Source organism: Streptomyces sp. NPDC006602, from assembly GCF_042870385.1.
GTDB lineage: Bacteria > Actinomycetota > Actinomycetes > Streptomycetales > Streptomycetaceae > Streptomyces.
The window spans coordinates 116,956-174,626 of sequence record NZ_JBIAHG010000012.1; the positions used below are offsets into that span (position 1 = coordinate 116,956).

At 69.1% G+C, this 57,671-nt stretch carries 41 protein-coding genes and 1 pseudogene (2 of these 42 only partly in view); 11 read left to right on the forward strand and 31 right to left on the reverse strand.

Annotated features, from left to right (window positions below; all coding sequences use genetic code 11):
* From ACFYO2_RS27870 to proB, 4 genes are all read right to left on the reverse strand, one after another.
* A protein-coding gene (locus tag ACFYO2_RS27870) for a hypothetical protein (RefSeq protein ID WP_388354508.1) crosses the window boundary here: on the reverse strand, nt 1-363 show its 5' portion. It extends 207 nt beyond the left edge of the window; 363 of the gene's 570 nt are visible here — the first part of the coding sequence; it begins with the start codon at nt 361-363; the stop codon falls past the left edge of the window.
* A 144-nt stretch (nt 364-507) separates the two neighbouring features.
* A complete protein-coding gene (locus tag ACFYO2_RS27875; RefSeq protein WP_388354510.1) occupies nt 508-1,794 on the reverse strand; it encodes a glutamate-5-semialdehyde dehydrogenase in 1,287 nt (428 codons plus the stop codon).
* Nucleotides 1,795-1,855: 61 nt separating this feature from the next.
* Complete coding sequence (locus tag ACFYO2_RS27880; RefSeq protein ID WP_388354791.1) at nt 1,856-2,317, reverse strand: hypothetical protein; 462 nt, start codon at nt 2,315-2,317, stop codon at nt 1,856-1,858.
* Nucleotides 2,318-2,635: 318 nt separating this feature from the next.
* The gene (proB, locus tag ACFYO2_RS27885; RefSeq protein WP_388354793.1) at nt 2,636-3,742 is read right to left on the reverse strand and encodes a glutamate 5-kinase; all 1,107 of its coding nucleotides are present in this window, start codon (nt 3,740-3,742) and stop codon (nt 2,636-2,638) included.
* A 205-nt stretch (nt 3,743-3,947) separates the two neighbouring features.
* Here proB and ACFYO2_RS27890 point away from each other — a divergent pair, with 205 nt between their 5' ends.
* Nucleotides 3,948-5,360: a polysaccharide pyruvyl transferase family protein gene (locus ACFYO2_RS27890; RefSeq protein ID WP_388354513.1), complete on the forward strand. Its 1,413-nt coding sequence runs from the start codon at nt 3,948-3,950 to the stop codon at nt 5,358-5,360.
* 58 nt (nt 5,361-5,418) lie between these two features.
* On the opposite strand, the gene ACFYO2_RS27895 is transcribed toward ACFYO2_RS27890, so the two are convergent.
* Together ACFYO2_RS27895 and ACFYO2_RS27900 are read right to left on the reverse strand one after the other, a co-directional pair.
* Nucleotides 5,419-5,958, reverse strand: coding sequence for a PH domain-containing protein (locus ACFYO2_RS27895; protein ID WP_388354515.1), 540 nt, complete (start codon nt 5,956-5,958; stop codon nt 5,419-5,421).
* A 399-nt stretch (nt 5,959-6,357) separates the two neighbouring features.
* Nucleotides 6,358-6,681, reverse strand: a complete 324-nt coding sequence (locus tag ACFYO2_RS27900) for a hypothetical protein (protein ID WP_388354518.1) — start codon at nt 6,679-6,681, stop codon at nt 6,358-6,360.
* Nucleotides 6,682-6,791: 110 nt separating this feature from the next.
* Here ACFYO2_RS27900 and ACFYO2_RS27905 point away from each other — a divergent pair, with 110 nt between their 5' ends.
* Entirely contained in the window at nt 6,792-7,124 is a 333-nt protein-coding gene (locus ACFYO2_RS27905; RefSeq protein WP_388354521.1) for a hypothetical protein, read from the forward strand.
* 156 nt (nt 7,125-7,280) lie between these two features.
* On the opposite strand, the gene ACFYO2_RS27910 is transcribed toward ACFYO2_RS27905, so the two are convergent.
* Complete coding sequence (locus ACFYO2_RS27910) at nt 7,281-7,727, reverse strand: hypothetical protein (protein WP_388354524.1); 447 nt, start codon at nt 7,725-7,727, stop codon at nt 7,281-7,283.
* Between the two features lie 489 nt (nt 7,728-8,216).
* On the opposite strand from ACFYO2_RS27910, the gene ACFYO2_RS27915 reads away from it, so the two are divergent.
* Complete coding sequence (locus ACFYO2_RS27915; protein ID WP_388354795.1) at nt 8,217-10,250, forward strand: hypothetical protein; 2,034 nt, start codon at nt 8,217-8,219, stop codon at nt 10,248-10,250.
* A gap of 48 nt (nt 10,251-10,298) precedes the next feature.
* On the opposite strand, the gene ACFYO2_RS27920 is transcribed toward ACFYO2_RS27915, so the two are convergent.
* Together ACFYO2_RS27920 and ACFYO2_RS27925 are read right to left on the reverse strand one after the other, a co-directional pair.
* Complete coding sequence (locus tag ACFYO2_RS27920; protein WP_388354526.1) at nt 10,299-11,237, reverse strand: hypothetical protein; 939 nt, start codon at nt 11,235-11,237, stop codon at nt 10,299-10,301.
* A gap of 108 nt (nt 11,238-11,345) precedes the next feature.
* The gene (locus tag ACFYO2_RS27925; protein WP_388354529.1) at nt 11,346-17,726 is read right to left on the reverse strand and encodes an RHS repeat-associated core domain-containing protein; all 6,381 of its coding nucleotides are present in this window, start codon (nt 17,724-17,726) and stop codon (nt 11,346-11,348) included.
* A gap of 278 nt (nt 17,727-18,004) precedes the next feature.
* Between ACFYO2_RS27925 and ACFYO2_RS27930 the strand changes: the two genes are divergently transcribed.
* The gene (locus ACFYO2_RS27930; protein WP_388354532.1) at nt 18,005-19,270 is read left to right on the forward strand and encodes a phospholipase D-like domain-containing protein; all 1,266 of its coding nucleotides are present in this window, start codon (nt 18,005-18,007) and stop codon (nt 19,268-19,270) included.
* A 9-nt stretch (nt 19,271-19,279) separates the two neighbouring features.
* Here ACFYO2_RS27930 and ACFYO2_RS27935 read toward each other — a convergent pair whose 3' ends face one another.
* From ACFYO2_RS27935 to rplU, 8 genes are all read right to left on the reverse strand, one after another.
* On the reverse strand, nt 19,280-20,470 hold the full coding sequence (locus ACFYO2_RS27935; protein WP_388354534.1) for a glycosyltransferase family 2 protein: 1,191 nt from the start codon (nt 20,468-20,470) through the stop codon (nt 19,280-19,282).
* Nucleotides 20,471-20,715: 245 nt separating this feature from the next.
* Nucleotides 20,716-22,806: a hypothetical protein gene (locus tag ACFYO2_RS27940; RefSeq protein WP_388354536.1), complete on the reverse strand. Its 2,091-nt coding sequence runs from the start codon at nt 22,804-22,806 to the stop codon at nt 20,716-20,718.
* A gap of 191 nt (nt 22,807-22,997) precedes the next feature.
* On the reverse strand, nt 22,998-24,497 hold the full coding sequence (locus tag ACFYO2_RS27945) for an SDR family NAD(P)-dependent oxidoreductase (RefSeq protein WP_388354539.1): 1,500 nt from the start codon (nt 24,495-24,497) through the stop codon (nt 22,998-23,000).
* Nucleotides 24,498-24,680: 183 nt separating this feature from the next.
* Nucleotides 24,681-25,871, reverse strand: coding sequence for a hypothetical protein (locus ACFYO2_RS27950; protein ID WP_388354542.1), 1,191 nt, complete (start codon nt 25,869-25,871; stop codon nt 24,681-24,683).
* 113 nt (nt 25,872-25,984) lie between these two features.
* The gene (locus ACFYO2_RS27955; protein WP_388354545.1) at nt 25,985-27,535 is read right to left on the reverse strand and encodes an alkaline phosphatase D family protein; all 1,551 of its coding nucleotides are present in this window, start codon (nt 27,533-27,535) and stop codon (nt 25,985-25,987) included.
* A gap of 284 nt (nt 27,536-27,819) precedes the next feature.
* Nucleotides 27,820-29,256 (reverse strand): GTPase ObgE, encoded by a 1,437-nt coding sequence (obgE, locus tag ACFYO2_RS27960; RefSeq protein WP_388354548.1) that lies wholly within the window; start codon nt 29,254-29,256, stop codon nt 27,820-27,822.
* Nucleotides 29,257-29,370: 114 nt separating this feature from the next.
* Nucleotides 29,371-29,625: a 50S ribosomal protein L27 gene (rpmA, locus tag ACFYO2_RS27965; RefSeq protein ID WP_328400631.1), complete on the reverse strand. Its 255-nt coding sequence runs from the start codon at nt 29,623-29,625 to the stop codon at nt 29,371-29,373.
* Nucleotides 29,626-29,639: 14 nt separating this feature from the next.
* The gene (gene rplU, locus ACFYO2_RS27970; protein WP_164320786.1) at nt 29,640-29,960 is read right to left on the reverse strand and encodes a 50S ribosomal protein L21; all 321 of its coding nucleotides are present in this window, start codon (nt 29,958-29,960) and stop codon (nt 29,640-29,642) included.
* Nucleotides 29,961-30,318: 358 nt separating this feature from the next.
* On the opposite strand from rplU, the gene ACFYO2_RS27975 reads away from it, so the two are divergent.
* Both ACFYO2_RS27975 and rfbC read left to right on the forward strand, forming a co-directional pair.
* The gene (locus ACFYO2_RS27975) at nt 30,319-32,349 is read left to right on the forward strand and encodes a glycosyltransferase family 2 protein (RefSeq protein WP_388354552.1); all 2,031 of its coding nucleotides are present in this window, start codon (nt 30,319-30,321) and stop codon (nt 32,347-32,349) included.
* A 57-nt stretch (nt 32,350-32,406) separates the two neighbouring features.
* A complete protein-coding gene (gene rfbC, locus ACFYO2_RS27980; RefSeq protein WP_388354555.1) occupies nt 32,407-33,000 on the forward strand; it encodes a dTDP-4-dehydrorhamnose 3,5-epimerase in 594 nt (197 codons plus the stop codon).
* Nucleotides 33,001-33,062: 62 nt separating this feature from the next.
* On the opposite strand, the gene ACFYO2_RS27985 is transcribed toward rfbC, so the two are convergent.
* The 9 genes from ACFYO2_RS27985 to ACFYO2_RS28025 form a co-directional block, all read right to left on the reverse strand.
* Nucleotides 33,063-33,857, reverse strand: coding sequence for a class I SAM-dependent methyltransferase (locus tag ACFYO2_RS27985; RefSeq protein ID WP_388354558.1), 795 nt, complete (start codon nt 33,855-33,857; stop codon nt 33,063-33,065).
* 126 nt (nt 33,858-33,983) lie between these two features.
* Nucleotides 33,984-35,201, reverse strand: coding sequence for an FG-GAP repeat domain-containing protein (locus tag ACFYO2_RS27990; protein ID WP_388354560.1), 1,218 nt, complete (start codon nt 35,199-35,201; stop codon nt 33,984-33,986).
* A gap of 306 nt (nt 35,202-35,507) precedes the next feature.
* Nucleotides 35,508-36,398 carry a dTDP-4-dehydrorhamnose reductase gene (gene rfbD, locus ACFYO2_RS27995; protein WP_388354563.1) on the reverse strand — a complete coding sequence of 297 codons (891 nt, stop codon included), beginning with the start codon at nt 36,396-36,398 and terminating at the stop codon, nt 35,508-35,510.
* A complete protein-coding gene (rfbB, locus tag ACFYO2_RS28000) occupies nt 36,395-37,405 on the reverse strand; it encodes a dTDP-glucose 4,6-dehydratase (protein ID WP_388354565.1) in 1,011 nt (336 codons plus the stop codon). Before rfbB ends, rfbD begins: the two co-directional genes overlap by 4 nt.
* A complete protein-coding gene (locus tag ACFYO2_RS28005; protein ID WP_388354568.1) occupies nt 37,402-38,469 on the reverse strand; it encodes a glucose-1-phosphate thymidylyltransferase in 1,068 nt (355 codons plus the stop codon). The genes rfbB and ACFYO2_RS28005 overlap by 4 nt, the downstream gene beginning before the upstream one ends.
* Nucleotides 38,470-38,684: 215 nt before the next feature.
* The gene (locus ACFYO2_RS28010) at nt 38,685-42,842 is read right to left on the reverse strand and encodes an Rne/Rng family ribonuclease (RefSeq protein ID WP_388354571.1); all 4,158 of its coding nucleotides are present in this window, start codon (nt 42,840-42,842) and stop codon (nt 38,685-38,687) included.
* Between the two features lie 246 nt (nt 42,843-43,088).
* Entirely contained in the window at nt 43,089-43,868 is a 780-nt protein-coding gene (locus ACFYO2_RS28015) for a TIGR03936 family radical SAM-associated protein (RefSeq protein ID WP_388354574.1), read from the reverse strand.
* Nucleotides 43,869-43,916: 48 nt separating this feature from the next.
* Nucleotides 43,917-45,068 (reverse strand): hypothetical protein, encoded by a 1,152-nt coding sequence (locus ACFYO2_RS28020; protein ID WP_388354577.1) that lies wholly within the window; start codon nt 45,066-45,068, stop codon nt 43,917-43,919.
* A 70-nt stretch (nt 45,069-45,138) separates the two neighbouring features.
* The gene (locus ACFYO2_RS28025; protein ID WP_388354580.1) at nt 45,139-45,627 is read right to left on the reverse strand and encodes a peptidase dimerization domain-containing protein; all 489 of its coding nucleotides are present in this window, start codon (nt 45,625-45,627) and stop codon (nt 45,139-45,141) included.
* Between the two features lie 142 nt (nt 45,628-45,769).
* On the opposite strand from ACFYO2_RS28025, the gene ACFYO2_RS28030 reads away from it, so the two are divergent.
* Nucleotides 45,770-46,354 carry a TerD family protein gene (locus ACFYO2_RS28030; protein WP_388354582.1) on the forward strand — a complete coding sequence of 195 codons (585 nt, stop codon included), beginning with the start codon at nt 45,770-45,772 and terminating at the stop codon, nt 46,352-46,354.
* 78 nt (nt 46,355-46,432) lie between these two features.
* On the opposite strand, the pseudogene ACFYO2_RS28035 reads toward ACFYO2_RS28030, so the two are convergent.
* Nucleotides 46,433-46,849, reverse strand: a pseudogene (locus ACFYO2_RS28035) (TerD family protein); the annotation flags it as partial.
* Nucleotides 46,850-46,961: 112 nt separating this feature from the next.
* Here ACFYO2_RS28035 and ACFYO2_RS28040 point away from each other — a divergent pair.
* The 4 genes from ACFYO2_RS28040 to ACFYO2_RS28055 all read left to right on the forward strand — a co-directional run bounded on the left by ACFYO2_RS28040 (nt 46,962) and on the right by ACFYO2_RS28055 (nt 52,443).
* Nucleotides 46,962-47,657, forward strand: a complete 696-nt coding sequence (locus ACFYO2_RS28040; RefSeq protein WP_388354585.1) for a DUF899 domain-containing protein — start codon at nt 46,962-46,964, stop codon at nt 47,655-47,657.
* 788 nt (nt 47,658-48,445) lie between these two features.
* Complete coding sequence (locus ACFYO2_RS28045; protein WP_388354588.1) at nt 48,446-50,107, forward strand: SpoIIE family protein phosphatase; 1,662 nt, start codon at nt 48,446-48,448, stop codon at nt 50,105-50,107.
* A 260-nt stretch (nt 50,108-50,367) separates the two neighbouring features.
* Nucleotides 50,368-51,363: a hypothetical protein gene (locus ACFYO2_RS28050; protein ID WP_388354591.1), complete on the forward strand. Its 996-nt coding sequence runs from the start codon at nt 50,368-50,370 to the stop codon at nt 51,361-51,363.
* A gap of 390 nt (nt 51,364-51,753) precedes the next feature.
* The gene (locus ACFYO2_RS28055; protein WP_388354593.1) at nt 51,754-52,443 is read left to right on the forward strand and encodes an esterase/lipase family protein; all 690 of its coding nucleotides are present in this window, start codon (nt 51,754-51,756) and stop codon (nt 52,441-52,443) included.
* Between the two features lie 321 nt (nt 52,444-52,764).
* On the opposite strand, the gene ACFYO2_RS28060 is transcribed toward ACFYO2_RS28055, so the two are convergent.
* The 4 genes from ACFYO2_RS28060 to mrdA all read right to left on the reverse strand — a co-directional run.
* On the reverse strand, nt 52,765-54,726 hold the full coding sequence (locus tag ACFYO2_RS28060) for a TIGR03960 family B12-binding radical SAM protein (protein WP_388354595.1): 1,962 nt from the start codon (nt 54,724-54,726) through the stop codon (nt 52,765-52,767).
* An 88-nt stretch (nt 54,727-54,814) separates the two neighbouring features.
* Nucleotides 54,815-56,323: a CHAD domain-containing protein gene (locus ACFYO2_RS28065; protein WP_388354599.1), complete on the reverse strand. Its 1,509-nt coding sequence runs from the start codon at nt 56,321-56,323 to the stop codon at nt 54,815-54,817.
* Between the two features lie 79 nt (nt 56,324-56,402).
* The gene (gene rodA, locus ACFYO2_RS28070; protein ID WP_388354603.1) at nt 56,403-57,602 is read right to left on the reverse strand and encodes a rod shape-determining protein RodA; all 1,200 of its coding nucleotides are present in this window, start codon (nt 57,600-57,602) and stop codon (nt 56,403-56,405) included.
* Nucleotides 57,599-57,671, reverse strand: the end of a protein-coding gene (gene mrdA, locus ACFYO2_RS28075; protein WP_388354606.1) for a penicillin-binding protein 2. Its footprint extends 2,177 nt past the window's final position; only the last 73 of its 2,250 coding nucleotides appear in the window; its start codon lies beyond the right edge, outside the window; the stop codon is at nt 57,599-57,601. Before mrdA ends, rodA begins: the two co-directional genes overlap by 4 nt.

Sequence of the window (57,671 nt, forward strand, 5' to 3'; positions counted from 1 at the left end):
GCGGTGCCAGCGGACCTGTTTGCCGTACGTCCCGGGGGCGCCGTAGCGGTTCTCGAGGATGTCGGCGTCATCCGGGTCGTCGAGTTCCGGATCATGGCCGAAACCGGTGGGGTCGTACCCGTCCTCGTAGCGTTCGCCCCTGCTGAGTGCCGTCCGGCGGGCCTCGGCCTCGGAGGCCTCCGCTCTCGCCTGTGCTGCGGCCAGGAGACGTTCGACTGCGGTCGGCTCGTGCACCACGGCCGCCCGTACGAAGGCCTCATCGAAGACCACGGAGGCGAACTCTTCGTCCGACACCCCGCGGTCGTGATCGTCGTCGGGCTCCCAGCCGTCAGGGAACGGCGTGCCCCCCACGTCCTCCGGCACGGATCCAGAGTAGACCGAGGGGGTCAATTTGGGCAGACGGTATGGAAATTCATCCGGTGAGTGAGACATCTGTCCTGCGGCGCCCACCGGAGCAGGGCGCGCGTGTCGGATGCATATGCCAGCCGCGCGCCCAGGTCGTGCGCCTCAGCGCCGTACGTGCCCGTCCCCGGTGACGATGTACTTCGTGCTGGTCAGCTCGGGCAGCCCCATGGGGCCGCGGGCGTGCAGCTTCTGCGTGGAGATGCCGATCTCCGCGCCGAAGCCGAACTGGCCGCCGTCGGTGAACCGGGTGGAGGCGTTCACCGCGACCGTCGTGGAGTCGACCAGCTGGGTGAAGCGGCGGGCGGCCTGCTGCGAGGTCGTGACGATGGCCTCGGTGTGGCCGGAGGTCCACAGGCGGATGTGCTCGACGGCCCGGTCGAGGGAGTCGACGACCGCCGCGGCGATGTCGTAGGAGAGGTACTCCGTCTCCCAGTCCTCCGGCGTGGCCTCGACGACGGTGGCCTTGGAGTCCTTGGCGTACGCCAGCACCCGCTCGTCGGCGTGCACGGTCACCCCGGCCTCCGCGAGGGCGTCCAGGGCCCGTGGCAGGAACTCGGGGGCGATGTCCTGGTGGACGAGGAGCGTCTCGGCGGCGTTGCAGACGCTGACGCGGTGCGCCTTGGAGTTGATCAGGATGTCGATCGCCATGTCGAGGTCGGCGTTGGCGTCGACGTAGACATGGCAGTTGCCGGTGCCGGTCTCGATGACCGGGACGATCGACTCGGTGACGACGGTCTGGATGAGGGAGGCGCCGCCGCGCGGGATGAGCACGTCGACCAGGCCGCGCGCCCGCATCAGCTCGCGCACGCTCTCGCGGCTCTCGCCCGGCACCAGCTGCACGGCGTCGGCGGGCAGCCCGGCCCCGCCCACGGCGTCGCGCAGCACCCGCACGAGCGCGCTGTTCGACTCGAACGCGGAGGCCGAGCCGCGCAGCAGCACCGCGTTGCCGGACTTCAGGCAGAGGGCGGCGGCGTCGACGGTGACGTTCGGGCGGGCCTCGTAGATGATGCCGACGACGCCGAGGGGAACGCGGACCTGGCGCAGGTCGATGCCGTTCGGCAGGGTCGAGCCGCGGACGACCTCGCCGACCGGGTCGGGCAGCGCGACGACGTCCCGCACATCGGAGGCGATGGCCCGCACCCGCTCCGGCGTCAGCGTCAGCCGGTCGATGATGGCCTCACTGGTGCCGGCCTCGCGGGCCTTGGCGATGTCCTTGGCATTGGCCTCGACGATCTCGCTCGTACGGACCTCCAGCGCGTCCGCGATGGCGAGCAGCGCGTCGTCCTTGTCGGCCCGCGGCAGCGGAGCGAGGTCGGCGGCGGCGGCCTTGGCGCGGTAGGCGGCCTGGGTGACCGGGGACATCGAGTCGTACGGCGAAAGCGTGGTCATGAGGGAAGGGTAGTGCGCCGGGCGGGCGCGTCCACCGGTCGTTCCACACCGCGAGACAGGGTCAAAAGGGATGAACGCCCACCGGCGTCGCCGGTGCCGGCCCGTAGCCCTCGGCGATGCGCTGGTGGTAGGTCTCGCGGTCGATGACCTCCAGGCCGACGATCTCCCAGGGCGGGAGCTGGGCGGTCTGGCGGTGCTCGCCCCACAGGCGCAGGGCGACGGCGGCCGCGTCGTGCAGGTCGCGGGCCTCTTCCCAGTAGCGGATCTCCGCGTGGTCGTTGGCGTACCTGCTGGTCAGCAGGAAGGGATGGTCGTGGGCCAGCTGTTCGAGGCCGCGTCGCACCTCCTTGAGCGGGGTCTCCTTGCCGGAGACGCTGAGGGTGACGTGCCACAGGCGTGGCAGGTCCTTCGGCTCCTCGTACCGGTCGCCGGCCGCGACGCTGGTCAGGGCACGCTCCTCGCCGGCCGCGCGCGAGGAGGCGCCGTCGGTATCCCCGCGGGCCGCCGACGCCCCAGGGCGCACTCGTCTCACGACGGCCTCCTTTTCCCGATGGCCGAGCAGCGCTCGTGCTTGTGGTCCTGCGGAACGTGTCCCTGGGACAAAGTTGAGCAGGCCGGGGGCGTCCGCGTGGTCGGTTTTGCGGAACGTCCACCTGAGGGCGACGCCCTTCTCGGGGCGTTCACCCCGTTTTCGGGTGGGCCTTCGGGTGTGCCGGAGTCCGGCGGCGGGCGTTCACGGGCGGCGGCAGGCTTTCAGGGGTTCAGGGGTTCAGGGGTTCAGGGGTTCAGGGGTTCAGGGGTTCAGGGGTTCAGGGGTTCAGGGGTTCAGGGGTTCAGGGGTTCAGGGGTTCAGGATCACCAGATCGTCCCGGTGCACGACCTCGCGCTCGTACGCCGGGCCCAGCTCCCGGGCGAGTTCCCGGGTGGAGCGGCCGATCAGCCGGGGGATCTCCTTGGCGTCGAAGTTGACCAGTCCACGGGCCACCGCGTGCCCCTCGCCGTCCCGCAGTTCGACGGGGTCGCCCGCGGTGAACTCGCCCTCGACGGAGGCGATTCCGGCCGGCAGCAACGACTTGCGACGGTCCACGACCGCGCGCACCGCCCCGTCGTCCAGGGTCAGCGAGCCCTGCGGGGTGGACGCGTGCTGGAGCCACAGCATCCGGTCGGCGGAGCGCTTGTCGGCGGGGTGGAAGTAGGTACCGGTGTCGCCGCCGGACAGCGCGTCGGTCGCGTGGACCGCGCTGGTCAGCACCACCGGGATGCCGGCGGCGGCCGCGATCCGGGCCGCCTCGACCTTGGTGACCATGCCACCGGTGCCGACGCCCGCCTTGCCCGCGCTGCCGATGTCCACACCGGAGAGGTCGGCGGGCCCACGTACCTCCGCTATCCGCGAGGTGCCCGGCTTGCCGGGGTCGCCGTCGTACACGCCGTCGATGTCGGAGAGCAGCACCAGCAGGTCGGCGTGGACGAGGTGGGCGACGAGCGCGGCGAGCCGGTCGTTGTCACCGAAGCGGATCTCGTCCGTCGCCACCGTGTCGTTCTCGTTGACGATCGGGAGGGCACCCATGGCGAGGAGCTTGTCGAGAGTGCGGGAGGCGTTGCGGTGGTGGGCGCGGCGGCTCATGTCGTCGGAGGTCAGCAGCACCTGGCCGACCCGGATGCCGTAGCGCGCGAAGGAGGCGGTGTAGCGGGCGACGAGCAGACCCTGGCCGACGCTGGCGGCGGCCTGCTGGCGGGCCAGGTCCTTGGGCCGGCGGCGCAGTCCCAGCGGGGCGAGGCCGGCGGCGATGGCGCCGGAGGAGACGAGGACGATCTCCCGCTCGCCGCCGCTGCGGCTCTTGGCGAGGACGTCGACGAGCGCGTCGACCCGGTCGGCGTCCAGCCCGCCCGAGGCGGTGGTCAGCGACGAGGAACCCACCTTGACGACGATCCTGCGGGCCTCGCTCACGGCCTGTCTTGCCCCTGCCACCTTGCGTTCCGTCCCCTCGCACCTCGGCTGTTCCGCAATTTACGCGAAGGGGGCCCCTCGGCGCGCCTCGGTCCAGCCCCCGGACACGCTGCAGGTCACTGTTTGCTCACGCTTCGCATACGGCAAAAAGGTTGTGCTGGTTGCTTATAGAAATGAAACTCTGGCAAAACTTAAATTGAGGTTCGTGTCGCACAACGTTCGCCCCTCGAAGCGCATCCTCCTCAGGTCGGGGAAGAGCCCCTACGACATCGTCCCCGTCGAGGAAGCCCTCCACCGGGACGTCATCGCCACCAACTCCGGCAACCTGATCTTCAGTGATGCCACCCACAAGATCCTTCAGACACCGGGGACCGAGATCGTCTCCAACGGGGTCAGGACCGACGTGGCGGCGGCCGAGCGGATCAACGAGGAGTACGACGCCTTCGTCGTACCGCTGGCGAACGCGTTCCGGCCGTCGTTCGAGGGGCAGCTCAAGCGGCTCACCCGGCTGATCGGCAAGCTGCGCATCCCGGTCGTGGTGGTCGGCGTCGGCGCGCAGTCCGGGCTCGACTACAACCCGTCGCGGCTGAAGCCGATGGAGCCGTCGGTACGGGAGTTCGTCTCGGCGGTACTCGACCGCAGCGCGTCGATCGGGGTGCGGGGCGAGTTCACCGAGAAGTACCTGAAGGACATGGGATTCCGGGACGTCGAGGTGATCGGCTGCCCGTCCCTGTTCCTGTACGGCAAGGAACTCGCCGTACAGAAGCGGGCGTCGGCGCTGACCGCCGACTCCCGCATCGCGGTCAACGGCTCGCACAACGCGGTGCAGAAGCAGGGCCTGGACCGGATCATCCGCCGTACCCACGAGCGCTACCCGCACCTGCGCTTCATAGGCCAGAACATCAGCGACGCACGGCAGTTGCACTGGCGGGACCTGTCGGACGCCAACGGCCGGGTGACGTCGATGCCCACCCACCCCGACCACCCGATGTACCGGGAGGACAAGGTCCGCGTCTACGTAGACCCCGTCACCTGGATCGACGATCTGCGCGGCTTCGACTTCTCCTTCGGCTCCCGCATCCACGGCAACATCGCCGCGCTGCTGGCGGGCACCCCCGCGACCGTGCTGTGCGGCGACTCGCGGACGCTGGAGCTGTGCCGCTACTTCGAGATCCCGCACCGCCTCATCAAGGGGCTGCCGAACGATCTCGACCCGGCGCGGCTGTACGAGGAGGCCGACTTCACCGGGCTGGTCGGCGGCCACCACGAGCGCTTCGAGCGGTTCACGGAGTTCCTGGACAGGAACGGCCTGGAGAACACGTTCACGCACGGCGACGGCGGCACCGCCTTCGACGACCGCATGCGCGCCCTGTCCTTCCCGGCCGGCATCCGCCCCTGGAACGACACGGACCTCGCCTCTCTCACCTCCCGGTTCGGCTGGCTGAACGGCCGTATCGACGAACTGTCAAGGGACAACGAGCAGTTGAAGCGGGAGCTGGCACGAGCCGGTGCCAGAGCAACGGCGACCGCAGCCTCGGCGTCGGCCTCGGTGTACCGGCGGGCACGGCGGGCGGTGGGCGGGCCGATCCGGCGGGCCCTGCAGTCGGGACGGCAGTAGCACGCACCGGCCGCGTCCCGGGTGGTGGGACGCGGCCGTCGTACGAGTGAGCAGTTCGTCAGGACAGGAGGGCCAGCGCGCCCTTCACCAGCAGCGCGAGCACCAGGACCACGATCGGCAGGAAGAGGAGCAGCTCCACGATCCCCTGCGCCGGTACGACCGTGAATTCGCCGGTCCGGCCGACCTCGTCCTGTTGCTCGCGCGCCCGCTCCAGTTCTGCGATCACCTTCCTGTGGCGGCCGAAGGAGGGCCAGCGGCTGAAGGCCTGGACCGGGACAGTCCGGTCCCCGTCCAGGGTGAGGCTCAGGCTTCCGCTCCTGACGTCCCAGTTCAGGCGCCGCACCGACGCCCAGGGAATCTCGTGCGTCTGTCCGACATTGCGGACCACGAGCCTGGTCCGGTCGTAGCGGACGAGTGGGACGAACTGGATCCTCGCCACGAATGTCAGGACGCTCAGCAGGCTGACGAGCCCCGAGACGTTCAGGACCGTGACCTCCGTCAGGGAGCGGAAGCCCAGCGCCACGGCGCCCGCGCCCACGGTGACCACCATCGCGGCCACCAGACGCCGGTCCCACCAGGGACTTACTCGATACATCATCGCGTTCCTCGGGTCGGGCTGCCGCTGAGCCGGCCGGAACCGGCAGAGCGGCAGGTGGGCACGGCATCAGCCTCCGAACATGCCTTTGACACCGCCCCAGACACTTCGGGCACCGCTCGCAACGGCTCGTCCGGCGGTCGTGGCACCGGTCCTGACCGTCGAGAGGCCACGGACCAGCTCACCGGCCTTCGCCATTCCGAGATGCCTCCGCCGATGGCCAGAAGGCCGCCGGCGCATCCCAGGCTCATCGGGTCCACGATGCAGGCATCGGCCGCGACGACGATACCCACGCCCACCGCCAGCAGGCCGAGCACGGGTCCCGCCGGCGTCGCGGAGGTGGCCATCGCCGCGATGCCCAGCCACCGCCGACCACGCCGAGGAAATCAGCCTGGTCGTCACTCAGGAACGCGTGACCGTCGTCCTTCTCTCGATTGTCTTCACGACGCGACCGGCGTCGTCGAAGGTGGCCTTCGTGACCTGGGCGTTGTCCACGTCCGCGTCCGTGTAGACCCGGGCCTCGGTCGCATTGCCGTCCACCAGCGCCGTGTTGTTGTCGTCCCAGGTGGTCGAGCCGTCGTAGTACGTGGCCGTCCGCCGGTCCAGATGGGCGAAGGGAGCGCCGGCCGTCTTGTCGCTCTGGACCGTCGTGCAGCCGACGTTGTAGTGCCGTTCGTCGTCCTGGTACACCATCCAGCGGATGGTGTCGGTGGCGTCGTCGGGCATGTCGGAGGTGTTGGAGGCGCGGCCGCTCGGTGCAGTGGTTGTCCGAGACGTTGCTCTCGCCCCAGTCGTCTACCCGCATCGGCAGGCCGAAGGTGGTGGAGGCGGCCCCGGTGTCGTCGAACTCGGTCTCGACGACGTGCTCACGCCAGGTGGACAGGTCCGAGTCGCTGGAGTCGTACGCCTTGTCCAGCGTGCGGAGCTTCTTCTCCCGTACGAAGCGGGCGTCCGGGAGGCCGACGTACGTGGCGGTGTTGTACGCCCAGTACTCGTGCCACTCGCGCTTCTGCGACTTGCCGTCGCTGTCGCGGGTCGAGGTCTCCAGGACCTGCCCGGCCAGCCAGGCGGAGTCCGTCCACAAGGTGCCCTCGGAGTCGGTGACCTTCACCGAACGGGTCTGGGACGGGTCGGCCTTGGAGGTGCGGTCGCCGTCGAGGCCGCGGTAGAGCCAGTGGCAGGTGGAGTGCAGGTTGCTGTTGGCGCCGGTGGTGACCAGGACCTTGCCGTAGCCGCGCCAGTCGGACCAGGTCTCGTCCTCGTCCTTGACCAGGGGTTCGCGGTGAACGCCCAGCCCGGCGCGCCGTCGTACTCGTACGTCGTCGTCATCGTCGGGTCGCCGTCGTCGTAGGTGCCCGGGTCGACCTGCACCTGGTGACGACGAACTTCTTGAACCAGCCGGTGCGTGGCTCGGTCTCGCCCTCGGGCGTCCACTTCTGCCAGAAACACTCGAAGTCGTTGTTCGCCTGGGACGGTGGACTGGACTCGTCGCACTGGCGGGAAAGCGTGCCGTCGACGTCCGTGGCGTGGCCGTACGTCACGTCGATCGTCGAGCCCGTGTCGGTGACCACCTGCTCGACCCGGCGGAAGTTGAGGGCTCCGGTGCCGACCAGGTTGTCCTGCCAGTCACCGTCGAAGTTGATGGCGGGCAGGGTGATGTCGGTGCCCGAGTAGCCGCGGCCCTGGTGTAGTCGAGCCAGAGCTGGCCGCCGACCTCGCCCTCTGGGTTCACCATCGCGTACCGCATCTGGTACTGCATGACGGTGTCCCACTCGGCCGCGTTGTTGTCCCTGACCTGGGTGGTTATGTCCCAGAGCAGGTCGCGCTGGAAGAAGGTCGGTAGTACGTCTTGCCGGCGCAGGCGTAGTCGTTCGAGGAGCCGTCGCAGATCAGGTCCGTCGGGACGTCGGGATAGGAGTCCGGCGAGGAGTCGATCGTCGGGCAGCTCGCGGCGGTGTTGTCCAGCGGGTTGGGCTCCTCCAGCCGCTCCTTGCAGCGGTTGAGGTGCTGGGAGACGACGCGGGCGGGCAGTTGGGCGCCGGAGATCTGCGAGGACCAGCCGTACTCGATGCGGGTCAGGTACGAACCGGGTCACTCCAGGGCACTGCCGGACACGTGCGTGTCGTCCGGTGGTCGGCGGCCGTTAACCCGTGCGCACGACGTCCTGCGCCGACCTTGGAGTGACCGCAGTGTCTGAACCCCTCCCCCGCCGGCGGCTCGCCGGACTGTTCCACGCCCGGTGGACGAACCCGACAGGGCTCCTGCTCCGTCGGCACGCGCCCCGCGCACTGCTCACCGCACTGTTCGCGGCCGCCTTCACCGTCCAGGCCGTCGGGGCGCTACTCCCTCACCTGTCGCTGCTGCTCGCCGCGACCGTCGCCTCGGTGGCCGCGGAGGGCGTGCTGCACAGATGGCAGCACGGCATGGTGACGGTGCTCGCCAAGTCGCACGCCGACCTGACCGTGCGGCACGTACTGCGCGACCTGCTGCTGGTCTTCGGGCTGGTGCGGCTGGGCGAGCAGGACCGGGAGACGGTCTACGCCCCGCTCGTCGCCGGTCTGCTCGCCTTCTACGCGCTGCACTGCGCGATCCAGGCGCTGTCCGTCCTGGTCCGCCGCACCCGCACCCTGCCGGTGGTCACCCGGAACATCGACGCCTCCGCGCTTCGCCTGTCCCCCGCCCCGCCCGTCCTGCTGCGCCACCCAGGCCACCGCCTGCTGGTCTTCGGCCTGCCGGCCACGGCCGGCCTGCTGGCCACGGTGGCCACCGACGACCTGCGCTGCGCGGCCCTGGGAATCGCCCTGTCCCTCGGGCTCGCGGTGATGGGCCTGTTCGACCTTCTCGTACGGCTGCTGCCGAGCCGCCGTCCGGCGGGCGAGCAGGAGGTGCTCGACTGGTTCGACGCGTGGCTGGACGAGTACAAGCCGACCGTCGGCCTCTACTTCTCCGGCGGCGCGTCCTCGGCGTACCAGGCGAACATGTGGCTGGAGCCGCTCGCCGGGCTGGAGGGCCGTCCGCTGATCGTGCTGCGCGAACGCTTCATGGTGCAGAAGATCGCAGCGACCGACGTGCCGATCGTCTGTCTGCCGAAGGTGTCCACGCTGATGCGCCTGGAGCACTCCACGCTCCAGGTCCTCATCCACCCCTCGAACTCCGGCAAGACCTCCCAGGTCCTGCGGATCCCCACCCTCAAGCACACCTTCGTCAACCACGGCGAGAGCGACAAGCTGTCCTCCTGCAACCCGTACGCGAAGGCGTACGACGAGGTGTGGGTGGCCGGTCCGGCGGCGCGCGAGCGGTACGCGCTGGCCGAGGTCGGCGTCGAGGACAAGGACGTGGTGGAGATCGGCCGCCCGCAGCTGGACGCCGTACGGCCGTACGCGGGCCCGCCGACGGGGACGTACACGACGGTCCTGTACGCGCCCACCTGGGAGGGCTGGGACGGCAACCCCGGCAACACGTCGGTGATCGAGGCCGGCGAGAACCTCGTACGGGAACTGCTGGCGGATCCGGGCGTACGGCTGCTCTACAAGCCGCACCCGCTGACGGGATCCGTGGACCCGCGCGCCGGGGAGGCGGACCTGCTCATCCGCGAGCTGATCCGGGCGGCGAACCGGAAGCGGACCGGGGACCGGCCCGCCGCGAACGGCGAACTCGCCCGCCTCACCAAGGAGTTGGACGCCCTCACCTCGATCGACTGCCGGTCCGGCGCCGACCAGGTCGAGCGGATGCTGCTGCAGTCCACGCCCGAGCCGGGGCGGGCCGAGGCGGTGGCTCGGGCGACGGCGGCCTGGGAGGAGGCGTACTGGGCCTCGCTGCCGGAGTGGGAGCACCAGATCGTGACGGATGCCCGGCCCACGCTGTATGCCTGCTTCAACCGGGCCGATCTGCTGATCAGCGACGTGTCGAGCGTGGTCAGCGACTTCCTGGCGAGCGGGAAGCCCTACGCGGTCGCCAACACCAGCGGGCTGCCGGAGCACGCGTTCCGGGAGATGTTCGCGACGGTGCGCGCGGCGACCGTGCTGACGCCGGACGGGGGTGGGGTGCCCGGGCTGCTGGAGGCGGTACGGCATCCGGAGCAGGACGAACTGGTGAAGGCCCGGGCTGAGTTGAAGCTCCACCTGCTGGGTCCCGCGTCGCCGGCGTCCCAGGTCCGCTTCGAGGGCGCGGTACGGGCACTGGGCCGGGCGGCGGCGGAGCGGGCGGAGGCGCGGATGGCTGCGGGAACGGCGATCCCAGGGCCGCGGGAGGGCCTCGACATCGCGGAGGAGGCGCAGGAGTCGGCAGCCCCGTAGGCGGCCGCCCGTCCGTCACGGAGTCAGGGGTTCACAGGGGCGGGCTCGTCACAGCTCGGCCGGATCCGCGGAGGCCAGTCGCACGGTGTCGGAGGAGATGGCCGGTACGGCTTCGCCCGCGGGTAGTGCGGGGGCCAGTGCCCGGAAGACCGCGTACACCGCGGCGGGCCCGTACTCCCAGATGTTCTCCGTCGCCCGCAGCAGCGCGCCTCCGCGTGTCAGCGATTCGACCGCGAAGAAGGCGCCGCTGTCCCGGAGGTGGCCGACACCGCCCAGCCCCTCCACGACTCCGGGCGAACAGACCGTGATCCAGGAGTAGCCGCGCAGGACCGAGTCCATCTCCGGGAAGGTGTCGTCCTGGAAGAGCCCCAGCGTGGCCTCCAGGGCGGTGCGGTCGGTGACGAATTCCGCGTCGTCCGCGATGCTGCCGAAGAGGACGGCCTCATGGGCGTGCGCCTGGGACCTGAGGAATTCGGTCCAGCGGCGCTGGGCATCGTTTCTCGTACGGGGATCGCCGAATTCCTCGGTGGTGCGGACCGCGATGAGTGAGATCCAGTCCGAGGCATCCCTCTCCCGTACGACGGAGACGTCCAGCCACGGTTCACCGGGAAATCCGTCGTTGCCGATCACCGCGAGTTGAACCTTGGCCGCGGGTGGCCTCTTCTCCACATCCTTGAGGAATTTCCGCCAGTTCTCCGGCGACCAATACGTTTCGACCTGACGTCCGGAGGACCGGGTGACGAGCAGGGAGGCCCAAAGGCTTCCGGGAGCCCCGTAGGTGCTGTTTCCCCCCGTGATGGCCGAGGCGCGGGCGGAGAGGTCCAGGTCGTACCCGAACTCCTCCTTCAGCGCCCCGGCCAGTTCGGCCAGAGCCGAGGTGAACCACGACTCCGCCACCTGACGGTAGGAGGAACCGTCCCCCGAGCAGGGCAGGTTGATCTCCGCACGCAGACTCGGGTTCAGCCCGGTCTCCTGCTGCACGGCCATGTCCCGCCCCTTTCGATCCTCCGTTTGCGCACCGGGCCTCACAGACGCCAGGAGCAGGTTACTGCACCACGATCGGCCGCCTCGGCGACCGATCGTGGTGCAGGGACGTCACGCCGGGTTCAGAAGCAGCGCGGTCACGAGTGCCACCGCCGCGAGCGCCCCCGCGGCCCTGGAGTCGGGCGTCGACACCGTCCCCCAGTCCCAGCCCCACTCGTTGTTGGTCTCCGCGCCCGGCAGCGGTGCCTGCTGCGTCGCGCCCGGTGCCGGCTGGTACGGATTCGCCGGCTGGGGCACCCTTTCGGGTACGGTCGTCGGATTCGGTTGCGGTATCGGCGACGGACTGGGTTTGTCTATCTTCTTCGCCTTCGTATAGGTGTACACCTCGATTCCCGCGGCCTTCGACGACGAGCGGACGGTGATAATTTCGTCACCCCGGCTGCTGACGGTCGACTGTGGAAGAGCGAACTTGAAACCGGCGACCACCTGTCTCTTGTCCCCCTTCGCTCGCAGTTGTTTGGTCAGGTACTTGATGTAGTTCTTGAGCTGAGCGGGGCCCGTGGATTCTGCCGACGGCGTGCTTGAGTTGTAGTTGGCCGACTCCTTGTGTTTGATCTCCCAGACGTAGACCTTCTTGTCAGTCCAGTAGATGAGGTCGGCGTATCCGGTCTTCTTCTTGTTCTCGTCCTTCACGTTGATGCTGGCGTACGAGCCGTGCTTGATGGCGTTCGCCTTACGGCTCGTGGTGACGCCCTCGCCTCCGCGTCCGTGCCTGATCGCGTAGAACTGGAGTGCCATGAACCTCAGCATCACCGCAGTGTCGTGCCGGGAGATCCACAGCGTGCGCCAGAAGCTGCCGCCGAACAGGAAGTTGAAGAACAGTCCGGACGGATCGCTGTACGCGATGGGGTTGTTGACGCTGTAGCTGTAGCCGTTGAGGCTCTGCGGAAGATAGGGCGTAGCCAGCGGGTCGGGCGACAGGAACCGGCCCAGGCCGGGGTCGTAGAGCCGTGCCCCCAGCAGGGAGAGACCGGTGGAGTCGTCCTCGGACTTGCCGACGAAGCCACGGTCGAGGCCCTCCGGCAGCGCGGTGCTGCCGCGCTGTTCACCGAACGGCAGGTACCGCCGTCGGGTGACCACGCCGGTCGCCTGAACCACCATCAGCTGGGTGGAGCTCTGCGTGTCGGACAGGAGCCAGATCAGCGTGCCGTTGGTGGTGCCGTTTGCCACGCGCACGGCCACCGCGGTGGCGTCCATCGCGTAGTAGCGGCTGGCCTTGGTTCCGGCGGTGGTGGAGTGCAGTTCCTGGCCGTCCAGGTACAGCACCTTCTCGTTCTTGCTTGTGCGCAGGACGACGTTGCCCTCGACGTCATAGACGTACGTCGACACCTCGTCGCCGGTCGACTTCTTCTGGGTGACCTTGGTCAGCCGTTGCTGTGCGTCCCAGTCGAGGGAGGAGTTCACCCCGCCGACCGTGCGCGAGGTCAGCTGGCCGTTGGCGTTGTAGCCGTAGCTGTCCGTGCCCGACGACGTGGTGACGGACGTGACCGCGTGCGGGTGCGCCTGGCCGGAGGTGTAAGCCGACTCGTCGGCGCTGTAGCCCGGGTACTTGTAGTCCTTGGTCGTCGTTCCCGTCGCCGTGGTCGCGGTCACGGACTGGATGTTGCCGAGTCGGTCGTAGGTGTACCCGCGCTGGTAGGGATCGGGGCCCGCGAAGTCGGACTGCGGTGTGGTGTTGCAGGTGGTGGACGCCGTGGTCCAGGCTGCCTTCAGCCGCTGGAGGCCGTCGTAGGTGTAGCACTGCTGCTGGTTCGAGGTGGTCTCGCGCAGCGCGGTGACGGTTCCCGCGTTGTCGCGGGTGTAGACGTCCTCCTGAACCTTGGTGCTGGTCCCCGACGTCAGTGTGTTGGTGGTGACGCTCTTCAGCCAGCCGCCGCCGCCCGCGTCGTCGTAGGCGAAGGTGCGGGTGGCACTCGTGCCGGTGCCCGCGGTGCCGTACGAACGGGAGATCGTCCGGCCCAGGTCGTCATAGCCGACCCCCGACACATAGGTCGCCAGCCCGCTGGACAACTTCTGCGGGTCGCCGTACGCCGAGCGCTGGGTGGTGACGGTCTCGGCGGGCAGCCCGGCCACCGCCGGGTAGTCGACCGATGTCGTCTGGTCGTTGGCGTCGTAGTGGTAGGCGAAGGTGTAGTTGCCCTGGAAGCCGTTGCCGTCACTGGGTACGACGGTCGTCTTCGATGTGGCCCGACCGCGCGCGTCATAGGCGTCGATCTTCGACACATAGCTGTAGCCGCCGGCGTACGAGGTGGCCGACGCCAGCATCCCCTTGCCGCCGGTGGCGGTGTCCCACTTCCACTCGCTGAGCAGTGTGGAGCCCGACGAGAGCGACTTCTGGCGGTTCAGGGCGTCGTACGCGTGGGTGAGAACGGTGGTGCCGTCCGTGACGGTCTCAAGGTTGCCGTTGGCGTCGTAGGTGTTCGTGCTGGTGCCGCTGTCGAGGTCCTCGGTCTTGAGGCGTTCTCCCGCCCAGTTGTAGGTGTAGTGGGTGGTGTTGCCCCGCGAGTCGTGGACGTACTTCAGACCACCGCTGCGCGTGTACTCGTACTCCGTGGTGTAGGACTCGGAGCCGTTGTGCTCGACCACCTTGACGGTCTGGTCGTCGACATCGCGGTACGTGTCCTTGGGTTCTCCCACCGGCGGAGTGACGGTGGTGAGATCGGCGCCGCCGTAGGTCGTCACGGTCTTGTTCGCCGGCTGCACGACGTTGTTCACCCTGATCTGCGACAGCGTGGTGCGTCCGGCCCAGTCCACCTGCAGGTCGTTGTACGCCGGGATGTCCGCGACGGCCGGATTGACCATGCCGGAGTCGACCGACTGGCTGTTGTAGAACTCCGCCGACGAACCGGCGACGTTGCCCGACGAGTCGTAGCGGGTCACCTTCACCGTGCGGCCCGTGCCCGAGGACGCGGGGTTCTGGATCTCCCGTGTCCGGCCGAGTCCGTCGAGGTAGCCGACCGACTTCAGGAAAGTGGTGCCGGACTGGAGGGCCTCGGTGGTCACCTTCGCCGGCGCGCCGGTCGCCACGTCGGGCACGCCGGTCGAGGACGCGGCGACCGGAACCGAGTAGGCGAACTTCATCGAGGGGGTGCCGTCGGGATAGTTGGCGGCCTCGGTGGGCTTGAAGATCTTGATCGTCCGGCCGATGGCGTCGTAGACGACCCGGCTGGTGTTGCCGTTGGCGTCCACGGTCTTCCACGGCTCCCCGAAGTAGCGGGAGACGTAGGTCGTCGAGGTGAGCGCCGTTCCCCCATCCGGGACCGGTGTCGTGCTCGTGATGCCGTCGACCGGCCAGGACGTGCTCGGGTTGTACGTGGTGGTCGTCAGCTTCTGCTTGCCGTCCCAGGCCTTGACCGGACGCCCGGCGTCGTCGAAACCGTTCTTGGTGGCGCGGTAGGTGGCGGCGTCGGTGTACGTGCGGACCTCGGTCGCGTTGCCGTCGGACAGCTTGGCGTCGTTCTCGGACTGCGCCGTGGCACCGTCGAAGAGCGTGATGGTCCGCTTGTCCTGATGCAGGGTGTCCTGTCCGCCGGCCTGGTCCTGGGCCTGTGTAGTGCAGGAGACGGAGTAGTGCCGTTCGTCGTCCTGGTACACCATCCACCGTTTGGTGCCGGTCGCGTCCAACTGGTCGGTGTTGTACGTCCGCCCGAACTCCGTGCACGTGTTGTCGGAGACGTTGCTCTCGCCCCAGTCGTCCACACGCATCGGCAGGCCGAAGGTGGTGGAGGCGGCCTCGGCGTCGTCGAACTCGTTCTCGACGATGTGCTCACGCCAGGTCGACAGGTCCGTGTCGGTGGAGTCGTAGACCTTCTCCAGCGTGCGCGTCCTGCTCTCCCGCACGATGCGGGCGTCCGGGCGACCCGTGTACTGGGCGGTGTTGTGCTGCCAGTACTCGTGCCACTCCCTCATCTGGGACTTGTCGGAGTTGTCACGCATGGAGGTTTCGAGCGGCTTGCCCGCCAGCCAGGCCGAGTCGGTCCACAAGGTGCCCTCGGAGTCGGTGACCTTCACCGAACGGGTCTGCGAGGCATCGGTCTTGGAGGTGCGGTCGCCGTCCAGACCGCGGTACAGCCAGTTGTAGGTGGAGTGCCGGTTGGCGTTGGCACCCGTGGTGACCAGCACCTTGGCGTAGCCGCGCCACTCCGACCAGGACTCGTCCTCGTCCTTGGCGATCGGGTCGGCCGTGAACCGCCAGCCCGGCGTCCCGTCGTACTCGTACGTCGTGGTCATCGCGGGATCGCCGTCCCCGAGATCACCGGGGTCCACCACGACCTGTGTCACGACGAACTTCTTGAACCAGCCTGTCCGTTCTGTCGTCTCGCCCTCCGGCGTCCACTTCTGCCAGAAGCACTCGGAGTCGTTGTTCGCCTGTGAGGGCAGGTTGGCGGCGTCGCACTGCCGGGAGACGTCGCCGTCGGACGCGTGCCCGTAGGTGACCGCCACCGTGGAGCCCAGGTCGGTGAAGACCTTGTTGACCCGGCGGAAGTTCAGCAGTGAGCCGCCGACCTGGTTGTCCAGGTACTCGCCGTTGAAGTTGATGGTCGGCAGGGTGAGGTCGTCGCCCCCGTAGCCGCGGCGCTGGATGTAGTCGAGCCAGAGCGTGCCGTCGATGGTGCCCTCAGGGTTCATCAGCGCGTACTTCATCTGGTACTGCGTCACCAGATCCCAGGTCGCCGCGTCGTTGTCGCGGACGTACGTCTTGATGTCCCAGAGCATCCCGCGCTGGAAGAACGTGGGGTAGTACGTCTTGCCCGCGCAGGACTCACCGTCCTCAGGACCGTCGCAGATCAGGTCGACCGGCACGTCCGGGTAGGACGACGGGGACGCGTCGACCGTCGGACAGTCCGGTGGGGTGTTGTCCAACGGATCCTTCTCGTTCATCCGCTCCACACAGCGGTTGACGTGTTGGAACTCCACCTTGGCGGGCAGCTGGGCACCCGCGATCTGCGAGGACCAGCCGTACTCGATCCGGCTCAGATACGAACCCGCGTCGTAGGAGCGGGCCTTGTCGGCCGCAGCCACCGAACGGTAGAAGTTCTGCTCCTTGTCGTAGAAGTAGGAGTTCTCGACCTCGTTCGGGGTCACCACCCGGTCCAGGCTCCAGCGCCAGGCCTGCTTGCAGGGGTTGGGATACGTGCTGAAGCAGGGCTCGCCCGAGTCGTCGCCGACGACCGGAACGGTCAGCACCGAGTTCGTCTTGATCTGGGAGCGCTCCGAGCGGCCCCAGCCGAAGTAGTAGCGGGTGCCGTCCTGCTGGGTGATCACCCAGAACTCGTCCGTGTTGTCCGAGCCGTAGCCGCCGTTGAGCTTCTGGACCCGCCAGCCGGGGTCGTCCTGCATGCGGAAGGTGCCGGTGCCGGTGCCGTCCTGGATGAGCTCCGTGGTCATCCCGGAGATGTTGATGACGTAGACGGCGCCGTTCGGGTCCGCGTCCGAGTTCGGCGAGTCCCAGCACAGGTCGCCGAAGGTCGGGTGCCCGTCCTGAGTGCAGTTCTTGTAGCGGCGCTCGATGTAGCCGAGGTTCATGTCCCAGCCCATGCCGACCCAGGATGCCTGGTTGTTGGAGGCCGACGTACGGCCGTCCACCGACTGGGAGTTGTAGGTCAGTGCGATGTCCGGGGCCTCACCCACGGGGGGTTCGGGCACCTCGATCGGCACCTGGTAGGTAAACGCGCCCGAGCCCATCGACACGTCCCACTTGCCGGTGGGCGACAGCGTGCTCGCCCGGTAGTCGCCCTTGTCGGACGACGAGCCCGTGGTCAGCGCATAGACAGAGGGCTCCGACAGGGCCGCCATACCGGAGAACTGCTCGACCTGCGGCGCGGCCTCGACCGTCGCCGTCAACTCCTGCCCGTCCGTGTCGTTCCTCGACGGTACGTAGGTGCCGCTCTGGCAGGCCTTCGCCTCCGGGTTGGTCGCCGCGCACGCCGGCAGCTTGATCAGCCGCAGCCTGGAGGCGAAGTCGCCGCCGTACGCGTGAGCGAAGCCTGAGTAGTCGACGGAGATCTCCACCGGCCCTGCCGACTGCCCGCCGTCCCGGCGCGCGAGCCGGACGCCGAGCCCCAGACCGCCGGCGGCCTCGGCCTTCCCGCGCCCCAGCACCTCGACCTCGACCTTGGACGGCGGCGCGCGGTGCGCCGCCACCCCCTTGGCCTTCGCCGTGGGCTCGGCCGCGCGGACCGAAACCACGGATCCCTCGGCCGCCTTGACCGGAGCGGATCCCAACGCCACCGTGCCGCGGCTGGCCTTGGGCCAGCTCACCTTCGCCGGTTTCGTCTGGGACGTCTCGGCCGCCTGCGGTACCGGACTGTCCAACTTCCTGGACGGCACGCTCGGTTCGTCACCGCTCGGCAGCGCCACCGCTGCTGAGGGCGCGAACGCCACGACCGACAAAAGCCCTGCCAGCAATCCTTTGCTGAGCAGGGCGGCCATGCTTCGAGAACGCAAACGTCTCACGAAGCTCCCACCCCCAAGCGAACGAAGATCAATACAAGTCCGCCGAGAGTAAGAATTTCTCATCTGTCATGTCTAGATCATTAAAAGGGACATCCGTCACCTTAAGGTCATGCCCACGTCACTATTCGGACAAGTGACTTCCCAGCAGCATCCAGTGAGGCATCGTCCGGCAAGTCATGACTAGTTGTCACACTCACCCCTCTGGCAACATCCGCTCGACAGTTATATGTTCGAACACGCGTCAGGGGGGTCTGGTGCGCTCAGCATCACGCCATGGTTCAAGCCGTCTCGCCGCAGTCCTCATCTCTCTCTCACTCGCCGCGGGACTCCAACTCGGCCTCGCCGACAGCGCGTCCGCGGCCGTCACCGCGGGCCCGGTCTTCAACAAGCCGACCGGCACCGTGGCCGAGCAGCAGGCGATACGCACTCAACTGCTCGACTACATAGGCCAGTCGCCGTCGGGGTCGTCCGTCAAGGGCTCGGTCTACCACTTCTGGGACGCGGAGCTGGCCCAGGCCATCGCGGCCGCCCGCACCCGCGGCGTCGACGTCCAGCTGATGATGGACGAGAGCGATGTCAGCAGCAACGCCGACGATCCGACGTACGGAATCCTGAAGGCGGCGCTGGGCACCGATCTCACCAAGAGCTCGTTCGTGGGGCTGTGTCCGGTCGGCAAGTCATGCCTCGGCCAGCCCTCGCAGGGCGCCTCCATCAACCACAACAAGTTCTGGCTGTTCTCGCAGCTCGACGGCGCGTACGACGTCGTGGTGCAGACCTCGTCGAATCTGACGCCGTCCAGCTACAGCCGGTTCTGGAACGACGGGTACGTGATCGCGAACAACGTGTCCATGTACACCGCCTACAGCAACTACTTCGCCAAGCTCGTGGGCAAGGACTGGGACAGCTGGGCCTACTCCACCAGCACCAGCAGCCCGTACAAGGCCTACTTCTTCCCGCGGCCCGCCGACGACCCGTCACCGGGTGACACCATCACCGGCGTCCTCGACAACATCACCTGCACCTACACCGAGGGCGGCACCACCAAACACACCAAGGTGCGGGTCGGCATGTTCAAGCTGACCCGGCTCGCGGTGGCCCAGAAACTCGTGGCACTCAAGAACGACGGCTGCACAGTCGACATCGTCTACTCCCAGACCGACAGCGGCTCATCCAGCGGCACTTGGGAGACTCTGCACGCCTCCGGCGGTCCCACGCTGGCCTGCTACAACTGGGACGACGACGGCAATCCCGACACCGCCGCGCGCATCATCCACTCCAAGTTCCTGCTCATCGAGGGCAAGTACGACGGCACCGCGAGCCAGAAGGTCCTGTGGACCGGGAGCCACAACTACACAGGACCGGCCCTGACCAAGAACGACGAGGCTCTGCTCAAGGTCGACAGCAACACGGACCACGACGCCTACGTCGCGGACTTCAACGCCGTCAAGGCCGCAGCGGTCCCGGGCACCGCCGACAGCACGGACGCCTGCAAGGGCATCACGAGCACGCCCGAGACCTGAGAGCCTGCGTCACGCCGCGCGGCGGGCCAGCACCCGGCGGGCCGCGCGGCGCAGCCGCGGGAGGTGGGCGGTGCGTGGCCGGAAGCCCTCGATCGTGACCGTCTCGCGGGTCGTGGCGGCGTAGTAGCTGTCCGGGATGCCCGCGGCCGGATCACGGAAGTGGGGGTAGGCGAGGAACGCCTTGCGGCCGCGCGCCTCCAGCAGCACCGTGGGCTCCTGCTTCGCCTTGATGAACTCCAGGACGCCGACGAGGAGATCGGCCCGGTCCTGCGCCACCAGGTGCAGCCGCAGCCGCTCGTGGACCTTGAGGCGGCGGGCGACGTCCTCGTTCCAGTACAGCTCCATCAGCGGCTTCGCCAGTTCGAACTTGTGCTGCCGGACTTCTTCGGTGTCCTTGAGGTACTGGGGGCCGAACTGCGACAGCAGCGTGACGAGGAAGGGCCGGACCATGAGCACGTCCCGCTTCGGGCCCGGCGGGAGCATGTCGGCGATCAGGGTCATCAGGGCGCGCGCGGAGTCGAAGCGCAGGACGTAACTCCCGCTCTTCGTCACGTGCTTGCCGTCCTCGCGGCCCACCAGGTAGTAGCAGGTGTGGTCGGCGACCACGGAGACGCCGTCGGCCCGCAGATAGGCCTCCATCGTGAACAGCGCGTCTTCGCCCGTGAACAGGGACTCGTCGAAGCGCATGCTGTGACGTTCCAGCAGGGCCCGGCGGAACAGTTTCTGCGCGCTCAGCGTGAACTTGATCTGGGAGGAGAAGACGTCGGTACGGCCCACCGACCTGCCCCACATCGACTTCGGCGCGGACCGGTTGACGCCCTCGACCTTGCCGAGGACGACGTCCGTGCCGTTCTCGTCGGCCATGGCGACCATGCGGTGCAGGGCCTCGGGCCCGAGCCGGTCGTCGGCGTCGAGGAAGAAGACGTACCGCCCGGCGGCCTTGCCGAGGCCGACGTTGCGGGGGCCGCTGGGGCCACCGGAGTTGTCCTGCCGGATCACCGTGACCGGCATGGCCGCGCGGGCCGCGAACTCCTCCAGGTACTCCCCGGTCCCGTCCGTCGAGCCGTCGTCGACCGCGATGACCTCGATGCGCGTCGGGTCGATGGTCTGGGCTTCCACGGACGCGAGGCAGTCGACCAGGTACGGCATCGCTTCGTACGCCCCGATGACCACGCTCACATCAGGCTGCGTCAGGGTCACGCTTTCTCCCTAGTCACTGACTCATTTCCCGGTATCGCCTCATTGGCGAACTGATAGACGGCCGGTTCCGGCAACCGGTTGCCCTGACACCCTGCTTTCGTGAACCGAATCACACGGTGAACCGGCAGGCAGGACGGCGAATCGACGGAGGCACACACCAGGAGATACGCAAAAGGGGCCCGGTTTTCGAGGATCACTCCCTCGAAAACCGGGCCCCTTCGACCAGGACGCCGGTCAGCCCGCGATCACGCCGTCAGACCGTCCGCCTCGCCCGCCGGTGCCGCCCCCGGCGCGGGCACCGCGTTCGCAAGCTCCGCCTCGGCCTCCGCGGCCTCCGCGGCGCCGGTCGCCGCCCGTGACTCCTGGCCGGCGTTGCGCGTGTCGGCCTTGATCGCGAGGTTGGCCACCGCGGTGTTGAACTGCTCGATGGAGGTCGGCTCGTCCGGGCCCAGCAGGTACTGCTTCAACTCACGCCGGTCCTCGGCCAGCGGATCGGCCGCCGGGTCGCGGACCGCGTCGAGCAGCGCGCCCAGCTCGGCCGCGCTGTTGGACAGGATCACCGCGGCGCGCACCGCCGTGTTCTGCCGCTTGAACTCTTCCACGCCGAGCCCGGCGGAGTCCGTGACCGCGTACGGCTTGCCGCTCGCGATGAAGTCGGACACCACGCTGGAGATGTCGGAGACCATCGCGTCGGAGACGTTGAAGCAGTCGTACAGACGCGGCTCGGCGCCCGAGACGACGCGGTGCTCCCAGACGGGGAGGGAACGCCAGTACGCGTCGTTCCACTCGGCCCGCAGCCGGGCGATCTCCTCGTGCTTCTTGACGTCGACCAGGCCGTCGCGAGTGGCCTCGGCCTCGTCGCCCTTCTCTCCGCCCTTGCCGACCAGCTCGGCGATCCGGGCCTCGATCCGGACCAGCTCCGCCTTGGCCCCGGCCAGTTCGGCGGCGTCGGCCGTGAAGCGCGGGTCGGCGGCACGCTGGGCGGCGGCCTTCGCCACCAGGGCGGTGATGCGCTGGTGGGCGGCCTTGGCCTGGGCACTGACGGTGCCGGTGAAGGGGTGCGGCTTGTACAGCACACGGACCGGCGGGTCGGCCTTGACCAGCTTCTTCACGATGTTCTCGCCGGCCAGCAGGATGGAGGTGTTGCCGGGGCTGTCGTCCCAGCCCTCCCAGGTGGGCGCGTACAGGACCGTCGCCATACGACCGTCCGGCACCCCCTGCCAGTTCTGGATGGGCGCCAGCTGCGGGCGGCCGACCTCGACGATGTCCTCGTCGCGGACGCCGACGTCGGCGATGGCGTACCGGTCGCGGCCCGCGCGCCCCGCGGTCCACACCTCGTCGTACACCTTGCTGAACGGGTTGACGCTGGCCAGCTTGTCGCTGTCGCCGTGGCCGATGAAGACGTGCTTCATGGTCGGGACGCGCAGCAGGTGGATGTTCTTGCCCACGTTCGCCGCGTACAGCGCGACCCGCACGGTGGACAGGTCCATGTTCATCAGGTGCACCCCTCCGGGCACGCAGATGACGGGGACCGTACTGGGCGCCAGGTTCTGCAGTATGACGCGCTCGCGCAGGATGATCAGCGGCCTGGAGTCCAGCTGTTCCATGGTCTCCAGCCACATGTTGACCTGGTACGCCGAGTCCTTGGAGCCGGAGAAGTACAACACCGTCTCCGGCCGGTACTCGCCCAGCCAGGCGTCGACCGCGTCCAGCACCTTCTCGGGGCTGGGCGGGACCTTCCGGCCGCGGACGTACGGCAGCAGTGCCGCCACGTACAGGGAACCCAGGACCAGGGTGGCGCCGATGCCGATGAAACCTGCGAGGGCGGAGTCCGTGGCGGCGGAGACGAGTATGCCGACCACGGCCGCGAGGTCGAGGTGGAGCATCTTCTCGGCCGAGCGGTTCAGCAGGCCCTGCGGCGGGGCGTCCGGGATGCGGATGCGCGAGGCCAGATCGATGTTGCGGGTGGCGACCGGCATCCGGCGGCGGTTGCGGATCAGGGTGACCAGCGCGCCATGCGGGGCCTGCAGGCCGTAGAACGCGATGAAGCAGGCGGTCGCCCCGTAGAAGACCAGGCCGTCCGAGAGGGACAGGCGGGCCAGCAGCAGGATCAGCAGGAGTTGTCTGATCAGGAAGCGGATCGACAGACCGGCCCGCACCTTGCTGAGGCGGTTGATCAGATAACTGCCCTTGCGGTGCAGATAGTGGTCCGCCAGGTAGGTCACGGCGGTCGCCGCCGCGAAGGCGGGAACGCTCGGGACGAGTGCGGCCAGCATGAGGGCGGGGTAGCCCAGCATCATGAGGGCAGCCGCGGCCAGCTCTGCCGCGCTACCCACCCGGGCGACGCGAATAGCGGTGCTTATCACGGAGAAACCTGCTCTTGGAGGGGTGCCGGTTTGTGAAAGTCGAAAAAATCCGGAAAAAATCTTGTGCACGGTCCGGTAATTTTACGGATTCAGGCCCCTGCGAATGCTCCGCGAACGGGCAGCCACAGAGGCCTGAATGACAGATTACTAATGGTCGGTGATTATGCCACGCCGTCCTGGCGGTCCAGGACACTGGCCAGCGCCTGCTCGAATCCGGACGCCTGCCCGGCGGACGCCGTCGGGTCCTGCTGACGGACGTCGATGACGTGCCCGGTCAGCTCGGACAGCAGCACGTCGAGCGAGGTCCGGGCCACAGCCTCGGAGGACAGCAGGCTGCCCGCGGGCTCCTGGCCGAAGGCCTTGGTGCGCATCGGCGTGGCGGTGCGCTCCGGGTTGACGCAGTTGACCCGGATGCCCTCGCCGGCCCACTCGTCGGACAGGGCCTGGGTGAGGTTCACCATGGCGGCCTTGGTCGAGGAGTAGAGGCTGTACTCGGCGCGGCCGCGGGTGTAGCTGCTGGAGGTGTACAGCAGCAGCTGGCCCTGGGTCTCGGCGAGGTACTTGTACGACGACCGGGCGATCTGCACCGGGGCCAGGTAGTTGACCTTCAGCGCCTCCTCGATGGTCGCGTTGTCGGTCTCCGCCAGCTTGCCGATGCGCAGTACGCCCGCGGTGTTGACGACGTAGTCGATGCGCCCGGTCTCGGCGTACGCCTTGGACAGGGCGTCGTCGACCTCCTCCGGGTTCTCGACGTGGGTGCCGGTGGTGGAGCGGCCCAGCGCGTACACCTTGGCGCCGTAGGACTCGGCGAGTTCGGCGATGTCCTTGCCGATGCCGTACGAACCGCCGAAGACGACGACGGTCTTGCCGGTGAGGAGTTCGCGGTAGACCTCCTCGCCCTTCTGCTCCGGCGTGGCGGTGGAGGCCAGCTGGAACAGCTTGTCGGCGATGAAGACGTCGACCGGCTGGGTCACCTTCATGTTGTACTCGTCGCCCGCGACGACGTGGATCGGCACGTCGGGCAGGTACTTGAGCACGACCGAGCAGTCGTCCGTGGCCTGGAAGTTGGGGTCACCGGCGGCGACCTCGTAGGCCCGGCGGATCGTGGACAGCTTGAAGGCCTGCGGGGTCTGGCCACGGCGCAGCCGGGAGCGGTCCGGGATCTCCGTGATGAACTCGCCGTCATCGCCGTGGGTGCGGGTCACGATGATGGTGTCCGCCGACGGGATGGCGACGTCGACGGCCTGGAAGCGCTCCAGGGCCGTGACGCAGTCGTCGATCACGCGCCGCGACAGCAGGGGGCGTACGGCGTCGTGGAACAGGACGTTCAGATCCTCGCCGTCGGCCAGCCCCTCGCCCAGGGCCGCGATGGCGCGCTCGGTCGTCTCGTTCCGCGTGGAGCCACCCTCGATGATCTTCGTGACCTTCTGGAATCCGGCCTTCGCGACGATCTTCTCGATGTCGGGCACGTAGCCCGGCGCCATCAGCACGATGATGTCGTCGATCGAGTCCGCCTTCTCGAAGGTGGTCAGGGTGTGCTCGATGACTGCCTTGCCGGCGATCTTCAGCAGCTGCTTCGGGATCGAAAGACCCACACGCTGGCCGGTGCCACCGGCCAGGATCACTGCGGTGGTACGGGGCTTGGCTATGCGCTGTGACACAGATGACCTACCTTGGGGCGACAGGGAACTTCGAAATGGTCCCACTTGTGGTTACCGCAGTGCAAGGTGAGCGCCGTCCACCGCATATGTGCGCGCCATCTGTCATTCACCTTGCACTCCTGGTGTTTGAGTGACACCCCTTCAGCGGTCCCGGGAAATTGCTGTGAGTAACTCCACAGGGACTCAGCGGCGCCGCAGCCGCTTCAGGCAGCGGTGGCCGAGTACCCGGACGAGTTCCTTCGAAGACGTCTGGTGGACCGTGCGCACCTTGGCCGGGGCGGTGTGCCCCACCGGCGCGGCCGCGGCCGCCGCGAGCGCACCGTACAGGGCCTGGGCGGCCACCTCGGGCGCGATCAGCGGCTTTCCGGACGTTACCCCCGCGGGCTTCGGTACGGCGAACAGCAACGCCGGATCACCGAGGACGCGTACACCCATTCCGCCGATCCGCTCCGCCATCTCGGCGCCGATCCGGGCGGCGGCCTCGACGGCCCACTGCGGCGTACCGATCTTCACATCCTGGGGACCTGGGGTGCACGTGTTCTTCATATGCATCACGGCGCCGTAGCGGATCAGCTGCGAATAGAGCTCGTCCGGGAGGCCATTGCCGCGGAATTCCATGTTAAGTTTCCGCAGCATTTCGGTCTCGGCGAGGGCAAGAGAACGGTTCGCCGCGTCCGGAACGGGCTGCAGGAGATTCTCGGGCAGTCCGAGAAGCTGCTCGAAGGTGCGCATCAGTCCACCCCGGTCGCGGTCATCGACCACGACGACGGTGATCCGCCCGGGCCCGACCACCCGGGCCCAGCGCTCCACCAGCCGGTCGTGCCGGTGGCGGCGCCAGAAGCTGGGGTTGGGCTTCTCGTACGGGGCCTTCCTGAGCATGTGGTCGAGCCAGTTCTCGTAGCCCATGCGCAGGCCGTTCTGCACGTACTGCTGCCACTGCGAGGGCAGGATCCTCGCCAGGGGGCGCAGGGTGATCAGGATGTGCACCCGGTCGCCGCCGAGTTCCTCGACGACCCGGGCGGCGGTCTCGTCTTCGGGGGCGTCGGCGAAGAACTCGCTGCTGATCACCGAGGTGCGTCCGCCGGTGGCGTTCACCTGCTCGAGAAGGCGCTGCCAGTGCTGTTCGGTGGGGCTCGTGTTGCCCATCAGGCCGGGGCGGGCGCAGGCGGCCAGGACCGCTTCCATGGGATGCCTGGTACTGGCCGGGAAGACGACGCCGTGCTCGGGCAGCACGTCCTTCGCCGCGAACAGCGCGCCCTGGATGGAGGTCGTGCCGGTCTTGTGCGGGCCTATGTGCAACAGCCGGGTGCCGGTGGGCAGCGGGGGGATCCCGGCGTTCACCGGATCGTCATGTCTCGTACAGTCCGTCTCCATAGTCAGAAGACGGTAAGAGGAATTCCTGAGACCGTGCTGAGAGAGACCTGGGACACGGATGAGTCCCAGGCTCCCGTCACACGGACTTCATACGGCCTGGTCACACCTGGCTGTCACACCAGCCGGACGCCGGGCCGGCCCGCCTCGACCCGCAGCTTCGCCAGCGTCCCGGGGGTGGCCTGCGGCTTCAGCACCGTGTCCACGATTCTTACCTGCGCGTCGATGCCGTCGCGATGGATGTCGAGCAGGTGGTAGCCGCGGTGGGCGTCGAGCAGCTTCCAGTGCGGGTTGTCCGCCATCCGCGGGTCCCACTCCTTGCGGAAGGCGGCCTGGTCCTGATCGCCGTTGCTGGAGATGGACGTGCCGACGAACTCGGCCCCGACGACGGCGGAGTCCGGGTTCGCGAAGTCCTTCCTGAGGTCGCTGATCATCGTGAGGTGCCGGTCGCCGGTGAGCACGACCGGGTTGCGGACCTGCGACAACTCATCGAGGAACTGGTTTCGTTCGGCCTGGTAGCCATCCCAGGCGTCGTAGAACCAGAGCTTGCCCTCGCCCACCTGGAGGTCGGTCTCGGCCATCATGATCTGCGAGGCGATCAGGTTCCAGCGGGCGGGCGAGTCGTGCAGCCCGTCGAGCAGCCACTGCTTCTGGTCGGCGCCGAGCATCGTCAGCGACGGGTCCTGGGCGCCGGCCTGGCTGGTGGCCTGGTCGCTGCGGAACTGCCGGGTGTCCAGCACGTTGAGCCGGGCCAGCCGCCCGAACTCCAGGCGGCGGTACATCCGGATGTGCGGTCCGTTCGGTACGGCGCTCGCGCGCACCGGCATGTGCTCGTAGTACGCCTGATAGGCCGCGGTCAGCCGGACCACGAACGCGTCGTGGGTCTGCTTGTCCGGGTCCTGCGGGATCTCGCCGGCGAAGTCGTTGTCGACCTCATGGTCGTCGAAGGTGACCACGAAGGGCGCGTTCGCGTGCATCGCCGCGAGGTCGGGGTCGGTGCGGTACTGGGCGTACCGGTTGCGGTACTGGGCGAGGGTGCACGGCTCACCGGTGCCTTCGTGCCGTCGTACGGCCGTCGCCGACGGCGTCGACTCGTAGATGTAGTCGCCGACGAAGAGGACCACGTCGGGGTCCTGGGCCAGCATGTCGGCGTACGGCGTGAAGTAGCCGTGCTGCCAGTTCTGGCAGGACGCGAGCGCCATCTTCAGGTGGCCGCCGGTGCGGTGCCGGGCGGGGGCGGTCCGGGTGCGGCCGGTGCGGGAGATCTGGCCACCGGCCCGGAAGCGGTACCAGTAGGTGCGGCCCGCTCGCAGTCCCCGTACATCGACGTGCACGCTGTGCCCGTACGCGGGTTGGGCCTGGGCCGTACCCCGGCGGACGACGTTTCTGAACCGCCCGTCCTCGGCGAGCTCCCACTGCACCGGCACCATGCTGTCGGGCATGCCGCCGCCCTTCAGCGGGTCCGGGGCGAGCCGCGTCCACAGCACGATGCCGTCCGGCAGCGGGTCGCCGGACGCCACGCCGAGGCTGAACACGCCGTCGGGCAACGGGGTTTCGGCCGCCCGGGCGGTGCCCGGCAGCCACAGCTGGGCAGAGGCCGCGGCGCCGAGCACGGCGGCACCTGCGGTCAGAAAGCGGCGTCGGTCGGGCGATAGTGCTCCGGTCATCCGGTGAACTCCCCTGCCTCGCTTGCCTCTTCGACAGGGGAAGCTCACGCCCGCGGGCGGTCCGCCCGCTGAACCTCGGGGTTCGCGTGCATGACAAACAGGGAGACAACAAGAGACCCGTTGCGACACGGGAACCACACGGTGAACGTGGGCTTGTCGCAACGGGTCTGGACTGACTTACAAGTGAACGGGTCCTGCGCGCCTTACAAGTGACGGCTGGTCAGTACTGGAACAGCCGGGACTGGACAGTTGGTGCTGGACAGCTCGGAATGGAACGGCTCGGACTAGAACGGCTCGAAGTCCTCGAATTCCTGCGTCGCCTCGTCCCGCTCCGCCTGCCGGTCCCGACGTCGCTGTGCCGCGGGCCGCGGCGCCTCGAACCGGTGGTCCTCGCCACGTCGACCGAGCATCTCCGCACCGGCCATCGCCGTCGGCTCCCAGTCGAAGACGACCGCGTTGTCCTCGGGACCGATGGCGACGCCGTCGCCCGAGCGGGCCCCGGCCTTCATCAGCTCGTCCTCCACACCGAGGCGGTTGAGCCGGTCCGCGAGGTAGCCGACGGCCTCGTCGTTGCTGAAGTCGGTCTGCCGCACCCAGCGCTCGGGCTTCTCGCCCCGCACCCGGTACAGGCCGTCCTCCTCGAGCGTCACGGTGAAGCCCGCGTCGTCGACGGCCTTCGGCCGGATGACGATCCGGGTGGCCTCTTCCTTCGGCTTGGCGGCCCGGTGCGCGCCGACCATCTCGGCCAGCGCGAACGACAGCTCCTTCAGCCCCGTGTGCGCCACCGCCGACACCGCGAAGACCCGGTAGCCCCGGGCCTCCAGGTCCGGCCGCACCATCTCGGCGAGGTCCTTGCCGTCCGGTACGTCGATCTTGTTCAGGACGACGACGCGGGGCCGGTCGCCGAGCCCGCCGTACTCCCGCAGCTCCGCCTCGATGATGTCGAGGTCGGACACCGGGTCGCGGTCGGACTCCAGCGTCGCCGTGTCCAGCACGTGCACCAGCACGCTGCACCGCTCCACGTGCCGCAGGAACTCCAGGCCCAGGCCCTTGCCCTGGCTGGCGCCCGGGATGAGGCCCGGCACGTCGGCGACCGTGTAGACGGTCGAGCCGGCCGTGACCACGCCCAGGTTCGGCACCAGCGTGGTGAACGGGTAGTCCGCGATCTTCGGCTTGGCGGCCGACATCACGGAGATCAGCGAGGACTTTCCGGCGCTCGGGTAGCCGACCAGTGCCACGTCCGCGACGGTCTTCAGCTCCAGGACGATGTCCTGCGTGTCCCCCGGCACACCGAGCAGCGCGAAGCCCGGCGCCTTGCGCCGCGCGGACGCCAGCGCAGCGTTGCCGAGACCGCCACGGCCGCCCTGTGCGGCGACGTACGACGTGCCGTGCCCGACCAGGTCGGCGAGCACGTTGCCCGCCCTGTCGAGGACGACGGTGCCGTCCGGCACCGGCAGGACGAGGTCCTGCCCGTCCTTGCCGGAACGGTTGCCGCCCTCGCCGGGCTTGCCGCTGGTGGCCTTGCGGTGCGGGGAGTGGTGGTAGTCGAGCAGCGTGGTCACGGACTGGTCGACGGTCAGGATGACGTCGCCGCCGCGCCCGCCGTTGCCGCCGTCCGGGCCGCCGAGCGGCTTGAACTTCTCCCGGTGTACGGAGGCACAGCCGTGGCCTCCGTTACCCGCGGCGACGTGCAGCTCGACGCGGTCCACGAAGGTGGTCATTGGGGGTGCCTCCAGCACTTTGGAAATACGTACAGGTATGTCTCTTGCGTAACAAACGAAAGGCGGACCCGCTTCCCGTGAGGGAAGTGAGGTCCGCCTCGCGAAAGCTTCCGATCAGGCGACCGGAACGATGTTCACGACCTTGCGGCCACGGTGGGTACCGAACTCCACCGCACCGGGCTGCAGCGCGAACAGCGTGTCGTCGCTGCCACGGCCGACGCCCGCGCCGGGGTGGAAGTGGGTGCCGCGCTGGCGGACCAGGATCTCACCCGCGTTGACGACCTGACCGCCGAAGCGCTTCACGCCGAGCCGCTGGGCATTGGAGTCGCGACCGTTCCGGGTGGACGATGCGCCCTTCTTGTGTGCCATGTGTCCTCAGTCCCTTACTTCGCAGCCGCGGGGATCTCAGTGACCTTGATCGCCGTGTACTGCTGGCGGTGGCCCTGACGACGGCGGTAGCCGGTCTTGTTCTTGTAGCGAAGGATGTCGATCTTCACACCCTTGTGGTGGTCCACGATCTCGGCCTGGACCTTGATGCCGGCCAGCACCCACGGGTCGCTGGTCACAGCTTCGCCGTCGACAACGAGCAGCGTAGAGAGCTCTACGGTGTCGCCAACCTTGGCGGTGGGAATCTTGTCAACCTCAACGATGTCGCCGACAGCAACCTTGTGCTGGCGACCACCGCTGCGCACGATGGCGTACACGCGGATCTCTCTCTCACTCGGGACGGACCCCCTGATGCCAGCCGCTCACACGGACCCGGGGGCCCGATGATCCGGATGTGGACGAGCGGCCTCCCCTGCTCGCAGAGCAGGAGGTGGGGTGCTCAGGGGTAGATGTGTACGGAGACACACCGAGGGTCAAGGTTACGGGCCGCCCCAGGCCCGGTCAAACCGGGTCCGCCCGCCCTGGCGGGGGGGGCCGCCCCGGCTGCGGTAAACCTCACTCACATACCCAGAACCCCTGCGGATACTCTGTGACACCGGCCATACACCCCAATGGCCCCGGCCATACACGCGACGGCCACCCCCTCAGGGCTTTCGGACAGGAGACAGGTAGCAGATGCCGACCAAGGTGAGCGTCATCATCCCGGTGTACAACCCAGGAAAGTACATCAAGCCCTGTGTTGACTCACTTTTGCGGCAGACCCTGCCTGCCGACGAATTCGAAGTTCTCTTCGTGGATGACGGCTCGACCGACGACACACCCGCCGAGCTGGACGCCCTGGCCAAGGAGCACCCGCATTTCCGGGTGATTCACATACCGAATTCCGGCTGGCCCGGAAAACCCAGAAACATCGGTGTGAGCGAGGCCGCGGGAGAGTACGTCCAGTTCCTCGACCAGGACGACTACCTCGCCTCCGACGCGCTGCGCCGGATGTACGACATGGGGCACCGCAACGGCTCCGACATCGTCATCGGCAAGGTGGCCAGCAACTTCCGCGGCGTCCCGCACGGTGTCTTCCGGGTGGACCGGGAGAAGTGCTCCCTCAAGGACGCACCCCTGTACGACAGCCTCACGCCGCACAAGATGTTCCGCGTCGAATTCCTCCGCGAGAACAACATCGCCTATCCCGAGGGCAAGCGGCGCCTGGAGGACCAGCTCTACATGATGGAGGCGTACTTCCCCGCGAAGGTCGTCTCCATTCTCGGCAGCTACACCTGCTACTACTACTCGAAGCGCGACGACGGAAACAACGCGGGATCCGCCAAGATCGTCCCGTCCGGCTATTACGGAAACCTCCGCGAGGTCCTCGACGTCGTGGTCGCGAACACGGAGCCCGGTGCATTCCGGGACCTGCTGCTGCGCCGCTTCTACCGAGTGGAGATGCTCGGCCGACTCAGCGAGCCCTCCGTCCTCAAGTACAACGCGGACTACCTCGACGAGATGGTCGACGCCGTGCGGCCGCTGGCCGAGGAGTTCATGGGTGACGGCGTGCACGACGGGCTCGGTGCGCTCAGCCGCGTCCGGTCCACGCTGCTGCGCCGCGACGACCGTCAGGGCCTGGTGCGCATCGCCCGCTTCGCCGCCTCCATCAAGGGCGCGGCCCGGCTCGAGGACGTCGCCTGGCAGCCCGACGGCAAGATGGCCGTCACCGTCACGGCCCGGCTGGTCCACGGCGAGGACGGCGAACCGCTCAAGCTGCTGCGCCGCGACGGCCGGCTCTTCCTGCACCCCGAGTACACCGAGGGGGTGCTGAAGGACGGCGAACTGGTCGACGTCACGGACGAGATGAACGGCTTCAAGGCCGAGATGTCGCTGCGCAACCGCGAGACGGCCGTCGAGTGGCCCTGTCCCTCGCAGTACACCTCCATCGTCGAGGACCTGGGCGACGACGCCTGCCAGGTGCTCCTGCGCGGCACCGGCCAGGTCAGCCCCCAGGGCGCCAAGGGCCGTGGCCCCGTTTCCCGCGGCTTCTGGGACATCTGGGTTCCGGTCCGCGGCCTCGGCGTGGTCCGCAAGGCCCGCCTGGGCGCCGACCGCGCGGCGCACGTCGACGACGACTGCCGCCCGGCGCTGCTCGGCTCCCCCGCCCGCCCGGTCATCCCGTACTTCACCGACCCGCACGGCAACCTCACCCTCGACGTCGCCCGCCGCGGCAAGAAGCTGGTGCCGTACCTCGAAGGCCGCCCGGTGCTGCGGATGCCCGGCAACCGGCCGGAACTGCGGCTCGACGTGTTCACCCGTCCGAAGACCGCGCCGCTGAAGACCCAGCTGGTCCTGAGCTCCGAGGACGGCCGTACGTTCCAGCTGCCCGCCGAGATCCGTCCCGTCGCCGGCCGCGCCCACATACCCCTCCCCCAGCGCCCGGTGAACGTGCCCGCCGGCCGCTGGAACCTTTCGGCGAAACTGGACGGCGAGAAGAGCGCCGCCCTTCCGCTCTGCGAGGTGACCGTCGAGAGCAACGGGCGGCTGCGGCTCGGCAGCGAGCTCGCCGTCGTGGATGCCGGGCTGGTGGGGCCGGAACTGGCCAGGCGGCGCAAGGCGGTCCTGCGGCGCAGGCTGCGCGCCGTCGGCGGTCCGGTCGTCCGCAGGCTTCCGTCCCCGGCCCGCAAGAAGCTCCGCCGACTCGCGGCGAAGCTGGTCGGCTGACCGGCTCCACGCCAGGACACTCAGTACGTACACGCACCACAGTAAGGATGTGATCACATGCGGGAGCTCGGCATCGCCGGCGCCTGGGTGCACGAACCGAAGGTCTTTCCAGACGCTCGCGGGAGCTTCCACGAGTGGTTCAAGGGGGCGGACTTCGCGGAGGCCACCGGCCACGGGCTGAACCTGGCGCAGGCCAACTGTTCGGTCTCCAGCCGCGGCACCCTGCGCGGCATCCACTTCGCCGACGTGCCGCCCAGCCAGGCCAAGTACGTCAAGTGCGTGCGCGGCGCGGTGCTGGACGTCATCGTCGACATCCGCACCGGCTCGCCCACGTACAAGCAGTGGGAGGCCGTGCGGCTGGACGACGTGGACCACCACTCCGTCTATCTGTCCGAGGGGCTCGGGCACGCCTTCATGGCGCTGACCGACGACGCGACGGTGGTCTACCTGTGCTCCGAGGGGTACGCCCCGCAGCGTGAGCACGGCATCCACCCGCTCGACCCCGACCTGGGCATCGAGTGGCCCTCGGGCCTGGCGCCCGTCCTGTCCGAGAAGGACTCCGCGGCGCCGACCCTGGCCCAGGCCGAGGCTCAGGGCCTGCTGCCGTCGTACGAGGCCTGCCAGGCGTACGCGGCGCAGCTGCGCGGCTGAGAACAACGAGGAGGGGCCCCGCGGATCTTCCGCGGGGCCCCTCCTCGTGTCGTACGGAAAGATCAGCCGCCCAGCGCCGCTATCTGGCCGCGCAGCTTCTCGAAGCCCGCGCGCGGGCGGCGCAGGTTCCGGGCGCGGACCAGGGCGGGCCAGAAGTCGGCCCCGAGCAGCGCCTCGGGCTGCACGGCGTGCTTGCGCACGAGGACCTCTTCGGGGACCGCCTGCGGGTCCGGGACGACGTACTCCTTGATGATCTCGTCGTACTTGTCCTTGAGCACCGTGTTCTGCGGGTCGGCTCCGAAGACCACGGCGACACCGGTCGGCGCGGTGTCGATCTCGAGCACCGTCAGATCGGGGCGGTACTTCCGCAGGACGGTCACCAGCTTGTAGACGTCGCCCGTCCAGAACTTGGTGTGCCGGTCGCGCGCCGCCTCGTCGACGTCGCGCGGCAGCATGTCGTCGAGCACGATCACGCTCGACCAGCGGGAGTGGCGCTCCACGTTCATGAAGTCGCGCAGCGCGTACTCGAAGAGGTGCATGCCGTCGATGAAGGACAGCTCGAGGGTGGGGTCGCCGCCGAGCATTCCCAGCGGGTCGCGGCGGGCGAGGGCGCGGAAGGGGTTGCGGCCGCGGCGCAGGTGGACCAGCGGGTCCTTGCGGGCGAAGAAGTCGTCACTGGTCGACTGGACCAGGTGGACGTCGCAGCTGATCGACGTCACCACCTTGAAGGCGGGGTCGATCGCGACGGACGCGACGCGCGAAAGTGCCAGGCTGCGGCCGTCGTTGACGCCGATCTCCAGGTAGTTTCGCGGCCGGTAGATACGGTGCAGTCCACGCAGGAGTTCATGACGGTCCACTGAAGCGGCCTTTCGAGGGGTTCCGGCTGTTCTTGTTTCCGGCGAAGTTACTCATTCAAAGGCTCTGGCGTAAGCTTTCTCGGAAGTTCACGGAAGGTTTACGTACTCGCCGGTAGGGAACGGGCGTCATTCGACCACCCTGAAGAAGCGTCCGGGGCTCGATATCTCCGGTCCGAGATCGAGATCGGCCTCCTTGACCACCAGCGCCGTAGAGAGCTCGACGCCGTCCGGCCCGCCGCGCAGCACCCGCACCTCGCCGTCCCCCGGGCCCTGGACCGCGAGATCGGCCGCTCGGTCGCCGTTCGTGTCCAGCATCGCGGCATGGCCGCCGGGCAGGGACTTCGCCCCGTCCACCGTGAGGCCCCAGGCGCTCCCCTTCAGTAGGACGAGGCTGCTTTCGCCGTCCTGTTCGGTACCGGTCCTGACCGAGAACACCACATCGGCGTATCCGTCGGCGTCGATGTCACCGACCGAGGGATCGACGCCGAACGTGCAGGAGGAGAAGGGCCCTTCGACAGGCAACCCGGTGGTCCTCTCGGTGAGGCGCAGGGGGTTGAGCTTCGAGCTCTCCCCCGAGGGGCCGCCGTACAGGACAACCACGCTGGTGCCGCCCTCCGGGATCATGAAATCGCCGAGCATCTCGCAGCCGAGTCCCGCCACGACGTCGGCGAAGCCGTCCTTGTTCACGTCCCCCGTCTGCAGCCACGCGCCGTAGAAGTCCTTGCCCTGGTCGTCCTTCAGGCGTGGGCCCTTGACGAGCTTCCCGTCGGCGGTGCCTCGGTACACGAGGGTGGCGCGGGGGATGGGCTCCTCGTCCGCGAAGACATGGGACCACGTGACAAGGAGGTCGTCCTTGCCGTCCCCCGTCATGTCCCCGGCGGTGGTTGGCCTCGCGGTGAAGTACGGGTCGCTGGGCGTCAGGTCGAGAGAGACCGTGCGGCGCGGCACGCCCTCGCGGTCGAACGGCCCCAGGAGGAGCTGTGCGGTGTTGTCCTCGCTCCCGGCGACGACGAGGTCGGCCCGCCCGTCACCGTCGAAGTCACCGGAGAGAGGGGCGGTACCTGTCAGCCGGGCCGCTTTGGACAGCCCCTCGGCGCTTCCCCAGACGACGAAGACCGTGCTCCTGCCCGCCTGGGTGACGAAGTCGGCCCGCCCGTCACCGTCCAGGTCGGCGGTCACGCCCCGGCTTCCGAATCCGCCGCCCTCGCCTGCCTTGCCGAGCCCCAGGTCGTCCTGGGTGACGACCTGCTTTCCTTCGAGTACCGGGCCCTTCGAGGAGCCGCGGATCACGGCCGCGTACCCGGCGGCGTACTTCCCGTTGACGGTCGCGCTCCCGTCGGTCAAGACCAGATCCCCGTACCCGTCCCCGTCGAAGTCCGACCGGACGGCAGGCCGTCCCGTCCCTTTCTCCGCGGAGTCCGACGGTACGGCGGCCCGGTGTGTCTGTCTGTCCTTCCCGTCCGAGTCCGACCCGCCCGACCCGCAGGCGGACAGCAGGAGAACCAGGACCACGCCGACGCCAAGCCTTTGCCTCATGGGAGTGGGACCACCGGCCGTCGCGTTCGGTTGCACGGAAGTTCCAGGAAAGCCGGTGGCCGGGCCCCGCCCGAAGGCAGGACCCGGCCACCGCGGTCGTCCGGTCGGCTCCGGTCAGCCCCGCTCCGCCGCGAGCAGCGCGCCAAACGCCTCGGTCAGCGCCTCGCGCCAGTCCCGGATCGGCTCGATGCCCGCCGCCGCCCACCGGTCGTGGCCCAGCACGCTGTACGCGGGCCGGGGCGCCGGCCGTACGAAGGCCGCGCTGGTGGTGGGGCGCACCCGCTCCGGATCGGCGCCCAGCTGCTCGAAGATGGCCCGCGTGAAGCCGAACCACGTCGTCTCGCCACCGCTGGTGCCGTGGTAGACGCCGGCCGGCGCGGTGCCCGCGAGGGCGCCCTGGCCGAGGCGGACCAGCCGGTCGGCGAGGTCGGCCGTCCAGGTGGGCTGGCCGCGCTGGTCGTCGACCACGTCGAGGGTGTCCTTGACGCCCTCCAGCTTGATCATCGTACGGACGAAGTTGCCGCCGCCCGCGCCGTACAGCCAGGCCGTGCGCACCACGTAGCCGGTCTCCCGGAGCGCCGCGAGGACCGCCTGCTCGCCCGCCAGCTTGGTGCGCCCGTACGCGCTGCGCGGCCCGGTGGGCGCGTCCTCGGGGTACGGCTTCTCGGCGTCGCCGGTGAACACGTAGTCCGTGGACACCTGCAGGAGTACGGCCCCGGTCTCCGCGCACGCCTCGGCGAGGTGGCGCGGGCCGTCGCCGTTGATCCGCAGCGCCTCGTCCTCGCGGGACTCGGCGTCGTCCACGGCCGTCCAGGCGGCGCAGTTGACGACCACGGCCGGGCGGTGTGCGGCCACCGCCGCGCCCACCGAAGCCGGATCGGTGATGTCCAGTTCGGTGCGGGGGGCCGCGACGGCGGAGATCCCCGCGGCGGCGAGCCGCGCGAGGACGTCCTGCGCGAGCATGCCCCCCGCGCCGGTGACCAGCCAGGTCCCGTTGTAGGTCACAGCGCCGCCCGCTCCTTCAGCGCCTCCCACCAGGCGCGGTTCTCGCGGTACCACTGGACCGTCTCCGCCAGGCCCTGCTCGAAGCTCTTGCGGGGCTCGTAGCCGAGCTCCTCGCGGATCTTCGTGCAGTCGACGGAGTAGCGGCGGTCGTGGCCCTTGCGGTCCTCGACGTACTCGACGCTGGTCTCCCAGTCGGCGCCGCACGCCTTGAGCAGCAGGCCGGTGAGCTCCTTGTTGGAGAGCTCGGTGCCGCCGCCGATGTTGTAGACCTCGCCCGCGCGGCCCTTGGTGCGGACCAGCTCGATGCCCTGGACGTGGTCGTCGATGTGCAGCCAGTCGCGGACGTTGCCGCCGTCGCCGTACAGCGGGACCTTCTTGCCGTCGAGGAGGTTGGTCACGAAGAGCGGGATGACCTTCTCGGGGAAGTGGTGGTGCCCGTAGTTGTTGGAGCAGCGGGTGACGCGGACGTCCAGGCCGTGGGTGCGGTGGTACGACAGCGCGATCAGGTCACTGGAGGCCTTCGCCGAGGAATACGGCGAGTTGGGCTCCAGCGGGTGCGTCTCGGGCCAGGAGCCCTCGTCGATCGAGCCGTAGACCTCGTCGGTGGAGATGTGGACGAAGGTCTTGATGCCCGCCCGGTGCGCCGCGTCGATGAGCGTGTGCGTGCCGACGACGTTCGTGCGGACGAACTCCGCGCCGCCGTCGATGGAACGGTCGACGTGCGACTCGGCGGCGAAATGCACCACCTGGTCGTGCTCGGCCATCAGCTTGCCGACCAGCTCCGGATCGCAGATGTCGCCCTGTACGAAGGCGAATCCGGGGTGCGCGCGCACCTCGTCGAGGTTGGCCGGGTTGCCCGCGTACGTCAGCTTGTCCAGGACGGTGATCGCGACATCACCGGGGCCCTCGGGGCCGAGCAGCGTACGGACGTAGTGCGAGCCGATGAAACCGGCACCGCCGGTCACCAGAATCCGGGTCGGGTGGGCGGGAGAGGTGGGGGCCGTCATGAAGAGATCTGCACCTTGCTGTGATCACCGAGCACGAGCCGGTGGGCCTTGGGGTTACGGGGAGCCGGCGTGACGACGACGTCGCGCCCGATCAGCGAGGCCTCCACCCGGCGCACGCCGGTCACGGAGGAGCCGCGCAGCACGATGGAGTACTCGATCTCGCTGTCCTCGATCCGGCAGTCCTCCGAGACCGAGGTGAACGGGCCGATGTACGCGTCGTTGACCACCGTGCCGGCACCGATGATGGCAGGTCCGACGATCCGGCTGCCACTGACCCGGGCACCCTCTTCGATGCGCACCCGGCCGATGATCTCGCTGCCCTCGTCCACCGTGCCCGCGTTGTGCGGCTCCACGGTCTCCAGGACGGACCGGTTGACCTCCAGCATGTCGGTGACGTTGCCGGTGTCCTTCCAGTAGCCGGAGATGGTGGTGGAGCGGACGTCACGCTTCTCGTCGATCAGCCACTGGATGGCGTGCGTGATCTCCAGCTCGCCGCGCCAGGAGGGCTCGATGGAGCGGACGGCCTCGTGGATGGCCGGGGTGAACAGATAGACGCCGACGAGCGCCAGATCGCTCTTGGGCTGCTTCGGCTTCTCCTCCAGGCCCACCACCCGGCCGTCGGGGCCGAGTTCCGCGACACCGAAGGAGGTGGGGTTGGGAACCTTGGTGAGCAGGATCTGCGCGTCGGGCCGCTCGGCCCGGAACCCCTCCACCAGGCCGGTGATGCCACCGACGATGAAGTTGTCGCCGAGGTACATGACGAAGTCGTCGTCACCGAGGAAGTCCTGGGCGATGAGCACCGCGTGGGCGAGCCCCAGCGGCGATTCCTGCGGGATGTAGGTGACCTTGATCCCGAAGAGCGAGCCGTCGCCCACCGCCTCGCGGATCTCGTCCGCGGTGTCGCCGACGACGATTCCGACCTCGCTGATCCCGGCTTCGGCGATCGCTTCGAGCCCGTAGAAGAGCACAGGCTTGTTGGCGACCGGCACCAGCTGTTTGGCCGAGGTGTGGGTGATCGGGCGGAGGCGGGTGCCCGCTCCCCCGGAGAGCACGAGAGCCTTCACGTATTGCGCCCCAATACTGTGCACATACGGGAATTAAAATCCCAATTTGTCTGAATTTAGCGTCAATCTCGGCTCACATCATAACCCTGTGACGCAGCCGTTGATTCACCTTTCGTTCACACACGTAATCCCCGGGTGACCACTCGTGGCCTGGGCAAACGTGATCCGCCCCCGGTCGGACCGGGGGCGGATCACGTTTTCACCACGGAGTGGCGTCAGGCCTCGTCGGCGGGGGCCGAGACGGACCGGAGCGACTGCTGCTCGGCAGCCGCCGTCTTCTTCGACGCCGCCTTCTTGGCGGTCGTCTTCTTGGCTGCGGTCTTCTTCGCTGCCGTCTTCTTGGCCACCGTCTTCTTGGTGGCGGCCTTCTTCGCCGTGGCCTTCTTGGCCGTCTTACGGGCCGTCTTCTTGGCCGGAGCCGCTTCCGCGGCCTCAGTCTCGGCGTCGGCCTCGATCTCGGCCTCTACCTCGGCCTCTACCTCGGCAGGAGCCTCGGCCGGCTCCTCCACCGGCTCCTCCGCGGCCGCCGGGACGACCACGACGGCCGCCTCCTCGGACGCGGTGGGCGCGGTGGCCTTGCGCACGGCACGGCGCCTCGGACGGGCCGGGGCGGCGCTCTCGGCTTGTGCCTCGGCAGCGGCCTCGGCGACCGGCGCCGGAGCCTGATCGGCCTGCGGCTCGACCGCGGGCGCGGTCTCGGCGACCGTCACCACGGCCGCCTCGGCGCCCGCAGGCGAACCGGCCGGAGCGGACACCTTGCGGGTCGCCCGGCGACGGCCACGGCCCCTGGGCGCGGCCTCGTCAGCGACCGGCTCGGCGACCGGCTCCGCGGCCGGCGCCTCGACGACCGGGTCCTCGGCGGCGACGGGCTCGGCATGCGCGACAGCGGCCTCCTCCATCTGCACCGGACGCTCGGCCTCTTCCTCGGCCGTCACGTCCTGAGCCGTCGGCGCCTCGGCCTCGGCCTCGACCCTCGTCTCACGACGCCGGTCGTCCCGCTTCGGCGCGCCCGCCGGAGCCGACGCCCGCCGGCTCGCCCGGCGCCTCGAACGGCCCCGACCGGCCGCGGCCTCCGCCTCGGCGACGCTGCTGTACAGCTCCTCGTCCGGCTCGAAGTCGACGTCGGCCAGCGCGAGGGGCTCGGCGACCTCGGCGGCCACCTCGGCCTCGGTCTCGATCTCCTCGGGGGCCTCGACGGCCGCCTCGTGCTCGTGGACCTGCCCGTCACCGCCGCGCCCGCGCTTGCGGCGCTTGCCGCCGCCTCCGGCGGAGGTCGGCTGCTCCATGTGGACGATGACGCCACGGCCGTTGCAGTGCACGCAGGTCTCGGAGAACGACTCCAGCAGCCCCTGGCCGACCCGCTTGCGGGTCATCTGGACCAGGCCCAGCGAGGTGACCTCGGCGACCTGGTGCTTCGTACGGTCGCGGCCCAGGCACTCGAGCAGGCGCCGCAGCACCAGGTCCCGGTTGGACTCCAGCACCATGTCGATGAAGTCGATGACGATGATGCCGCCGAGGTCGCGCAGCCTGAGCTGGCGCACGATCTCCTCGGCCGCCTCCAGGTTGTTCCTGGTGACCGTCTCCTCGAGGTTGCCGCCCTGACCGGTGAACTTGCCGGTGTTGACGTCGACGACGACCATCGCCTCGGTCCGGTCGATCACCAGCGAACCGCCGCTCGGCAGCCAGACCTTACGGTCCAGCGCCTTGGCGAGCTGCTCGTCGATCCGGTACGTGGCGAAGACGTCGACCTCGCTGGTCCACCTCTGCAGCCGCTCGGCGAGATCCGGCGCGACGTGCGAGACGTATCCGTGGATGGTCTCCCACGCGTCGTCACCGCTCACGATGACCTTGGTGAAGTCCTCGTTGAAGATGTCGCGGACGACCCGGACGGTCATGTCCGGCTCGCCGTACAGCAGCGTCGGCGCGTTCGAGCTGCCGCCGTTCTTCGACTTCTTCTGGATGTCCTCCCACTGCCCCTGCAGCCGCTCGACGTCCCGGCGCAGCTCGTCCTCGCTCGCGCCCTCGGCGGCGGTGCGCACGATCACGCCCGCGTCCTCGGGGACGATCTTCTTGAGGATGGTCTTCAGCCGGGCCCGCTCGGTGTCGGGCAGCTTGCGGCTGATGCCGGTCATCGAGCCCTCGGGCACGTAGACGAGGTACCGGCCGGGCAGCGACACCTGGCTGGTCAGCCGCGCGCCCTTGTGCCCGATCGGGTCCTTCGTCACCTGCACGAGCACCGACTGCCCGGACTTCAGCGCGCTCTCGATGCGCCGCGGGCCGTTGCCCATGCCCAGCGCCTCGAAGTTGACCTCACCGGCGTACAGCACGGCGTTGCGGCCCTTACCGATGTCGATGAAGGCGGCCTCCATCGACGGCAGCACGTTCTGCACCTTGCCGAGGTAGACGTTGCCGACGTACGAGGTCGACTGCTCCTTGTTGACGTAGTGCTCGACGAGCACGCCGTCCTCCAGGACGCCGATCTGCGTACGGTCGCCGTACTGGCGGACCACCATCACGCGCTCGACGGCCTCGCGGCGGGCCAGGAACTCCGCCTCGGTGATGATCGGAACGCGTCGGCGCCCCTGCTCACGGCCTTCCCGGCGGCGCTGCTTCTTGGCCTCCAGACGGGTCGAGCCCTTGATGGACTGCACCTCGTCGGACGGCTCGGAGGGCTTGCGCGGCTCGCGGACCTTGACGACGGTCCGCTCGGGGTCACTGTCTCCGGGCTCGACGTCGGTCGAGGAGTCACCGGCACGCCGGCGACGACGCCGACGGCGACGGCTGCTGCTGGAACCGGAGCCGCCCTCGCGGTCATCGGCGTCCGCAGCGTCCTCGGCATCCTCATCGGCCTGCTCGGCGGTGTCCTCGGCGTCCTGTGCGGCCTGCTCGTCGGCGAGCTCGTCGCCGTCGGAGTCCTGGCCCTCGCCCGACTCGGAGTCGGCCAGGTCGCCCCGGCGGCGGCGACGGCCGCCGCGACGGCGACGCCGGCGCGAACCGGTGTCCTCGTTCTCGTCGCCCTCGGCGGAGTCCTCGGCCTCCTCGGCCTCGTCCGGCTCCTCCTCGACGACGGACTCGGGGGCGGCCTGCACGGCCGGCGCCTCGGGCTCCTGCGCGGGGGCGGAGCCACGGCGGCGGCGCCGACGCCGGCCGCCCTGCTCCTCGGAGGTCTCCGCGGTCTCTTCGACCGCCGCGGGCTCGACCCGGGGCTCGGGTTCGGGCTCGGGCTCGGCCTCGGCGGCCGCGGCGGCAGCGGCCCGCTGCGGCGTCTGGAACTGCGGCTCGGTGAAGACGGGTGCCTGGAACACGGCGACGGCGGGCCGCGCCGGCCGACGCGGTGCCTCGTCCTCTCCGGCGGCCGGCTGCGCGGGCGCGGCAAAGCCGGTGGCGGCCTTGCGGGCGACCCGACGACGCCGACGCGGGGAGGCGTCCTCGGCGGGCTCCTGCGGCGCCTCGGCCTCCGCGGCGGCGGGAACCTCGGGCTCGGGGGTGCTCGTCACGACGGCCTCCTCGGCCGACTCCGAGTCCGTACCGGCGGGCGCGGTCACCCGGCGCGTGGCACGCCGACGCGTACGAGGAGCCGGCGCGGCCTCTGCGGCGGCGGTGTCGGTGTCCGTGGGGAGGTCCACCGCCTCACCGGCGGCTTCGGCCGTCTCGACGGCCTGCGCGGCCTGCAGCGTCTCGGCGGCGGCATCCTCCGCCTTCGGCGCCCCGGCAGGCGCGGAGGCGCGGCGGGTGGCACGGCGACGCGTGGTACGCGCGGCGGGTGCCTCGGCCGGAGCCTCGACGTCCTCGACCGCGGCCCTCTCGGCGACGGGCTCGGCGGCAGCGGGCACAACGACCTCGGCAGCCTCCGCGGCCTCGGCGGAATCCGGCGCCCCGGCGGGTGCGGACACCCGGCGCGTGGCACGCCGACGCGTACGAGGAGCCGGCGCGGCCTCTTCGGCCGCAGGGGTCTCGACAGCCTCGGCCTCCTGCGCCTCCTGTGCACCGGCGTCACCGGCAGCGCTCACAGGTACCACGGTCTCGGTGGCCTCGACAGCGGCGGAAGCCCCGGCGGGCGCGGACACCCGGCGCGTGGCACGCCGACGCGTACGAGGAGCCGGCGCGGCCTCTTCGGCCGCTGGGCTCTCGACAGCCTCGGCTTCCACCGTCCCAGTGGTCTCGGCGCCCTCGGCGAGCTCTTCCTCGTCGGTGACGAGGTCCTCGGCCTCCGCGGCCGGTATGGCCGGCGCGACGGTCTCCTCCGGAGCCTCGGACGAGGCGACCGGCGGACCCGCCGGGCGGGAAGCGGCACGGCGCCGACGACGCGGCGGCAGGGTGTCGCTCGGAGTGTTGGGTTCGGAACCCTCGGTGGGTTCGGTCGGTTCGAGCATGCGGGCATTTCTCCCGTCGGGCTCCCGGGCGCCGCACCTGGTCCGGCGAGATGCCGGTGACGTCCGCGGCTCGCGCGTTGCGCGGTGCCGCCGTCCGGGGCGCGGGCGCCGCACGGGAGCTTTCTGTGTCCTGTCTCGCCGGTTCCGTACGCCGAATGCGTACGGCCTGGCGAAAGTCTTCTGGTCGGTGCGCTGCCCGACCCAGGTGGCTCCCGAGTACGAGGGCGGCGCTTACGACGTCCGTCCCTACGCGGAACCTTCCGGCACCGGCGCTGTCGCGGCGGCAGCGGAAGCGGCCGTCGAGAGGGCCACCGCTGCCTCGCGGTCGGGCGCGAGCGGGTCGGTCACCGTGCCGGTCTCCTCATCGAACAGCCCCTGCGCCAGCCTGGTCACCGCTGCGGGGACCGGCGGCGCCAGGTCGGCCACGGCGCGGAGACCGGACAGGACGTCGTCGGGTCGAACGGCAGGCGTCACGTGCCGAACAACCAGCCGCAGTATCGCACAGGGCTGGTCGGTCGGCCTATCAGCCTGCGGAGCGTGCGTTTCAAGGTGCGCGACCGCCGAGCGGGCGTCGAAGGTGCGTACGCCGTTCTTGGTCTTGCGCCGGACCTCGACGGACTCGGCGGTGGTGAAGACCGCGACCGCGCGTTGGGCGTCGGCCGGGTCCACGCCGTCCAGCCGCAGCTCCCATACGGAAGCGGTGAGCCGGTCGGCGAGCCCTGAGGTCCGGGCCTCGACCGCGTCGATGATGTCGAGCCCGTCGGGCAGCGACTCGTCGAGCAGCAGTCTGAGCTTGTCCGGGTCACGCGTCTCGGTGAGGGCGATCTCCAGGTATTCCGCCTCACTGCCCGTGCCGGTGGGTGCGGCATTGGCGTACGACACCTTCGGGTGCGGTGTGAACCCCGCCGAGTACGCCATCGGCACCTCGGCACGGCGCAACGCACGCTCGAAGGCGCGCTGGAAGTCACGGTGGCTGGTGAACCGGAGGCGGCCGCGCTTGGTGTAGCGCAGTCGGATGCGCTGCACCGCGGGTGCGGGCGGCGGGCCTTCGGGCTGTCGCTTGCCCAGTGTCGTTCAGTCCTTCGTGAGAGCGGTCGTGCTACTACCAAGAGTACGTGTCTCGCCGCCCGGAGGTTCCCGCCGCTCCGCCACCTGCGGCGGCCGCGGCTCCCCGAAGACCATCCGCCGGAAGTCGGCGCGCGCCTGCCGCACGGACTCGCGGGCGGCGGCGAGCGACTGCCGGGTGGCGCGCCCCACACTGCGCGCGGCTTCGGCGACGGGCCGCAGCACGGCATCCCGCACGGCATGCCCGACCGGCGTCAGCACGCTCCGGTAGGCCCATCGCACGGGCTCCACGAAGATCCACCGGAAGAGGGTTCCGAGGAACCGCCCGACGGCAAGGGAGACGTACCCCGCGATCCGCCAGGCATGACCGAGGGCCTCCCCGATCTCCCGGCCGATGACGGCGAGCACACGTCCCACGGGCACGAGGATCCAGCGCCACAGGGCGAGCGCGGGCAGGACGAGGAGCACGCGGGTGATCCAGTAGAGGGCGATCCCGACCCCGGTGACGATCATGCTCAGGCACCACACGAGTCCTCTGGCGCACCAGGTGACGGCCCGCCCGACGGGCGCGAGAACCCACTCGAACACCCACATGGCGGGTACGACGAGGAGATACCGCACCAGCCAGGCGACGACGCCGTAGATGCCGGCCCCCAGGGCGGCGAGCACGGCCCCCAAACCCCTGAGCACCCACATCACGCCGTGCCCCACCGGCGTCAGCACGCGCGCGTAGCCCCACGCCAGCCCGGCCCCGATCCCCCGCGCGACCCACGCCAGCCCGGCCCCGATCCCCCGCGCGACCCACGCGAGGGCATGTCCGAGCGGCGTCAGCACATACCGGTACAGCCACCCGAGCGGCACGAGGACGAGCATGTTCCCGAGCCACCCGAGTCCCTTGCCGAGGGGCACGAGCAGATACCGCCACAGCCCCACGAACGGCCAGACGAAGACAGCCCGTCCGACCCAGAGCAACGCCCGCCCCAGCGGCCGCAGCACCACGTCGTTCAGGAGCCGCCCCCCGACGACAAGCGCGTCCCACACCATCCGCACGGGCACGACCAGCACGAGCACGACGATCCGCACCGGAATGCGAATCGCGACAGCGAGACACCCCTCAGGCTGCTGCGGCTGTGGCTGCGGCGACGGCTTCTCCAGATCCATACCGACGTAGACGCCTCAGTTCCCCGTCCGGATGCAGTACCGCGACTTTCCGCCCCACTCGTCCTCGAACTTAAGTGCCGGCCACGTGTTTTCCTATGTCGCCGCTGCCAGCAGTCCCGCGATCAGTGCGGTGCGGGAGGGGACGTGGTCGAGCAACGCGGGGATCGGACGGCCGCAGCGCGGCCGGCGCGGCGTCGATCCGGTCCGCCTCGGCGGGCACGGCGATCCGTACGTCGATACCGCAGCGGGCCTGTCCGGCCACCACATTGCGTGCCGTAACGCCGCTGATTTCCCCGACGTTGACCGTGGTGCCCAGTTCCGGCGAGCCCAGCGCGACGATCCGGGTGACGAGTTCGGCGAGGGCGTGCACGGCGCTCGCGCCCCGTTCCGGGTCGAGGCCGGCGTGCGACTCCACCCCGTCCACCGTCAGCTCGAAGATGCCGCCGCCCTTGCGGGCCGTCTTCAGCGCCCCGTCGGGGCCGGCCGCCGCCTCGCACACCAGCGTGGCCACCGTCGCCTCGCCAACGACGCCTTCGCCGACATCCTGGGCCTCCCCCACGGTCTGGGTCCCCCACTCCCACCCGTCCTGCGCCCAGCACGCCCCCCGACGAGCACTGGCTGGGGACAGTGGCCCGGGAGTCCCTGGCCGTCATGGCGGGCCTGTTCTGGGACCTCGGCGAAAGCCCAGGCAGTATGGGCCCATGATTACGCTCACGAAGGAAGACGGACCCGCGGACCTGGACGGGGTCACCCATCTGTCCATCGGGGTGTCCTGGGACCCCACCGCCGGCGCCAGCGGCGGAGTGATGGGCAAACTCCGCCGGAAGACCGGCACCGACCTCGACCTGATCGCCATCGCCATGCACGACGGGGAACCGGTGCGCCTGGCGGGCCTCGACTCCCTCGACCCCATCGGCAACGGCTCCCTGCTGCACAGCGGCGACAACCAGACCGGCCACGGGGACGGCGACGACGAGACCGTCATGGTCGAGTTCTCGAAGATCCCGCCCCACATCACCTCGATCGTGTTCGTCGCCGCCGCCTACAAGAAGGGCAGCTCCTTCCAGAAGGCGCGCAACATCAGCTTCAAGGTGTACGACGCGACCGGCGGCACCACTCAGCAGGTCGCCGACATCTGGCCCAGCATGCTCACCCAGGACAACGGCTGCGCCGTCGCCAAGGCGGTGCGGTCCGGCGCCACCTGGAAACTCGAAGTGATCAACGTGACGGGGAAGATCAAGCAGGGTGACCAACTCGCCCTGATGCGGTTCGCCGCGAGCAAGTAGACGTAGCCTCAGGGACTTACGCGGTCATGTTCGCCGCCGGTGCGAAACACCGGCGGCAACCGCCACCGACGTTGCCCGTTACTCCACTTCGATGCCGTAATCCCGAACGAGTTGCTCCAGGCCTCCCGCGTAACCCTTCCCACCCAGCACGAAGTCCCAGTCGCCGCTGGGCCGGTGCCGGAAGGAGCCGAGCAGCGCGTCGAAGGAGACTCTTATCGCTGCCTTGTCCGGCGCCACAGCCGGCACTGTGCACACCGAACCGTCCGGCGTCTGCGGGTTGTTGAAGAAGACGAAGTGCTCTTCACTGAGCACTCGGTTGCCCCGGCAGACGAGCGCGCAGACATCCAACGCGACGATCCCGGACCACGTCATGCCCAACACGTTGTCGTCATCGGGCGGAGTCGCGGGCCCTGCGGGTGCCGGCTGCGCGGGGGCCGGTCGCCCGCCCTCCTCCAGGCGTCCACGAAGCCCGTGCCGGTGCAACAGGTCGACGAGTCCAGTTCTGGGCATCACGCTGCCTCGTCAACTGCCGACCGATGAGTTTCGGAGCCCGGTGGGGTCTGCCTCTACACACGTGCAAGCTGCCCACGAGCTCTGTGAGGGGACCATGACCGCCCACGCACTACCACCCGTCGTTGACGCCGCGACTTGGGAGCACCGGCTCGAGGCACTCCGTACCCGGGAGAAGGCCGCGACGCGGGAGCTCGACGCCATCGCCGCCGAGCGTCGTCGCCTGCCGATGGTCGAGATGCCCGACTACACCCTCGAGGGCGAGGACGGCCTCGTTCGGCTGGCGGACGTCTTCGAAGGCAAGAGGCAACTGATCGTCTACAACCACATGTGGTTCCCCGGCAAGGAATGGCAGTGCCCGGGCTGCACGGGGTTCACCTCGCAGTACACCCGCCTGGAGTTCCTGGACAACTACGATGCGCGATTCGTCATCGTCACCCAGGGCCCGATCGAAGAGGCACTCGCCTACAAGCAGCGGGTCGGCAACCGGATGGCCTGGTACTCGACTGCGCACAGCTCATTCGGGGCCGACGTCGGCGCACCGCCCGACGGAGGATTCGCGGTCAACGTGTTCCTGCGCGACGGCGACTCCGTCTATCGCACCTGGCACACAAACGGTCGGGGTACCGAGCAGCTCGGTCACGCCTTCGCGCTGATCGATGTCCTGCCGTACGGACGCCAGGAGGAATGGCAGGACTCGCCCGAGGGCTGGCCGCAGTCGCCCACCTACAGCCGGTGGGCGATGTCCAAGGACATCGCCGCCCTCTATGGCTCGGGCTCCGGCGGCGGCTGAACTGATCACGACGATGAGCGGGTGGGAGGTGCCGTGCCAGTGCTGGTCTGACAGCCTCGCTCACCTCAGTGCGTGTGGCCGCTCGACGCAGGCACCGGCGCCGCGTTCTTGACCGTAAGAGGCAGCAGCTTCTTGCCCGTCGGGCCGATCTGGATCTGGGTGTCCATCTGCGGGCGAGTAACTACGTACAACCACCTCGCCAAGGCACGGCGCCAGCCGTTGCCTCTGTCAGCGAAGCCGCCGGACCCAGACCTTTTCGTCGCATGGTTGACGGTTGGCGGTAGGCGCGCGGTTACTGTGCTCCGCGGTCTCCAAGACTCGTCCAGGTCGGTCGGGGCAAGGCCCGATTCGTACGGGTCAGGGCGCCCATCTCGGCGCCCGAGACGAGGCGGTGGGCGCTCCACCACGGCCCACCTGTGCCTCGCGTTTCAGCGACCGGCATGGTCCTGGCGGAGGAACGCCTTGGCATGCCCGGCCGACGCGGTCTGCCGGGTGGGGTGGTCTAGCGCAAGATCCGGAAAGTCACTAGCATGCGCACGATCCGGCCACAGTCGGGTCGGGCAGGCAATCTTCCCTGGAAGAGCGGGGGCACACTCCGCTGCGAGAACCCCGTTCACCTCTGGGAGGGAATGGTGTCGCAGTCCCGTAGGCTCTCAAGTCGCCCCCAATGGCTGGTTTTCATCGGTCACCCACTACGGTGCGTGGCCCGTCCGGTTGAGCACCGTTGATCCCTCGAAGGGAAGTAGTTCACGCCGCGGCAGGGAGATCTAGTGAAAGACGTCGGGTCGGTGCGTACTACTGCATTCCGGGAAGATGAGTCCAATCCCGGCGCCTTCCAGGCCAGCGCGACCATGGTGCAGGCGGGCTTCTTCTGCTGGGAGATCGCCACAGGCGAGGTGAGCTGCGATCCGCTCACCCTCGCGCTGCACGGCATGCCCGAGAACGGCCCGTCGGACATCTCAAGCTTCCTGGCCGCAGTGCACGAGTCCGATCTGGCCAATGTGCGCGATGCCTTGGGACTGATAGCGGAATCCTGCGGCAACTACCAGATCGAGTACCGCGTCACTTCCGACGACGGCCGGCACCGATCCTTGGAGGCCCGGGGCCGCGTCCTGCCGGGCGCCGACGGGCTGCCGGCCCGCATGGTCGGAGTGGTCATGGACACCACGGCAGTCCATGAACGCCACGAGGCGGAGAAGCGGCGGTTGTACGAGCGCGCCAGCCGTGACCGCTGGATGCGGGAGCTGACCGCGGCTCTGGCCGCCGCGGTGACGGTCAAGGACATCATGGCCGCCGCACAGGCAGGATTGCGTACCTTCGGAGCGGACGCGCTGGCGGTGATCGCCCCGGAGGGGAACGGGTTGACCGTCGTCGCCTCGTGCGCCGACGACGAGCAGGGTGAGGACTCCCTGCGAGTCCTCGACGCTACGGCCCGCACACTTGTGGAGGAGTCACTCGACCGTAGGGCGCCCGTTCTCATCGGCTCCGCGGACGCACTGATCACCGGTTACCCGCACCTGGCACCACTCGTGCAGTCGGCCCCGCAGGCGTGGGCGGCATTGCCGCTCACGGACTCGCGCGGCCGCGTCAGTTCCTGCCTCGTCAGTTTCCCCGAACCGCAGGAATTTCTTCCCGAGGAGCGGGCCCTCCTGGTCGCCGCCCTGGGACTGCTCGCCCAGTCACTGGAGCGAGCCGGCATGTACGAGTCGGAACACGCACTCGCCACCGAGCTCCAGCGTGGCATGCTGCCGCGCGGGCCACTCACGGCGCCGGGTGTGACCATCGCCGCCCGCTACCAGGCCGCCACCTCCGGCATGTGGATCGGCGGCGACTGGTACGACGCCATCAGCCTGCCCGACGGCGGCGTGGCTCTGGTCATAGGAGATGTGCAGGGACACAGCGTTCACGCCGCGTCTCTCATGGGACGGCTGCGTACCGCCGTGCATGCCTACGCGAACGAAGGACACCCGCCCGCGGCCGTCCTGGAACGCACCAACCGCCTGCTGGCCGAGCTGAACACCGACCCGGACACGGCCCTGTTCGCCACATGTTGTTACATGGCACTCAACCCCATCGACGGAACGCTCCGGGTGTGCCGGGCGGGTCATCCGGCCCCAGCGCTGATCACACCCCGCAAGCCGCCGCGCCTCCTGGAGGTCCCCGGCGGCCTCCCTCTGGGGATCGACCGGGAGCAGCGGTACCCGACCACCCGCCTGCGCATCGCTCCGGGCAGCGTGCTCGCGCTGACCACCGACGGCCTGCTCGAGGCCGTGAACAAGGACATCGACCAGGGCACGGAGAGGTTTCTCCAGGGTCTGCGAGGCGCTCCCACGGCGGACCTGCAGACCGTTGTCGACGACCTTCTCGCCGGTACGCAGAAGGCTCACGGCCTGGGCGACGACGTCGCTCTGCTCCTGGCTCGTCTGAACCGGCCCGGCCGCCGCAGCTGACCAGGCCTGTTCACAACCGGCCTGGATCGCTGGGAACGTGTATCAGCGTCCAACCGAATTCGCCCGGTCTGTGGTGCTGACCCTCACAGGGCAATGAGCGCCAAAGAAACGAGACCTCTGTCGAGTGCCATCAACAGGCAGGGTAATTTACGTCGATGGCTGGGACTGCCTGGTCATGCATGCGGGCCTTGGGCATGCCGCATCGGCAATGTCGCTGGATGTCACGAATGGCAGAGAATTATCGAGAAGCGAGCTGACGTATGGACAATTTCCGGATTCCGGACCTCTGCATACCCGTACCGGCAGCGCTCAATCCGGAACTCCAGGAGGCCACGGCGGCTGCTGAGGCGTGGCTGGACGAGTTCGGTCTGGTGCCCACCGAGGAAGCACGTCGGCATGTGCAGCGCACTCGTGTGGACCGGCTCACTGCGTGGCTGTGCCCGCACGCCTCACGGGAGGCGCTGACGCTGATCACCCAATGGAACGCTTGGCTGTTCCAGTTGGACGACCAGTTCGACGACGACCCGGTGCGCGGTTACCAGCCCGAGCGGTGGCGGGAGGCGTTCGGGCCGTTGTTCGCCGTCTTCGACGGAACCGTCACACCTGGGCGACTGGCGCGTTCCCTGGCCGACCTGTGGCGCCGTACAACGGCTGTCCGTTCTTCCGTATGGCAGCGAAGATTTGTCCCGCACTTGTTGTGGTATTTCGACAGCTACCGGGCCGAAATGATTTATCGGGAGGAAGGGCGCGTACCCGGCCTGCAGCAATATCTCACCCACCGCCGCGCCTCGTTCGCGTTCGACGCCGTCCTTGACCTGATGGAAATCGGTACCGGTGTGGACCTGCCCGACCAACTGCACGCGAACCCGGCCTTCGCAGACATGCGAGAGGCGGTGATCTACGCGAACGCCTGCATCAACGATCTCTACTCGCTACCCAAAGAACTCGCCCATGACTATGCGTTCAACGCCGTCACGGTGATCTGCCATCATCACCGGTGCAGCCTCCAGGAGGCGGCGGAGCGAGTGGCCGTGATGCAGGCCGGATACGTCCAGCGCATCCTCGATCTCGAACAGGTCCTGCCCGGGCGGCTGACAGGTTCCGGCCTCGTCGACGACGTCGTCGAGGACGCGCTGCGCTGCGTCACGGACTTCCACGCGCTCACCGCTGGGAATGTCGCTTGGTCGAAGGAGACCGGGCGCTATGCGGAGATAGAGGCCAAACCGACCTATCTGGCGGACGTGTTCATTCCATAGGACCCTCGGCCATCGCCCAAGTTCGCCGCAGCCCACGCGGCCGTGGCGCCACGGATCGACGCCAGCCGGTTCGGCGAGATTCTCCGGCTTCCACCCGCGGCGGTAAGCGAAACCCGCACCTGGTCACACACTGACGCGGCTCCCGAGGCATCAGCCGGGCCGAATATTTTCCGCGCACGCCTCTTGACCACCTATACCTACCGGTCAGTACGCTCACGCCACCCTCGATGACACCGGTGTCCTCCTCCCCTTGCCGCCACGGCGAACAGGCCCCTCGGCATGCCGCCGCACGCCTGGCACAGCTCCCGTGACCCGGGAAACGCCCCGGCGCTGTCCCCTGTCAGAACCGCGCCGTCAAGCGCTGTCCCGAACCCCACCCGAGAGTCCCTCGTGAACAAAACCCTTGCCAGCACAGCCGTCGCCGCGGCCGGCGCCCTTCTCGCCGTGCAGGCCTCTCTTCCTGCCCAGGCGTCGAGCAGCTCCACCTTCAACTCGACCAGCGACGCCGTCCTTTTCGTGCACGGCTACACCGGTGACGCCAGCAACTGGAACACCATGGCGGACCGCTTCAGACTCGACGGCTGGCCGTCCTCGTACCTCGACCAGTGGTCCTACGACTGGCACCAGTCCAATGCCACGACGGCCCAGCAGCTGTCCACCGAGGTCGACCGTCTCCTCGCGGCCACCGGCGCCACCAAGGTCGACATCGTCAGCCACTCAATGGGAGGGCTCTCCTCGCGCTACTACCTGAAGAACCTCGGCGGGACCTCCAAGGTCGACGCCTGGGTGTCACTGGGAGGACCGAACCACGGAACTGACAGCGCCAACAGCTGTTTCGACACCTCCTGCACCGAGATGCGTATCGGCTCCGGCTTCCTCGCCGCCCTCAACTCCGGCGATGAGACACCAGGCTCGCCCCGTTACGCCACCTGGTGGTCGCCCTGCGACACGGTGATCAACCCGGACACCTCCGTCTCCCTGTCCGGCGCGGCCAACACCCAGACCGCCTGCCTCAGCCACACGGGCCTGCTCACCGACGCAACGGTCTACGCCCAGACCCGGGACATGATCAACCACTGACCCTCGTCGACCAGCCGACAGGGGCCGCGGCCGCTATGGGCCGCTCACCGCGGCCTCTGCCGGCACCCCAGCCGCACAGCTCCGCCACCAGCACACCTACGTAGCGACCGGCCGGTCAGGTCAGACGCGAGCCTGGCGGGCTGCCACTCCGTGGCGTCCGGCTCCGGAGAGACGCCCGTCCGAGGCAGCGACGTCCGGGCCTCCCGCACGGGAGGCTGCCGCCGCCTGGTCGGTGCCTCCACCGTCTCCAGCGCGGCGACAGCCTCATCCTCGGTCACCCCCGCCGGCGCACCGACGACGCGGCGCAACGCCTCACTCACGTCAGTGGGCGTGTCCGCTGGTCGTGGCGTCCTTCTTGACCGTAAGAGGCAGCAGCTTCTTCCCGGTCGGTCCGATTTGAATAGCCGTGTCCATCTGCGGACACACCCCGCAGTCGAAGCAGGGCGTCCACCGGCAGTCCTCGACCTCCGTCTCGTCGAGCGAGTCCTGCCAGTCCTCCCAGAGCCAGTCCTTGTCGAGGCCCGAGTCGAGGTGGTCCCAGGGGAGGACCTCCTCGTAGGTGCGCTCGCGCGTGGTGTACCAGTCGACGTCGACACCGAAGGGGGCCAGCGCCTTGTCCGCGCAGCTCATCCAGCGGTCGTAGGAGAAGTGCTCGCGCCAGCCGTCGAAGCGGCCGCCGTCCTCGTAGACCGCGCGGATGACGGCGCCGACGCGGCGGTCGCCGCGGGACAGGAGGCCCTCGACGATGCCGGGTTTGCCGTCGTGGTAGCGGAAGCCGATCGAGCGGCCGTACTTCTTGTCGCCGCGGATCTTGTCGCGGAGCTTCGCCAGGCGGGCGTCCGTCTCCTCGGCCGAGAGCTGCGGGGCCCACTGGAAGGGGGTGTGCGGCTTGGGGACGAAACCGCCGATCGAGACCGTGCAGCGGATGTCGTTCTGGCCGGAGACCTCGCGGCCCTTCTGGATGACCTTCATCGCCATGTCGGCGATCTGGAGGACGTCCTCGTCGGTCTCCGTCGGCAGACCGCACATGAAGTAGAGCTTCACCTGGCGCCAGCCGTTGCCGTAGGCGGTGGCGACCGTGCGGATCAGGTCCTCCTCCGAGACCATCTTGTTGATGACCTTACGCATGCGCTCGGAGCCGCCCTCGGGGGCGAAGGTCAGGCCGGACCGGCGGCCGTTCCGCGTCAGCTCGTTCGCCAGGTCCACGTTGAACGCGTCCACGCGGGTCGAGGGGAGGGACAGACCGATCTGGTCCTCCTGGTAGCGGTCCGCCAGACCCTTCGCGATGTCGCCGATCTCGCTGTGGTCCGCGGAGGAGAGCGACAGGAGGCCGACCTCCTCGAAGCCCGTCGCCTTCAGGCCCTTCTCGACCATGTCGCCGATTCCGGTGATCGACCGCTCGCGCACCGGCCGGGTGATCATGCCCGCCTGGCAGAAGCGGCAGCCGCGCGTGCAGCCGCGGAAGATCTCCACCGACATGCGCTCGTGGACCGTCTCGGCGAGCGGGACCAGGGGCTGCTTGGGGTACGGCCACTCGTCCAGGTCCATCACCGTGTGCTTGGACACGCGCCACGGGACACCGGACTTGTTCGGTACGACACGGGCGATACGGCCGTCCGCGAGGTACTCGACGTCGTAGAAGGCCGGGATGTACACCGAGCCCGTCCTCGCCAGGCGGAAGAGGACCTCCTCGCGGCCGCCGGGGCAGCCCTGCGTCTTCCACTCGCGGATGATCCGCGTCATGTCGAGCACGGCCTGCTCGCCGTCGCCGATGATCGCCGCGTCGATGAAGTCGGCGATCGGCTCGGGGTTGAAGGCGGCATGCCCGCCGGCCAGCACGATCGGGTCGTCGATCGTCCGGTCCCGGGACTCCAGGGGGATCCCGGCCAGGTCCAGCGCCGTCAGCATGTTCGTGTAGCCCAGCTCCGTGGAGAAGGACAGACCGAACACGTCGAATGCCTTCACCGGCCGGTGGCTGTCCACCGTGAACTGCGGGACGTGGTGCTCCCGCATCAGCGCCTCGAGGTCCGGCCACACGCTGTAGGTGCGCTCGGCGAGGACGCCCTCCTGCTCGTTCAGTACCTCGTAGAGGATCATGACGCCCTGGTTGGGCAGACCGACCTCGTAGGCGTCCGGGTACATCAGCGCCCAGCGGACGTCCGTCGACTCCCACGGCTTGACGGTGGAGTTGAGCTCCCCGCCGACGTACTGGATCGGCTTCTGCACATGCGGGAGCAGAGCTTCGAGCTGCGGGAAGACCGACGCAGCGACTTCGGCAGGCATGTCGCGAACCTTCGTGAGCTGGACTGAACTGACAGGGGTGACCATCTAGCGTAACGCGACCGCGACCACCCCCCGCACGCCCGGAATCTCAGAGGTCGGCCGCCCCGTTCTTGATCCCGTCCCAGAACCCGGACAGTTGGGCCTCCACGGTCGCCGCCCGCCGTTCCTCACGCCCGTAGAGCAGCCCGTACGTGAAGGCGCTCTCCCCCGCCGCGTGCGCGACCGCGGACAGCTCGCGCAGGGTCTGGCGGGCCATCACGCTGTCCTGGTGGTCGCCGAGCAGGGTCTGCAGCGACTTCATGGACGTGACCAGGTCCTTGGCCGGCGTGCCGAGGGCCGGCTTGGCCGCCTCCGCCGAGTAGCGGGTGCGCTTGGCCTTTTTGCGGGCCTCGTGCACGGCGATGTCCCGGTCGGGTCCCGGCTCCAGCTCCAGCGCCTGCTCGACGAGCCCGGAGACCTTGCCGAAGTCCTTCTTCACGGCCTTGGTGATCACCTTGCCGGGTTTCCTCCCGGCCGCCTCCAGCAGCGGCGGGTGGGCGATCAGCGCGTCCAGGGTGTCGAGCAGTGCGAGGTAGCGGCGGGAGTCCAGGATGCCGATGAGCCGGCCGCGTGCCCCGCCCTGCCTGGCGCTCGCCCAGAGGCCCAGGCGCTCGACGACCGGCCCGGAGACCAGCGTGCCGGGCACGTCGTCGAGGGCCGCCGTCAGGCGCTCGGTCAGCACCTCGTGGTCCCGGTCCACACCCAGCTCACCGGCCAGCCACTTCAGTTCCTCGCCGATCGGGTCGGTGACGGTCCGGTCGAGGATCTTGCCGTACGACCTGAAGGTGCCGCGCATCCGGCGGGTGGCGACGCGCATGCTGTGCACGGAGTCCTCGACGTCCTGGCGTACGGCCGGGTCGAGCTCGACGATCGCGTCCCGCTGGGCGCGGACGTACGCGAGCACGTGGTCGCCGGCGGTCACGGGGTCCTTGCGAGACCCGGCCCGGCGGCGCTTCTTCTTGGGCGCCGTCTCCGCCAGGGCCCGAGCCAGCTTCGAGGAGGACCCGGACGGCTGCACGCCCGCCTTGCGCAACCGCTTCTCCACCTTGTCGAGGAAGCCCGGGTCGCCGCCGTCGGCGAGTTCCACCTCGATCTCCGTCCACTGGGCGACGCCGTCGCCACCGGTCAGCCGCTCGGCGTGCACGGCGTCCACGCTGACCTCGGCGAGCAGCCGACCCTCGGTGTCGAGGAGATCGCGGACGTCCCGGGCCGAGCGCAGCCGGACCACGGGCAGCAGCTCGGCGTCCCGGACCCGGGAGCGGACCAGCGCGGCGAGCTCGTCGGGGAGGGTGTCGGAGAGCGGGGCCCGGATCTCGTCGCGCACGCCCTGGGCGACGGGGACTTTCAGGTGCCAGCCGGCGTCGGAGCCGCCGGTGCGGCGGCGCAGGGTGATCGAGGACGCGGCGAGGCGTTCGTCAGCGGTGTCGTAGTAGGTGGCGTCCAGTTCCGCGACGCCCTTGTCGAGCACGGTCTCGACCCCGGCGACACCCGTGAGGTCGGGCAAGCCGCTGTCGTCGGATTCGTACTTGCGCTCGATCTCGCGTTTCGTCTCCGCCATGACCTGAATCTAGTCGCAGTCGGGCCGGCGCGGCAGGGGGCCGTCGGCCCCAGGAGTGGGGCCAGTCCGCCGGACAGCCCTACGCCGACATCGGCCGCTGCACCCGGATCGACTGCAGCAGCCCCACCGCCACCCACACCGAGAACATCGAGGAGCCGCCGTACGACACGAACGGCAGCGGCAGGCCCGTGACCGGCATGATGCCGAGGGTCATGCCGATGTTCTCGAAGGCCTGGAAGGCGAACCAGGCCACGATGCCGGCGGCGACGATCGTGCCGTACAGCTCGGTCGTCTCGCGGGCGATGCGGCAGGCGCGCCACAGCACCACACCCAGCAGGACGATGATCAGGCCGCCGCCGAGGAAGCCCAGTTCCTCGCCCGCGACCGTGAACACGAAGTCGGTCTGCTGTTCCGGCACGAACTGGCCCGTGGTCTGGGAGCCCTGGAAGAGGCCCGAGCCCGTCAGACCTCCCGAACCGATCGCGATGCGGGCCTGGTTGGTGTTGTAGCCGACGCCCGCGGGATCGAGGCTGGGGTTGGCGAAGGCGGCGAAGCGGGCGATCTGGTACTCGTCCAGGATGTGCAGCTGCCAGACGGCGATCGTGCCGATCGCGCCCGCACTCAGCAGTCCGAACACCCACCGGTTCGACGCGCCGGAGGCGAGCAGCACGCCCAGCACGATGATGACCATGACCATGACCGACCCGAGGTCGGGCATCAGCATCACGATGAGCATCGGGACGGCGGCCAGCCCGAGCGCCTGGAGCACGGTCCGGTGGTCGGGGTGGGGCTTGTCGCCCGCGTCCACGCGTGCCGCCAGCAGCATCGCCATGCCGAGGATGATCGTGATCTTCACGAACTCGGAGGGCTGGAGCGAGAAGCCGCCGCCCAGCACGATCCAGGAGTGCGCGCCGTTGACCGTCGTGCCGAGCGGCGTGAGCACCATCAGGATGAGGAACACCGAGGCGCCGTACAGGAGCGGCACGGCCGTGCGGAGTGTGCGGTGGCCGAGCCACACCGTGCCGAGCATCAGGGCGAAGCCGATGCCGGTGTTCATGATGTGCCGGATCAGGAAGTAGTACGGGTCGCCCTGGTTGATCTCGGTGCGGTTGCGGGTCGCCGAGAAGACCAGGATCGAGCCGATGCCGGAGAGGGCCAGTGCCGCCAGCAGTATCGGCCAGTCCAGCCGGCGGGCGATCGAGTCACGGGCGAGCAGGCGGGCCCAGCCCGCGCGTTCGGGGCCGTAGCCGGAGACCTGGAAGCTGTTCACGCCGGTCATGTGGGCATCCTCCGGCTTCTCCCGGCACGCCGTCGCCGACGCGCGTTGCGGTTGCCCGTGCCGGCCGTC

Excerpts from the sequence above, each read along its gene's own strand:
- ACFYO2_RS28065 (WP_388354599.1), bottom strand. The coding sequence starts at position 56,323 with ATGGCGGAGACGAAACGCGAGATCGAGCGCAAGTACGAATCCGACGAC.
- ACFYO2_RS28040 (WP_388354585.1), top strand. The coding sequence starts at position 46,962 with ATGACCGCCCACGCACTACCACCCGTCGTTGACGCCGCGACTTGGGAG.
- ACFYO2_RS27895 (WP_388354515.1), bottom strand. The coding sequence starts at position 5,958 with ATGATGTATCGAGTAAGTCCCTGGTGGGACCGGCGTCTGGTGGCCGCG.
- ACFYO2_RS28060 (WP_388354595.1), bottom strand. The coding sequence starts at position 54,726 with ATGCCTGCCGAAGTCGCTGCGTCGGTCTTCCCGCAGCTCGAAGCTCTG.
- ACFYO2_RS27920 (WP_388354526.1), bottom strand. The coding sequence starts at position 11,237 with ATGGCCGTGCAGCAGGAGACCGGGCTGAACCCGAGTCTGCGTGCGGAG.
- rfbC (WP_388354555.1), top strand. The coding sequence starts at position 32,407 with ATGCGGGAGCTCGGCATCGCCGGCGCCTGGGTGCACGAACCGAAGGTC.
- ACFYO2_RS27925 (WP_388354529.1), bottom strand. The coding sequence starts at position 17,726 with ATGGCCGCCCTGCTCAGCAAAGGATTGCTGGCAGGGCTTTTGTCGGTC.
- ACFYO2_RS27900 (WP_388354518.1), bottom strand. The coding sequence starts at position 6,681 with ATGCCCGACGACGCCACCGACACCATCCGCTGGATGGTGTACCAGGAC.
- ACFYO2_RS28010 (WP_388354571.1), bottom strand. The coding sequence starts at position 42,842 with ATGCTCGAACCGACCGAACCCACCGAGGGTTCCGAACCCAACACTCCG.
- ACFYO2_RS27950 (WP_388354542.1), bottom strand. The coding sequence starts at position 25,871 with ATGGAGACGGACTGTACGAGACATGACGATCCGGTGAACGCCGGGATC.
- ACFYO2_RS27955 (WP_388354545.1), bottom strand. The coding sequence starts at position 27,535 with ATGACCGGAGCACTATCGCCCGACCGACGCCGCTTTCTGACCGCAGGT.
- ACFYO2_RS28020 (WP_388354577.1), bottom strand. The coding sequence starts at position 45,068 with ATGGATCTGGAGAAGCCGTCGCCGCAGCCACAGCCGCAGCAGCCTGAG.
- rodA (WP_388354603.1), bottom strand. The coding sequence starts at position 57,602 with ATGACCGGCGTGAACAGCTTCCAGGTCTCCGGCTACGGCCCCGAACGC.
- ACFYO2_RS27875 (WP_388354510.1), bottom strand. The coding sequence starts at position 1,794 with ATGACCACGCTTTCGCCGTACGACTCGATGTCCCCGGTCACCCAGGCC.
- ACFYO2_RS28050 (WP_388354591.1), top strand. The coding sequence starts at position 50,368 with ATGGACAATTTCCGGATTCCGGACCTCTGCATACCCGTACCGGCAGCG.
- rfbB (WP_388354565.1), bottom strand. The coding sequence starts at position 37,405 with ATGACGGCCCCCACCTCTCCCGCCCACCCGACCCGGATTCTGGTGACC.
- ACFYO2_RS27975 (WP_388354552.1), top strand. The coding sequence starts at position 30,319 with ATGCCGACCAAGGTGAGCGTCATCATCCCGGTGTACAACCCAGGAAAG.
- rpmA (WP_328400631.1), bottom strand. The coding sequence starts at position 29,625 with ATGGCACACAAGAAGGGCGCATCGTCCACCCGGAACGGTCGCGACTCC.
- obgE (WP_388354548.1), bottom strand. The coding sequence starts at position 29,256 with ATGACCACCTTCGTGGACCGCGTCGAGCTGCACGTCGCCGCGGGTAAC.
- ACFYO2_RS28030 (WP_388354582.1), top strand. The coding sequence starts at position 45,770 with ATGATTACGCTCACGAAGGAAGACGGACCCGCGGACCTGGACGGGGTC.